Below are 57,671 nucleotides of genomic sequence, written 5' to 3'. Positions count from 1 at the left end.
AATCAAGAGAAGCTATTTAAAAGTTTTGAGTATTCTATGGCTTCTTGCTCTAGCTGTTGGTGATTAATTTTGCCTTGAGAATTGCGAGGTAAAAATTGTACAGGAATCCAGTATTTAGGAATTTTGAATTTACTGAGTTTATCCTTCAGTAAATTTTGAATCTCCTCTGAAGAGGTATTTTCATATTTGGGGATATAAATAGCTGTTACAGCTTGTCCCCAATCTTGATCTGGTATTCCAATGACGTAAATATCAGTTACCATTGTAGTAGCTCTGATTGCCGATTCAATTTCTAAGGGATAGACATTTTCACCACCTGTAATGATTTTGTTGCTACTACGCCCAATAATATTTAAGTAACCTTCATTATCTAAGAATCCTAAATCATCTGTGTTGAAAATAGGAACACAGCTAGCATCAACTTCACTAAAATCATTATTTAAAGGATAGTAACCAAGGTATAAAGACTGAGCTTGAATAGAAATATTTCCAACTTGATTGGGATGTAAAGCTTCACCTTGTTCGTTACGAATAGTGACTTTGGCATGAGGAAGAATTTGACCGCAGTTCACTTTACCATGAAGAAAATCATCATGTTTAAGAGTGGCAATTCCAGAAGCAGTTTCAGTCATGCCATAGGTAAGAGATAAATTGATTTGATGGTATCTCGCTTTTACTAACAGTTCATCCCAAGCTGGCGCACCTCCCAGAAGAACTGTTTGAAATTGGGATAGCCATTGAGTTAAATTAACTTTTTGGAGAAGGCGTTGTAATTGAGTTGGTACTAAAGATATGAAAAAATCTGATAAATTTATATTAATTAGTTTTCCAGATTCTAATTTTTTAAAAGGCAAAATAACTAGTTTTCCACCAGTAGTAAAACAACGCATAAATTGCATTAAACCACTGACGTGATGTAACGGCAAAACGCAAAATGAATTGACTTGCTGTAACTGAAAATATTCTGTAAATCCTTGTACAGATGCTGTCAGCGTATCCCAGGTATGAATCGCAAATTTAATCTTTCCTGATGAACCACCAGTGGGAATCATGATGCGTGGCGAGTCAGAGAATCCAAAAATAGTTTCCTTTTCCCCTTGTCTGGTTGTCACCGTGTCTCCGTGTCTTCTTGATTCCCCTTGCCTCCTTGTCTCCCCCTTCCCGCCTCCTCTTCCTTCCATTCCCCAAATAATATCTGGTTGTACAAGTTCAAATACTTGTTGCCATTCATGTTTTACCCAGTTGGGATTACAAAGAAAAACTGAACTATTACTTGCACAAGCAGCTAGAAAAGCAGCTAAAAATCGTACTGGTTCGTGTTCGGCTAAGATGATTTTTGGTGGAGTTTGCCAGTGCGAAAATTGCGCTAATTCTAAATAAAATTTTTCAGTTAACTGTATAAATTCATGGCTATGTTCGCAAATTAACCAATCATGAGGCAGATAATATGTCTGCTCGACAAGATGCTTTAACGTTTTTACCATAGATTTTCCAGCCAAACAGCATCTTCTTCACCAAAGTAGTGGCTAACACCAAAACCGACTGCCCGATTGTGTTGGGATAATTCTACTGCCAGTTGGAGCGCTGCTTTTCTACCAACTATTGTTTCAAACACTGATGAGAACACAGCATCAATTTTATGCTGTTGACAAAACTGACGCAGACGAGAAGGAGAACCGACTATTCCAGGTTTGATCACAAAAATTCCTCGCCAGCCATTTTTGTAGTAGTATTCAAGTTGTTTCAGCGTGGCGATTGACTCATCTAAAGCGATCGCACTCTGATATCGTCTACTCAATTCCAACATCGCCGGAAATTCATCCACAGGTAAGGGTTGTTCAATAAATTCAATTTTCACTGGCAATTCACTATCGGCATTCACTTTGTCGCAAGTTGCCAACCACAAGTTAGCTTCCTCAAAACTCAACCCGCAGTTGGCATCTAAACGCAATTTTGTAGACACTGGTAAACTTTGAAGAAGTGATGCCAAGATTTTCAGTTCAACAGCCTTAGGATAAACAGCAATTTTCCATTTAAAAGTAGAATATCCCTGCTGCCACAACTCTTGCCAAGCCTCTAAGGCTGCTTCTCCGGCAGGCAACAAACCACTGTAGCTGAGAGAGACAGGAGGGGGAGGGGGAGAAATCGCCGATTCAAACCCAAATTGGCACGCGGGTAAATCATCAGGGATAGAAAAAATTGTCTCCTCTGTGATTTCCGGCGATAGCTGCTGACAAAAATTTAAGGCTTGCTCTAGGGTTTCGCAACCAAACCAACTAATCGGGGCAATCTCTCCCCAACCTACTTTTCCAAATTCATCGGTAAGGCGGAGAATAATACCCTCACGGATTTCCCAAATACCGTGACTGGTGACAACTGTACGCACAAATTTTCGCTGGTAAGGACGAAACTCGAATTTATAGTGCATTGTTTAATAAGTTGCCAACAGCTTTCTTTCCTTTCTTCCCTTCTGCCGTCTGCCTTAAACCATAAATCCGGCACCAAACAGCAAGCAACACCAAAAATGCACGGCGACAGCAATGAATTTACAGTTACTGACTTTTTCTGGCTGGTAATGATTTTCTTGAACGTGACGGCATAATTTAATCGCGAAGGGTAAACTCACCCAACTCAGTAATGTCCACACGGGAAAAATTCCCCACACTACAAATAAAACAGTGAGCACGTAAATGCTACCAGTAAACCAATGCAATACTTGTGCGCCTCTTTGCGTACCCAGCCGAACAATCGGCGATCGCTTTCCTGCCGCTAAGTCATCTTCAACCTGGTGAAAGTGTGAACAATACAAAATTAAGGTTGTGGCAATGCCAACAATTACCGATGCTGCTAAATTTAGGATTGACCAAGTTTGCGTTTGGCTGTAATATGCTGCCGATACTGCCAAAGGGCCAAAAGCAAAAAAGCAAAGAATTTCACCTAAACCCTGATATCCTAAACGAAATGGAGGCCCTTGGTAAAGGTAGCCCAAAATACAACAAACCAGAATTAATCCAATTACTGTTGGATCATGTTGCCACCAAGCGATCGCTAGTATTCCTAACAAACCCAAACATAAAAATACATTACCCAACAAAAATATTAATAGTTTGTTACCAGTCAAGTTTACTAAAGAATGATGTTTATTTTTATCAATTCCCGTTTCAGAATCAAAAACATCATTACTGAGGTTTTCCCAAGCCAAAATTAAGATTGCTGCCGCTAAAAAAGTAAAAAATACTGCTACATTAAAAATCTTAGTTTCCGCGAATGCTACAGCAGTTCCTACCCAAATAGGCATCATAGCCACACTGTACATGGGTGGTTTAATTGCTGCCATCCATAATTTGCGATTAGTTGGATTGTTACTAGTGATATTAATTAAATTTGCTGACATTGAAAAACCTTAATTTATTTCCACCTATCAACTTCATGGAATAATTCTACGCTTGGAAGGAGACACAATTAGTGTTTTACGAATTATTAAAATATTATTTACTTCATAAATCAGAATACTTCCACCAAATGTGAGTATACTTACCTGTCATTTACCCCTTATCTCATATCTACAAGTATCTTGATAGAAGCTATTTCTCCAAGAAACCCTCAAAAACTCCTTGATTAGCTAGTCTTCCTCGCTTCGGCTGAGTCTATTCCCATATCATCACAGCAAGTAGTTTCAAGTTGCATACATATACTTGTATAGTTGCAAAGAGGTAATTAACAACTTTTTACAGTTTGACAAAAGCAGGGTAAAGAATAAACAGGGTATTTTTAAACTACGCACTTGCAAATTCTCCTACGCTAGTGAAACTGTGACTCTTTATGTTACCTAGTAGAAATACGACCATAATTTCTCATTCTTTATAAAGATAAATTCACAAAAATTTACTAAACTGCTAGTGATGACAGTTTCACCATGTACCGTAGACTTCTTTGTATATAACAAAGAACTGTACAACTTCCTTTTTGCTGTTCAGCAAAAAAGTATAAAAAGTAATTCCACTCAAATAGCTAGTATTTCACTGAAAATAGACTCAGTTGATCCGCTCTTAGTACTCGATAAACTGACACACCCAAATCAACTGAATTTTTATTGGGAGAACAAGGGTAAAAATGAGGCGATCGCTGCTATAGACACAGTAGCCAAAATACAAATAGAAGGTAATGAGCGATTTACTAAGTCTGAAGAATTTATCAAATATTGTTTAAGCAATATCATTAATTTTGGTCATACAGAAGAATCTTTCTCTAAACCTATATTTTTTTGTAGCTTTAGTTTTTTTGAAAGAAATTCTCAAGAAAATTACCCATTTTCAGCAGCTACCGTTTTTCTTCCCCGTTGGCAAGTCGCTGTTAAAGGCGAACGCTGTATATTAGTCTTTAATACTATTATTAATGCTGATATCAACGTTAAAAGAATCTTGCATATTTTGTGGAGAAAAATAGAAATACTGCATTCTTTAGGATTTCATTCTTACAATTTAGATTGCCAAAAGCCAAAATTCAGTAAAAAATCTGTTGCTCAACCGGATAAATTTAAACGTTCAGTTTTGTCGGCATTAAAAACCATCCAGTCTAAAGATGTGAGTAAAATAGTGCTTGCAGATATACTGGATGTTAAATCAAAAACTACTTTCAACTTATTCAATTCTCTAAATAACCTGCGGCATTTACATCCAAACTGTTATATTTTTTCTACAAGTAACGGTAAGGGACAAAACTTTATTGGTGCTAGCCCAGAACGTTTAATCAGTATTCATAAGCAGCAGTTAATCACAGATGCCTTAGCAGGAAGTGCGCCGCGAGGTAAAACACCTGCTGAAGATGCTGCCAATGCCGATCGCTTACTCAATAGTGAAAAAGAAAGGCACGAACATTTGCTAGTGATTGATTTTATTACCCAACGTCTATCACAGCTTGGTTTGTTACCGCAGGTTTTACCACCCCGGTTGCGACAGTTATCGAATATTCAGCATTTGTGGACACCAATTAGTGCTATAGTTCCCGATCAAGTCCATCCTTTGAAAATAGTTTCGCAACTGCATCCCACACCCGCCGTTGCTGGGGCTGCACCAGATGTAGCCTGTGCTGAAATTCGCCGTTACGAAAGCTTTGAGAGGGGTTTGTATGCTGCGCCACTAGGATGGGTAGACGCAGATGGCAATTGTGAGTTTATAGTCGGAATTCGTTCCGCATTAATTGATGGCGATCGCGCTAGACTTTACGCCGGTGCTGGTATCGTTGCAGGTTCCGATCCAGATAAAGAACTGATTGAAGTGCAACTAAAACTTCAAGCATTGCTAAAGGCTTTAGTCTAATACCAAATGCTCAACTCCCCACAGAACAGAACAAAGTCACATGGTGAAGATAGCGCTCTTAGGAGGGTAACAAAGACGCGTTTGCCAGGTGCGGCAATCCTTTGGTACCTCTTCAAGGGAGAGTAGCCCTTCCCGCAGCCAGATTAGGAGAATCGAACTATTGTAAAAAGATTATGGTTTTCATTTAATTTAAATAGTGTCTTGACTTGTTTGGCACTAATAAAAAGTGTTAAACAATAAATAACACGTTTAAAAAAGTATTTAATCATGGTTCAAACTATATCTGTAGCTGGGCTGCCACAGGAGCAGCCCAAGGTTTGGTATGCTTTGGAAACAGCACAAGCGATCGCCTGCTTGGAAACAGATTTAGATAAAGGTTTGAGCAGTGTACAAGTAGAGCAGCGATTAGCTAATTTTGGTGTTAACGAACTGACTGGGAAGAAAAGTAAGCCTTGGTGGTTGAAATTTCTCCTGCAATTTAACCAGCCACTGCTGATTATTTTGCTGTGTGCAGGTTTAGTAAAAGCAATCACTGGTAGTTTTGTGAATGCAGGGGTAATTTGGGGTGTCACCACTACCAACGCAATTATTGGATTTATCCAGGAATCAAAAGCCGAAGGAGCGATCGCGGCACTAGCTCAAGCCATTACTACGGAAACAACAGTTATTCGTGATGGTCAAAAATTACGCATACCCTCACGAGATTTGGTTCCTGGTGATGTCGTATTGCTTGTTTCTGGTGATAAAGTCCCAGCAGATTTACGGTTAGTACAAGCACGAAATTTGCAAGTAGATGAGTCAGCACTAACTGGCGAATCAATAGCGGTAGAAAAAAATACCAAATCTTTAAAGACAGAAACCCCTCTCGCAGAGCGTAAAAATATGGCTTACGCGGGTGGTTTTGTCACCTTTGGTCAAGGTATAGGTGTAGTAGTTGCTACTGGAAATGAGACTGAAACAGGTCGAATTTCTCAGTTAATGGAGCAACATACCAATCTTTCTACTCCCTTAACCAGGAAATTTGATAAATTTAGCCAGAGTTGGCTACGCGTGGTTTTGGGACTAGCGAGTCTGACTTTTGTGGTAGGACTCAGCCATAGAAATTTGCAAGATGCCTTAGAAGCAGCCGTAGCTTTAACCGTTAGTGCTATTCCAGAAGGGTTGCCAGCAGTAGTAACTGTAACCCTTGCTATCGGTGTTTCCCGAATGGCACAAATGCACGCGATTATCCGAAAGTTGCCAGCAGTAGAAACTTTGGGAAGTGCGACTGTTATCTGTTCTGATAAAACTGGTACTCTCACAGAAAATCAGATGACAGTACAAGCAATTTATGCAGGAGGACATCAGTATACTGTCACTGGTGTTGGTTACGAACCGCAAGGGGAAATACTTCAAGATGACAAACCAGTTGATTTAAATAGTGATAAAGGTTTACAGGAATGTCTGGTTGCTGGATTGTTGTGCAATGATTCCCACATAGAAAATAAGAATGGGAAGTGGGTAGTAGTTGGCGATGCGACGGAGGGAGCATTAATTGCATCTGCGAATAAGGCGGGCTTTAGTCAATCTAACTTAGCAAGACAAATGCCAAGGTTGGATGCGATTCCCTTCGAGTCAGATTACCAGTACATGGCAACTTTGCATGAGACTTCCAGAGGTAAGAGTATTTATGTTAAAGGTTCGGCAGAGGCAATTCTCAAACGCTGCACCTTGATGTTAAATTCTGATGGACAACTCCGCCCGATAGATTGTGTAGAAACTTTACGCCAAACAACTATCGAACGAGAAGTAAATATTATGGCGCGGCAGGGGTTGCGGGTGCTGGCGTTGGCAAAAAAGTCAGTCAGCAATGAGCAAATGACGGTGGATCATCCCGATATTGAAACTGGTTTAATTTTCTTGGGCTTACAAGGGATGATAGATCCACCACGCGCAAGTGCAATTAAAGCAGTGCAAGCTTGTCAAGAAGCAGGAATTCAAGTCAAGATGATCACGGGCGATCATGCTGTGACTGCCCAAGCGATCGCTCGCCGGATGGGAATTCATAAAAATGGCTCGATTCTAGCCTTTACTGGTGCAGAGCTAGCAAAGATGGATCGACAGGAACTAGCCCAGGTAGCAGAAGAGGGTGTAGTATTTGCCCGTGTTGCACCAGAACAAAAGTTGCGCTTAGTGGAAGCTTTGCAGTCAAAAGGCGAGATAGTTGCCATGACAGGGGATGGTGTGAACGACGCCCCTGCCTTAAAGCAAGCAGACATTGGTATTGCAATGGGCGGCGCTGGTACAGAAGTTGCCAAAGAAGCGTCTGATATGCTGCTCACTAATGATAACTTTGCCTCTATTGAAGCAGCAGTTGAGGAAGGGCGCGCTGTTTATAAAAATCTTTTGAAAGCTATGTGCTTTATTCTCCCTGTTAATGGTGGAGAATCAATGACAGTTTTGTTAAGCACTTTGTTAGCCAGAGATTTGCCAATTTTGTCATTACAGATTCTTTGGTTGAATGTCATCAATTCCATCACCATGACAGTGCCTTTAGCCTTTGAGCCGAAGCCGCAAAATGTGATGAAACAGCCACCACGCAGCCCTAATGAACCATTGCTATCTGGTAGTAGAATCAAGCGAATTTTAGCAATTTCTCTGTTTAACTGGATTGTAATCTTTGGTGTTTTTGAGTATATTCGCCAAACTACAGGTAACGTTGATTTAGCGCGAACAATGGCGATTAATTCCTTAATTGCGGGACGAATTTTTTACCTACTGAGTATTAGCCAATTAATCCCGAATTTAATTGCCAAGATGGATGGCACAATTCAAGAAAATGTGGATATTCCCGCAATTGGACTGGGAATTGTGGGAGCGATCGCTTTACAGATTGTATTTGCTCATGTGCCTTTGATTAATCACGTATTTGAAACAGCGCCGTTAACTCTCCAACAGTGGTTGTTCTGTTTGGCTGTAGGTTCACCGATGATAATTTGGGCTGCGATCGTTAATAAAATTGATCCACCAAATTAAATCAGAATCCAGAATTCTTCCTCATTTCAGGCTTCTGCCTCCTGGCTGTCTATTTTCCCTGCCTACGCACGCTAATTCCCAAAATAGCTCCTGATTGCTGGGTAATTTGTTGTTAAAATTTCTCAAGAAATAAGCCAACACAAATACACTCTATAGGACTTATGCAAAATCCCTCTAAAATCCTTTTGACTCCGTGTCACGGACCTTGCTACAAGTCTCTTAACCCGCAAGGGCGCACTGGCTTCTCTGCGGTTTATTATTCCATAACTCGTGCGTAAGTCCTGCAACACAACTCCCTGGCTCTTCATGAGAAGTCAGGGAGCTTGCAGTTGGTGAATTAAATCCACAAGTCACCTAATTTAGGAATGATTGAGCCGAACACCTGCGCGATCGCTTTAGTTATGAGCAATAAGTTTCAAATCAGATGAGAATATATCTCAAGAAAGATACTAAGAGGAAATAACTAATGAAAAATTAATCTTGTTTGCTTCTGATTTGAGGAAAGTTTACTATGGTTGCGACTTTGGATGACACAAAGCGTAGTGCGATCGCTATGGAGATTGCAGATCTCAAAGCACTACAAGAGTTGCTGATTGCTACTGAACAGAAATTACTGCCTGCTGTAAGTAGCGATAGTGAGATTAGCGATCGTTTGAATGACTTTGTTAGAGATGATCGAGAAAACCTTGCAGTTATTCAGGAAGTACTCGCTAAGTTTGATGGTGGTTCGGTTCAGCCTAGAGATAATATCCGGCAGTATATAGATCAAGTGAACCGTTTGATGGATGGAACTGAGTTGACGTTGTATCAGAAAGTTTCCGCTTACGAACGGATCAAGCACCAAGCCGTGATGACTGGCTTGATTGTCCACAAGGCATCTCAAGTTGTTGGTGAAGATGTAAAAGAGGCAATTGGTTCCTTAAATCAGGTGAACTTTAAAAATCGCGCCCATCAAGAGCAATTGAAAGGAGTAATGGAAGTTTTGGGTACGCGAGAACTTACAGGTAAAGATCCTGATCAGAGTGTTTGGGCGCGAACTCAAGATGCTGTTGCTGCTGTCAGGGGTATGTTTGAAGGACTAACTCAGTAGGAAAAGGACAAGGGGACAAGGAGACGCGGGGAGGTGGAATTGTGCTTGACGTTCTTACTCCTGGTGCTTCTTTCCTAGTCCCTAGCTCCCACTCCCCCTTTCCTCTTTTGCACCCATTGGGGCAATCCATTAAGAAGGTACTACCTGAGGGTGTTATAAGACTTTGTACTTGTAGCTAGATTGAAATAATCAGGCTGGTGAGAAAGCAAGTTTGAGATGCTGCAAGTAAACCAAATCTTACAAAACCGTTATCAACTTCAATGCCAACTTGGTAACAATGGAGTTCGCCAAACCTGGCTAGCTAATGATTTACAAGCCCCCGATCCAGAAAATGCACTAGTTGTTGTCAAACTCCTAGTGTTTGGTGGTACTGTACAGTGGGATGACCTTAAACTTTTTGAGCGAGAAGCACAAATTCTTCAAAATCTTAATCATCGCCGTATTCCCAAGTATGTCGATAATTTTTGTATTGATGACCAAGTACTCTGGTTTGGCTTAGTACAACAATATATTCCTGGTATATCCCTCAAAGAAAAACTTGCTCAAGGACATAGATTTACAGAAAAGCAAGTTCGCAAAATTGCTGTTGAGGTTTTAAATATTCTGAAAGTTCTGCACGAGTTGCATCCACCAGTGTTGCATCGGGATATTAAGCCGAGTAATTTAATCTGGGGAGCAGATAATCATATTTATTTAGTAGATTTCGGCGCAGTTCAGGATCAAGTTCTTAGAGAAGGAGTAACGTTTACTGTTGTGGGAACCTATGGTTACGCACCGATGGAACAATATGGTGGTAGGGCAACTCCGGCATCGGATTTGTATGCACTCGGAGCAACATTGATTCATTTGCTAACTGGCATTCCTCCAGCAGAATTACCTCAATCCAATTTGCAGATTCAATTTATTGAGCGAGTTACCATCAGTTCCAGTTTTGCCAGCTGGCTAGAGAAAATGACAGCACCAGCACCAGAGCAAAGATTTGTCAATGCTCGCAAGGCATTAGAAGCTTTAAAATCAGGTTTGGTTGTTAACAAGTCAGTTATAAATAAATTGGTAGAATTACCGCCACGAGAATTAATTAACAACTCTGGGTGCGGTATCAACAATACTCAAGAAAAAGTTCCTGATGAAATTCTCGGCTGGAATTGGGGTGCATTTCTCATGCCTTGGTTTTGGTTGTGGACTAATCAAGTTTGGATTGGATTGATCTGTTTATTTCCTTCAGTTGGGTGGATTATGACAATCTTGCTTGGTACCAAAGGTAATGAATGGGCTTGGAAGAGTAAGCGCTGGCGCAGCGTACAACACTTTAAAGAGCATCAAAGAGGTTGGGTGATCGCTGGACTTTTAATCGGTGCACCCTTTAGTTTGATTTTGTGGGGAGGAGCGATCGTATTTATCGCATCTTTGTTGTAATTACATCAAAGACGGCGAGAAAGTTCATTCCTTCTAGGGATAGGATAAACCATCACTCGCCGTCATTAGTCATTGGTCAATAGTCATTAGTTTAATGGTTAGTGGTTAGTAGTTGTTTTTTATTACTCTCCTTGTCCCCGTGTCTGGTTGTCCCCTTGTCCTCTTCATTCCCCGTGTCTCCGTGTCTCCGTGTCCCCGCGTCTTTTTCCCCTGTCCCCTGTCCCCTATTTGCTACTTTTGGAGTTGCAATTTTTAATATCTTCTCCAGCAACCAAGGAGCAAAACGTTGACACCAGACTGCGATATGACTTTGCCATCCCACTAAAATTTCTGGTGAATCTTTTTGTAAGCCAGCAACAAGCGCTTTCGCTACTTTTTGAGGAGTCATTGGCATTACCCAACGAAATAACTCTAACTCACGTACCATATCTGTATCTGTAAGAGTTGGCAGCAATGCCATCACCCGAATATTATATGGAGCTAACTCACTGCGCAAAGCTTGAGTAAATCCAACGATCGCAAACTTGGTAGCTGAATATGTCGCCATCGTTGGAGCAGCCACTTTCCCCATCAAGCTGGAAACATTAACTATTGTCCCTTCTCTGCGGCTTGCCATGCGTCGAGCCATCATGTGAGTTAAAGAGTAGGTTCCCAATAAATTGAGAGATAGTTCTTCTTGCACCTGGGGAAGTTTAGATTGCAAAAAAGAGTTTTGGTGTGCTACGCCTGCACAATTAACTAAGATATGAATTGGCCCATAACTGCGCCACAGTTGGGCGATCGCAACATGAACAAACACTGGCTTAGTCAAATCAACTGCCATAATCGCGGCTTCTACTCCCATTGCCTCGATTTCTTTGGCTACCTCTGCTAACTTATGGCGATCGCGTGCCACTAATATCAACCGTTTCATGCCTTGTTGCGCTAGTTCTAGAGCGATCGCACGTCCAATCCCACGGGAAGCCCCTGTCACTAGAGCCACTTTGCCCTGAATATTCATGGATTTAAAACCTCCAGAATTCTAGTCTTACCGCACCTTTGTCATATACAGACGCTATGAGCGCTTTTTCGCAATCCGGTATCAGTAAGACGAAATTTAATCTCACTAAAAATCCACAGCCGAAAATTAACACTTGACGCGATCGGCAGAATGGATATAGCTCATAGTTCACTCCTCTCCTAAATACTTAGGATTCATATGTATCTTTGCACAAACACAATCTAGCAATTAAATCAAGTACCCGCAATCTTTTTTAATAAGTATTTCTTAATACTCATAAGTAACAAATGCATATATATGTATGGAAACTAAACTATATTTTTTGTATAAGTTTTTCTTAATATTCGTTGAGAAATAACTTACTTTTTCTCACAAAAATGCCAAAGAATGTTTATTTTTCAAGAAAATAAGCTACTCTAAAAATTTTAGAACTAAACATCTAATGTAATTTAGCTGAACTCACATTGAGTTGAAGCAAATAACAGATTGATTGCAAAATCTAATTTTTAGGTAATAACGACCACAGATAAACACAGATGCACACGGATAAATTATCTGTGTTCGATTTCTAAAATATAATTTTTGCTTTGCCATTTTAGTTCACAATTAAGATCCCCGACTTTTCACAAAAGTCGGGGATCTATGACTTTAAAGATTAAGATTCAACTAATCCTACGGGGCAAGCAACATTTGTCCCACCTAAACCGCAATATCCACCAGGATTTTTGGCTAGATATTGCTGATGGTAGTCTTCTGCGTAGTAAAACTCAGGCGCATCTAGAATTTCTGTAGTAATGTTTCCGTAACCTGCTTCTTTGAGAGCTTTTTGATACGCATCTCGCGATGCTTCTGCTAATTTTCTTTGTTCCTCAGAATAAACATAAATCCCAGAACGGTACTGAGTGCCAACGTCGTTACCTTGACGCATTCCTTGAGTGGGATCGTGATTTTCCCAAAAGACTTTGAGTATGTCACTGTAACTAATTACTTTGGGATCGTAGACAACCAGAACCACTTCATTATGACCTGTCATGCCGCTACAGACTTCTCGGTATGTGGGGTTGGGCGTTACGCCTGCTGCGTAGCCGACTGCCGTTGTGTATACTCCAGATAATTGCCAAAATTTGCGTTCTGCACCCCAAAAACATCCCATACCAAAGATGGCTATTTCCATACCTTCTGGAAAAGGAGGCTTAATCGGATTGCCGTTGACATAATGACGATTGGTGACTGGCATAGCCTCAGCCCGCCCTGGCAAAGCTTGTTCAGGAGTGGGAAGGGATAATTTTTTACCAAATCCAAATAGCACCATTGATTTTATCTCTGATTCTGAGAAATATTTTGACTTTACTTACATATTTTAAAGATTCTGGCGATCGCTAGTGGGTGGGTTTTCTCTTCTATCTTCTTCATAATTTCCCCCCTCTGGCTGAGTTAGTGCAGTTTCAGAGAAATAGCTATTAATCCAATTCAAAACTGGTATCAACAACAACAGTAAAATTCCAGAAAATATGTCTCCACCCCAACTGTCATGCAACCAATGAAAAGCGCCTTCTTGAACTGTACCGTGAAAGTATGCCAGTAAAGTGTTGCGAACAATATTGCCACTGACGCTAATTAACACTGCTATGGATAAAAACGAAGTGGTTATGCGACGAGAAGACAAAGCACCAGTCCAATAAAGTAGCATCAAGCTAACGTAGAGAGTTGTCAACAGCATTTTTAAGCCCGCACAGTAAGGGGCAACTTCTACAATCCGTTCTTCTACATATATATTGATGCCATCGACAGTTACTGCCATCCCAAGTTGATTTAAGATAAAGCCCGCAGTACCAGCAATGAAGCTTTGCAAGGGGAAAGTATAAGGAGCAATTAAGTAAGGAACTAGAGTTGGTGTTGCCAGAAAAACTAATAGCAGGGGAAATCTTTGCAGTTTCAAGCCTGGAATCCCTTTGAGCCACAAGCACAATCCTGTTAGGATCGCACTAAAGGAAAGATTCACCCATTCGCTAAGTCCGCTCAGATAAAAAACTCCCCCTACCAACAACAATACAGCGCCCAAGGGATGAGTACGATCTGGCAGCCTTTGCCACAATTTTCGCTGTGTCCAGGTGATATAAGCAGCAAAGGGTAAGCCGATTATACCGTGACTAAAATATTCGTGTTCTGTACTAATATTTTTGTGCAACCAACCATCCAGCCAATGTAGTACAACCGGAGCATATAACAGCCCTAAAATACCAACAATTAGCAGGCTAAACAATTGTGGCGAAAGCCAATGTTTTACTTGACGCCGAATGATCATAATTTTTAGCTAAAGTCAATCATCAAACCATTAGCCATTCCACCTAGATTGCAACGGAAAGATTGGTTGGCAGTTCAGCAGCGATCGCACTCGAAATTTCCTTAACTTGGCTGTTGCTCAAGCCGGGATACATCGGCAACGATAGAATTTGCTTTGCCAGCATTTCAGCATGAGGAAAGTCACCGACTTGATAACCCAACTCAGCAAATGCTGGCTGGAGATGACAGGGAATTGGGTAGTGAATGCCTGTTTGAATTCCTGCTGCCATGAGTTGTGCTTGAATTTCAGAACGTTCCACAGGGCAAGAATCACAAATTCTCATCACATAAAGGTGATAAACGTGTCCTTCACCGCTATGGTTTTCTATGGGGATAATTCCGCTTGCTGCTAAGGGTGCTAATTCAGTATCGTAATCCTGGGCAATCTGGAAGCGATCGCGATTCCACTGAGTAAGATATGGTAATTTTTGGTGCAACACAGCAGCTTGAATTGTATCTAAACGGCTATTTGTACCACTTTCCGTATGAAAATACTTTTGAGATGCACCATAATTGCGCAAACGGATCATGATTTGAGCTACATCTGGATCTCGCGTTACGAGCATTCCTCCATCACCCAATCCTCCCAAATTTTTGCTGGGGTAAAAACTAAAAGCTGCTGCAATTCCCACTGAGCCGGCATGGTATCCTTCTCGTTCAGCTAGATGTGCCTGTGCTGCATCTTCAAAAATTAGTAAATTGTAGGTATTAGCCAAGTCCAAAAGCTGTTTTGGCGATACCATTTGACCATAAAGATGTACGGGAATAATAGCCTTAGTTTTCGATGTAATTGCTCTTGTTGCTGCCTCTAAATCAATTAGAGCTGTGCGAGGATCGCAATCTACAAAAATTGGTTTTGCTCCTGCACGTAAAACTCCTATCAGCGTTGCTACAAAGGTGTTAACTGGTAGAATTACTTCATCTCCAAAACCGATATTACAAGCTTGTAAACCAAGGGCGATCGCATCAGTACCTGAGGCTACACCAATGCCATATTTTGAGCCACAAGCAGCAGCAAACGCAGCTTCAAACTCTGAAAGTGCTTGTCCTAAAATAAAATCTCCCTGTTCTAATACAGTCTGAATTGCCTGTTGCAGTTGATTTTGAATTAACTGATGTTGGAAATTTAAGTTTACAAAAGGGATTGCGCTCGGTATATTATTCATTTTCATATATACTCAAAAATCTCATATTAAATTTTTATTAATAAATTCTTAACATACTTCTTCATTTAATGCCATAATTGCTATTAATTATTGTGTATTGCAAGCATGAATTTGTTTTCAATAGATATGAGAAGCTATTAATTTTGAGCAGTAATTTGATAAAAATCAAATTCAAAATAATAATTTTGTAAGTATTAAAGGTATGAGATATTTTATCTAATCGTTTTTGATATTGAAATAATAAAGTGTTGGGAAAAACAACATCCACTAACATTTTCACAACTCTATTTAAAATAGAGGCGCTACTTCTAATTTAAAAATTTGCTCTATGTATGACTTCGGAAATACACCAGGGTAAATTTTTAGTTTCTATTTGCTTCTGAGTTTTATATTACCCAGTTCAACTCCAAGACTAACGTAGCTAGGTATCGACTTTAAAATAACTACGGATTACATTTACAGCAAAAGAGATAGAGAATATATACTGTCTACTGAGGTAACCAAATATTTCAAAAAAGAAGTAGTTAGCTAGATGAAAATTTTTTAGTAAGTTAAAATTTTTACTCTTTCCTTGTTGATCCGCAGCAAAATTGGGGAATGCTTAAGAGTAGCGAATAACCCATAAACAGTGGTTACATGAATTACAGTATCGATAAATTATCAAGGTAGTGGTGGGAATGGTGGAGCCTGAGAATAAGTTTTTACCCCTAAAGGATGGTTGGGAATCCCCAGAAACTAGAGAGCAACAACGCCTGAAGGCATTGTCAGAATTAGGTTTACGACAACCAGAAACCATTCCTGTTTTTGAAGAAGCCACTCAAACGGCAGCCCATTTTTTAGAAGCACCAATCTCTATTTTGGGATTTGTGGATCAAGAACGCCATTGGTTCAAGTCAGCAGTTGGTTTATCCAGACTAGGATTAATGAATCAATTGGCGCAAAATCGCCAATTATTACGTTGGGAGTCTTTTTGCACTCAGGTTGTAGAAGGAGTGCAGGCTGTAGTTATCAATGATACTAAGCACTTGGCAAATACAGAGCTAGCCGCCAGTAAGTTAGTGCAAGATTATGGCATTCGCGCCTATTTAGGAGCACCACTAATTGATGCTTGTGGAAATTGTTTAGGTGCGCTGGCTGTAATGGACTTGGTGCCACGCAATTTTACTCATCGTGATATTGAGTTTTTACAAATAATAGCTCGTTGGAGCATGAGTGAATTTGAGCGTAATCGGTTATTGCAATCTGTTTCAGACAGCACAATTTCCATGAGTACTGCTAATTGGTCACTACCAGAAGTTAGTACTAGTGAAATCCAAATTAGTCCGGTTACAATTCAAACAGATTCTGTTCCTACCAACCAACTCAAGTTGAAGCTTTTGGAACAGTTAACTCAAGAGTTGCGCACACCCTTAACATCTGTGTTGGGTATGGCTAGTGTACTTGGACGCGAAATATACGGCCCTTTGACTACTAAGCAAAGAGAATATTTAGACATTATCCAGCATAGTGGTCGATACTTACTTTCCTTAGTGAATGAAATTACTGAACTAGGAGCAATGGATGAAAGCCAAAATACACTAAACATTGCTCCTGTGGATATAGAAATGTTATGTCAACAGGCAATAAATACTCTTGAAGAAGCCGCCAATCGCTGTAAGCAAGATATTCGCCTCTCTATTGAACCAGGACGTAATCGCATTTGGCCCTTAGATAAAGACAAGGTACGACAAATGTTGTATCACCTGATTTTTAGCGTGATTCAACTATCTGCCACAGGCAGCGTTGTTCGGATTCATGTCTCATATAAGGAGAATACGCTCCATATTACGATTTGGGTTTCCCATCCTTGGTTGGGAGATGGGATTACAGAAGTTGATCCTTATTTCCGACTCAACAGCTCACCATTGCTTGAACTAACAAGTGAGGCAAAAACTTACGATCACCCGGAAAATCAAGAAATAACACTCAAATTACCATTAGCAATAGATCAGCTTAATAATGGGAGAGTTTCCGTTTCGAGTATCCTGGATATAACTAAGCAGCATGGTAATCTCTCACGGGAAAGCTTGGGTTTGTTGCTCAGTTGTGAGTTGGCAGAATTACACGGCGGGTACATTTCGATTCAAGGCTCACCAGAATCAGGATACCGTTATGTCTTAACTTTGCCGATAAATCAAGAAAAAGCACAAGCAATGAGTGATGTTTCCTCAAATACTTCTTCTTAGTACACACAATTTTAGACTGGCGCAGCACGACAAACACAAAAATATATATACAAGTTTTCTCTTTTGTCTTTGAGCATTAACTGTCTTCAATTAGCATGGACTATGAGTTGAAAGTTTTTCAACTTTTAGAGCTACCTGAATTATCATAAATCTGCACTCTGTGCTAATTGCTTACAGTATCTTATGAATTTAATCTGGCAAAAATTTACATTATCCGATTTACCACTGAAAGAATATCTTGGTACTAGCTATTTACACAGTTTTTTAGTGGGCTTATTAAGATCTTGGCGACAAACCAGTATCTTGATGCAGTGGGGAGACGCAATTTCGGCTGCTTTAGTGAGCTTGGTGTTTGTATTAGCACCATTTACTGTGAATAATACAGCTGTGCTGGGGATATTAATGTTGGCTTGTGGAGCCTTTTGGTTACTATTGACTTTGTCCGACGAAGTCACATCCCCAAGTACTTTATTTGTGACTCCAATTCACTTGTTATTATTACTTTTTTGGGGAGTTTGTGTAGTTGCTACAGCCTTATCTCCAGAAAAAAGGGCAGCTTTAGCAGGGTTAATAAATTTTACACTCTACTTGCTGCTGTTTGCACTGTGTGCCAGGATACTCACCTCACCCCGGATTAGGTCTTGGTTGCTGATTTTATACTTGCATATGTCTTTACTTGTGGGTGTCTATGGGGTGCGGCAGAAGTTTTTTGGTGCTGCACAGTTAGCGACTTGGGTTGATCCTGAATCACCATTGTCTAAGAATACAAGGGTTTATAGTTTTTTAGGAAATCCGAATTTGCTGGCTGGATATTTGCTGCCAGCCGTGATTTTAAGTTTAGTGGCGGTGTTTGCTTGGCGGGGATGGGTGCGAAAATCTTTAGCAATCACGATGTTGGTTGTAAATCTAGCCTGCTTCCGTTTTGCTGACAGTCGTGGTGGTTTTATTGGTTTGGCAGTTGGATTAGTTGTTTTGGTGTTGCTACTGCGCTACTGGTACGGTGAGTATCTACCCCGGTTTTGGCGAATCTGGTTAGTACCGATGCTTTTGGGGTTTTTTGTGGCTGCTTTTGTTGTCGCTTTTGGATTTTCAGAAACTTTTCGCTTGCGCATTCTCAGTATTTTCGCTGGTCGTGGCGATAGTAGTAATAACTTTCGTATCAATGTCTGGATGGCAGTAATTAAAATGATTCAAGACTATCCAGTCTTTGGTATCGGCCCTGGACATGATGTTTTTAATAGAATTTATCCACTTTACCAACTGCCTCGATACAATGCCCTTAGCGCTTATTCAATTTTGCTAGAAGTGGCTGTGGAGACTGGCATAATTGGTTTAACTAGTTTTATATGGTTTTTAGTAGTAATGTTTAATACAGGTTGGTCGGAACTACAAAGACTGCGCCAATCATCAAGTGTAGACGGTTTGTGGTTAATTGGAGCGATCGCTGCCTTGGCTGGTATGCTAGGTCATGGTTTTGTAGATACCGTCTGGTATCGTCCAGCAGTCAATAGTATTTGGTGGCTATTAGTAGGTTTAGTTGCCAGCTACTGGACATCTTCAGCTCAAGCTCAAACTCAACAGGTAGATTCACTTCATTCACAATCTGCACCAAATTAAAGGGATAGGGGACAGACAAGAGAAATTGTCATAATTGGTTATAGAATTTTACCGTGATGAAATGAAGTGAAAAAAGCCTTGGAGGACAATGTATCCAAGGCTTTTTGTATATAGTCATCTTTCCAACAGTGTGTTATGGAGCAAATTTAGATTTGATCGGTAAATTTATTCTCTGTAGGTAGTGCTACCCACAGCATTAGGATCGCGATATCGAGTGGGTTCGTCATTGCGCTTTCTGCCAGCTAAACCAGCCAAACCCAAAAGTCCAAGTAATCCTAGCCAACCCCAATCGAAACCTTCGTCTTCCTCAACTCTAGTACCTGGTGCAGGTGTGGTTTGAACTCCAGGTTGAGTTTGCTGAACTTGTGCTTGTGCAGGTAGAGTTAAGGGCAAAATAACCATAGTCAAAGTGACAACACCAGCACTCACAGCTTTAGTGAAATAACTTTTCATAGTAAAAGTTCCTTGTCTATTTCAAAGTTATTCACCACTGTATCGACTCACCCAGTAAACATAATCAATCTGTAGCTATAAACTCAACTTACGCTAAACTCACGCTTAAGACATATAGATTTCAATCATTCTCTCAAGGCTAGGACTAGGATAAGAATAATATCCAGTTAAGCATTTATAGTGGTTTAATAGCCCTTTATAAATTCGCTAGCCAATTTACAAGATTTTTCATTCATTAATTTAGGCGCAAGTACAATTCTCAATGAGCGATAAGAGTGACGGTTACAAAGTTATTAGTGACAATCGGCAAGCCCGGTATTTATATGAAATTCTCGAAACTTACGAAGCTGGTATCCAGTTGACTGGAACTGAAGTTAAATCGATTCGTGCGGGTAGGGTTAATCTCCAAGATGGCTATGCTTTGATTCGCAATGGAGAGGCATGGCTAATTAACGCGCATATTTCGCCTTATACAGCTAGTGGACAATATTTTAACCACGAACCACGCCGCACACGCAAGCTACTACTGCATCGCCAAGAACTTCGTAAACTGATTGGCAAGGTGGAACAGCAGGGCTTGACTTTAGTGCCTTTGAAAATGTATCTCAAACGCGGTTGGGTGAAAGTAAGTATAGCTCTTGTCAGAGGGAAGAAACTCCATGACAAGCGAGAAGATCTCAAAAAACGCCAAGATCAGCGCGAAATGCAACGGGCAATGAAGAATTATTAAGATTAGGGATTAGGGACTGGTGACTAGGGACTAGGAATTTTAAATTTTGAATTTTAGATTCAATTCTAATCCCCTATCACCATTACCCAGTACCCAATCACCAATACCTAGTACCCAGTAAATTTTTCTTGCTCTGAATCTTCTCTAAATAACCCCAACACAGGGCCGAGAATTGCCCCAAATAGAAAACCACCAGCGTGCGCCCAGTATGCAATACCACCACTTTCCATACCAATATTGGTAGGTGCTTCTAAGCTAGCAACGCCGTAAAAAGCTTGTTGGAGAAACCAGAATCCGAGAAAGAAATATGCTGGAACGCGGAAGGTAGGAAAGAAAAATCCCAAGGGAACTATACCTAATACTTCTGCTTGAGGGAAACGGATAATATACGCTCCCATGACGCCAGCGATCGCTCCACTTGCCCCTAATGAAGGAACTGCGGAAGTTTGTGAGAAATACCACTGAGCTAATGTCGCTAAAATACCGCAGCCTATATAGAAAAATAAATACTTAACATGGCCTAACTTATCTTCAACGTTATTGCCAAAAATCCACAGAAACAACATATTGCCAGCCAAGTGTAGCAAACCGCCATGCAAAAATTGTGCAGTAATTAAAGTCACCCACTCTGGCACTGGTTGATTGACAGTGATACCTCCAAAGCTAGCTGTTAATTCTCGCGGCACTACTGCAAACAGGTGAAAAAAACTATCTAAATATTGGGGAGGCAGACTCGCTTCATAAATAAAAGCGAGAACGTTAGCTGCAATCAGCCCATAGGTAACATAAGGTGTGATTTTTGTTGGATTATTATCTCTAATTGGAACCACAGGAGTTTTTGTAAATCTTCTAGAACAAGATTTACAATACCTAATTTGTTAAGTATTTCTGCCAACCTCTAGATAGATTTAGAACGCCACATCAGAGATATTTCTTTTGTAGAATAAGTTTTGATAATTGCCAAATCTAATGATTTGAATTAATTAACGTTATTCTTTACTCGGTATCAAGTTATACTTCAATTTTATTTGAAATCATCTATAATCATCCTCGCTTAAAGTCATTATAACTTCAGGTCAGTTGACTGATTTGCTTAATAGTAAAATTTAGTTACTAGCTTATATGTCAAGAAAGATGGAAAATTTGTTTCAAAATCCTTTAGTATACGTTCTTCTTTGATTAAAAAGACCTAAATAGTGGCAAAGTTAGGGAAAAAACAACGGCATTAAAGATCATGTTTAAAAATTAGAAACTATCTCTATCTGGTGAAGACTACCAACTATAGATGTGTCATAATGGTGCTCCGATTTAATGGTAAATTCTAAGCAGTGGATATATTTTTTGTACACAATTTTGTTACTTATGTTTGTGATTTCTGAAGTTAGAACTATATATGTATGTATATGTATAATTAAGTTTAATTTAATTAAGGACTTATAATTGATGATGTGTTACAAATTATAAAAAAGTTGGCTCTAGTTCTACAGCTATTTAGATGTAAGTTTAACTTTGGGAATACAACTGAATAATACCTCTTGTGATTGGAAGATATATTGGTAATTCATTCTACAGAGTGTTATTAGCTGGTAATCCTGTCATAGTATGAAACATAAGAGTCCTATTATTGTCTGTGTTTGCTGACAGTGTTTATAGAAGCAAATTTCTTAGGAAAAAATGCTAGGGGTGTACTTTCCATGCCCTTGACAATCCTTGTAGTGGACGACGATCTAGGCACTCGTCTGTCTATTAGCGATTATCTTGAATTGTCTGGCTACTCGGTAATTACTGCTAATGACGGTCAAGAGGCTTTGACAAAGGTGGAGGAGTTCCATCCTGATTTAATAGTCACCGACATTGTCATGCCACAGATGAATGGTTATGAATTAGTGCGCCAGGTACGACAAAAACCTATGTTTCGGTTATTGCCTGTCATTTTGTTAACAGCACGAACAAGAACACAGGAAAGAATTCTTGGCTATCAGTCTGGATGTGATTTGTACTTACCTAAACCGTTTGAATTAGAAGAACTAGGAGCAGCTATTCGCAATCTCTTGGCGCGATCGCAACTCATTCAATCTGCATATAATGTTTCCTATCCAGACAATGCAAGTGCCTCTACCCCCACAACTACTGTGGAGTTACTTTCCGAATTAACTCCCAGAGAACAGGAAGTTTTAGAACTTTTGACTCATGGTCTTTCCAATGCTGAAATGGGTCAGAAGCTACACCTGAGTCCTCGGACAGTGGAAAAGTATGTAAGTAGTTTATTAAGAAAAACTACCACTAATAACAGAGCAGAATTGGTACGTTTTGCTATTAAACACGGACTGGTGGAATAGCTAAATCAACCAATAATTTTTTTATTAAAAACAAAATCTGATTAGCTGATTAAACGTTACAAAAAGTAATAAATTATTATCTATTCCAAATTTCCTATTGCTTTTGCGAGCGCGTAGCTCCTCCTAAAGGCTCTTGCTCGACTTTTCCAATCGCAAAGTTAGATTCCATCTGTTCTAACACAACTTGCCAAACTTCATATCCATTTTTACTAAGATGTAATCCATCTGTAGTTAGATCTTCTCGCAAATTGCCTTGAAAGTCAGCAAACCAATCATGTAAATTCAGATAACTGGCTTTTTCTTGTCGAGTGATTAAAGCTAGCTGGCTATTAATACGACGAATTCGGCTATTAGAAATAGAAGCAAGACGAGTTGGTAATATTGATTGGACAAGAATCAAGCTACCTGGATGATTTTGGCGTAAGCGGCGAATAATTAAACGGTAATTGCGTAAAACTGCCTGATCGTTCATACCCTTACGCAAGTCATTAATTCCAGCCATCACATAAATTACATCTGGCTTGGTTGCGGCAAAAGCAGACAATCTGTTGAGGATGCCACTAGAAGTATCACCAGATATTCCCTGATTCAACCACAATTTCCCAGGAGGTAGCTTTTCGTTGGGGAACCACATACTTAAAGAATCACCAACTAACACATTTAGGCGATTTGCACCTTGTCCTTTAACCATTGCTCTGGCTTCCATTGCCAACAAGCTTTTCCAGTCTTCATAAGTAAGCTGGGACTTTTTCCCAGACTCCGACAAAGACTGTAATTCATCTTCGCTTAGGCGTGTATAAATTTGACCAGCTTTTAGGGCTGCTAATCTATAGTAGTAAAGTTGACTGCCAGATAAAAATCTCCGAGTTGGTTGGTATATTGACTGAATAGAGGATTCAACTGATATCGGCACATTCGGGTTGCTAAATTGTGGTGAGGGAGTTTCCACCGTTGAAGCAACTGTTTCACCTGCTACTGCCTGCGAACTCTCGTTTGTATTCAACTGTAGTTGATTACTTTCTGACTTGAAAACTAGGGGCTGTGGCAACGTTGTGACTGGAACAGCTAATCCTGCAATTAAGCCTGCTGCCAATAAATAAACGTTCCTCATCTCGTAAGTTTCTCCTATGACTACTATTTTGTCCAATGACAGCGTTTCTCGGCTGATTGCAGGAAATTTCTTGAATCAGCTAATTATTTACCTTTTACAGTATTTACACTGTATCGGTGTAATTAGCTAGCTGAGGAGATTCGTTTTTACAGTATCTTTAATGTTTTTTCTTAGTAGTATAAATTTTGTTCGATTTTTTATACTTCTCCTGACCCTAAATTTAACTAGAAAATTATTTTGTGTGTTTTATCTTTAAGGAAACTGCTATGGATCTACAAATCTATAACGACTGCCAATCACATAATCTTCATTAATTTCAAATGATATCCATTGTCTTTGCAAGGTTTCTGCAACAAAACCGGTTGTATTAGAACCCGAAAATGGCTCTAAAACTGTATCGCCTTCATCAGTTAAAAATTTGATAAAAAACTCTGCGAAACCTTGAGGAAAACGTGCAGGATGTGGTTGTATCCCCATTAATTTACAGCGACGTAAGTAGGCGCTATTTGATTCAGTATTAGCAATTTCTAGCAAATTAGGTGGAATTGCACCCTTGTTATCTTTTTGGAATTGCTCGGAAATATCATGTCCACTAGGACGCATTTTGGCTTTATAACCATTTTTAAGTAATTGCTTCATACTCTCGCTGTATGGCTTTAAAACTTTTCTATTATCAGCTTTGGGGTTGGGGGTTTTCGATAACCACCAAACGATATTTACTGAGTCTTTCACACGAATACGCCTAATTGTTACCCACTCAGCTGGAGTTGGTAGTCGTGCCGGATTATAGTGATAAAACTCTTGAGCTAGAAAAAAACCAACTTCTTTGCACAACCTCACTAAAAGCTCATATTGATAGATACTCCGCACGGGATTTCCAGGTAGATAAGCACCACCTAAATCAAGCACAAATGAGCCATCCTCTGCAAGTACTCTTTTAAATTCATAAGCGAAAGGTAGAAACCATTCTATATATTTTTCTGCGCTTTCGTTACCGTATTCTTTTTTGCGGGTAAGCGCAAATGGAGGGGAGGTAATAATTAAATTAATACTGCTGTCTTCGATATATTTAATTAGTTTTTGGCTATCACCTAAATATGCTGAACCATATTTATGAGAATAATAGGGTATCAAATTTAGAGATTCTTGTGGCGTTATTTGTTTGGATTTCAAGGGTTATGGTTTTGGAGAATAATGAAACTAGTTTATAGTTTATATACACTTTGTTGAAGGGGCGGGCAAGATACGCATCCCACAACAGATGTTTCTACTCTCTTTCTAGTCGGAGGTAGAGGCGGGCAAGATGCCCACCCCACAAGAGATATTTCTACAAAATTCTTGTTAAGAAGCTTGCCAGAAAAAGGAATAATCTTCAGGAGTTTTTGAAAGAGCAGCTTTGACAGGATTTTGCCTAATGTAATCCCAATATGTCTGAAACTCTTCTTCATTTCTAATAATGCGATCGTATCGCTCATCTTGCCAGACTGCACCTCTATGTTTCATTAACTTAGGAATTTTTTTAGCACTATAACCTTTGATACTTTTCATAATGCTACTAAGTGACCAAAATTCATTGTCTAATTTGAACCAAGGCTGAATTAGTATATGGACATGGTCTGCCATTACAACAAAGATATAAATGTTATATCTCTTGTTATTAAAAAATAGACAAGCATCAAATACTACTTGCCTAGCTTCTGGGGTAAGTTCTAACTTTTCCCAAGTACTAAAAGTAATGAAATAAACTGCTCCATCTAACTCCCAATGAGGTAAATTTCTTTGGGTAATTTTAAACTTTGGCTCTTGCATATGGGACAGGAAGGTAATTGTATATTTATCTTGTAGGGTGGGCATCTTGCCCGCCCCTTTATTTATTTTTCCCATTCCAAAAAGAGAAAATTTAAATTCTAAAAAGAGAAAGTTTAATATCTTTACTTAATCTTGTAAAAATTTTACCTGTTTTTAATCTAGGACGGGTGAGATACCCATTCAACAAGACAATTTTGTTGATTGTTCAACTGAAGCGGCATCAATTCTACTACACCCAAACCAGTGATTTATAAGTTATCCTGACAAGAAGAAAGCTGTAATAAAAAATCAGCTTGAGAAATTAAATCAGAAGTCGAATCAATATTTTTCATTCTATTAATATATTCTAGAAATTCAAAACTCATATTTTTCAATCCTTTTTTAGTAAATTTGTTCCATAAATTATTAATTTTTAATTCTTTTATAGAAGAAGGTTTAAATACCTCTAAACCTAAATCTTTGAAAAAAAATCAAATCTTTACTATCTAAATTGGATTTTAATAAAACATGAACTTAACTTGTATTAAAAGAAGTTAATAAACAGTCGAATTTTTCAATTTCTTGGTAATTTATAGAAATATAAGTATATTTTAAATAATGCATTTTCTTTATTGCTTCTTTATTGATGCATTTAGCATAATGAGCTCCTTCAAGGGGTATAAAATTTATAAATTTATAAAATTTTTCTAGTAATTCTCCATTTATACCTGGTTCTACTATTAGTCTTTTATCTGTTAAATGCATAGTATAGCTGTCTAAGTTGGGTGAATATCCAAAAAAAGTTTTTTCATAAGGCATAACTGCAAATGAATAAAGATGAGATTCTGAATCTTCTAAATTAGCATTAGTCGTTTTGATAGGATTATATTTTTCAATTGCTAAGTCTCCGAGCATTTAAATAGATGATAATGATGAGCATCATGTCTGTCCTTGCTTTTATATTTCCCATACCAAAATTAAAAATTTCAAACTTCTCTTGTTGATTAAACATCTTGCCCCACCATAAAAAATCCCCCGCCAAATGGCGGGGGATTTCAATTAATTACCTACAAAACTAGCAGCCCAATTAACCGAACTTACCAGCCGTCGAGGCAATTAGGAATGCTGCGTAAGTTAGAACATAGCCCACAGTGAAGTGAGTTAAACCAACCAAACGAGCTTGAACGATTGACAGAGCAACGGGCTTGTCCTTCCAGCGAACTAAGTTTGCTAGTGGAGTACGCTCGTGCGCCCAAACAAGAGTTTCAATCAACTCTTGCCAGTAACCTCTCCAGGAGATCAAGAACATGAAGCCAGTTGCCCAAACGAGGTGTCCGAATAGGAACATCCAAGCCCAAACAGACAGGTTGTTCATGCCGTAAGGGTTGTATCCGTTGATCAACTGAGCGGAGTTAGCCCAGAGATAATCGCGGAACCAGCCCATCAGGTAGGTAGAGGATTCGTTAAATTGAGCTACGTTGCCTTGCCAAATTCCCAGGTGTTTCCAGTGCCAGTAGAAGGTTACCCAACCAACTGTGTTTAATGCCCAGAAAGTAGCTAGGTAGAAAGCGTCCCAACCGGAGATGTCGCAAGTACCGCCACGACCGGGGCCGTCGCAAGGAAAGGCATAACCGAAGTCTTTTTTATCGGGCATCAGCTTAGAACCACGGGCATCCAAAGCACCTTTCACGAGTACGAGAACGGTGGTGTGGATAGCCAACGCGAAGGCGTGGTGTACCAAGAAGTCGCCAGGGCCGATAGTTAAGAACAGGGAGTTAGTGCCAGAGTTAATTGCATCCAACCAACCTTGCAACCAAACGTTACCGTAGTTGGGGTAGGCTGTGTAAGCAACGCTATCTGGGTTAGACAACAGGACGTTTAGTCCGTAAAGCACTTTACCGTGAGAAGCTTGGATGAACTGAGCAAACACAGGTTCGATCAGGATTTGCTTCTCTGGTGTGCCAAAAGCAACAACTACGTCGTTGTGAACGTACAGACCTAAGGTGTGGAAACCTAAGAAAAGGGATACCCAGCTTAGGTGAGAGATAATCGCTTCTTTGTGCTTCAGTACACGCTCTAATACGTTGCCCTTATTTTGTTCGGGATCATAATCACGAACCCAGAAGATGGCACCGTGAGCGAAAGCACCAAGCATCAAGAAAATTGCGATGTATTGGTGGTGAGTATAAAGAGCCGCTTGAGTTGTATAGTCCTTACCGATAAAGGCATAAGGAGGCATAGCATACATATGCTGTGCTACCAAGGAGGTAATAGTTCCCAAAGCAGCTAGGTGAATACCCAACTGGAAGTGTAGAGAGTTGTTATAGGTGTCGTACAAACCTTGGTGAGGCAGGTTGAACTGACCTTCACTCTTGGTACCAGGTACTAAACCAGATTTGGAGTTCAGCATTTCTTTGATGCTGTGACCAATTCCAAAATTAGTCCGGTACATATGGCCGGCGACGATGAAGATAACAGCGATCGCCAAGTGGTGGTGAGCCATATCGGTCAGCCACAGCGATTCTGTCTGAGGATGGAAGCCACCTAAGAAGGTCAAAATCGCTGTACCAGCACCTTGGGAAGTACCAAATACGTGGTTTGCAGTATCGGGGTTAGAAGCGTAAACTCCCCAGTTACCAGTAAAGAAGGGTTGCAAGCCTGCCGGGTGGGGCAGAGTGCTCAAGAAGTTATCCCAACCTACGTGCTGTCCGCGAGATTCGGGGATAGCAACGTGAATCAAGTGACCAGCCCAAGCCAGAGAGCTAACACCAAACAAACCCGCTAGGTGGTGATTGAGGCGAGGCTCTGCACTCTTAAACCAAGAGAGGCTGGGACGGAACTTGGGTTGCAGATGCAACCAACCAGCAAACAAGAATACTGATGCCAGGATGAGGAGGAACACAGAACCCATGTATAGGTCGCTGTTCGTCCGCATACCGATGGTGTACCACCAGTGATAAACACCAGAGTAAGCAATGTTTACCGGATAGTTAGCTCCACCTTGGGTGAAAGCTTCTATTGCGGGCTTACCAAATTGAGGGTCCCAAATCGCATGAGCGATCGGACGGATGTGAAGAGGATCTTTAATCCACTGTTCAAAGTTACCTTGCCAGGCTACGTGAAATAGGAGGCTGGATGCCCACAGGAAAATGATTGCCACATGACCGAAGTGAGTAGCGAAAATCTTTTGGTAAAGATTTTCTTCTGTCATGCCATCATGGCTTTCAAAGTCATTTCCTGTAGCCATCGCATACCAGATCCGACGTGTCGTCGGGTCTTGCGCGAGATCCTGGCTAAATTTTGGAAATTTTGTCGCCATAGGTTTGAGAAATCCTCTGACTTTTAGCCATCAGGTATCAATGTTCTTAAGGAGTTCTGAGTTAGGAGTTTTGAGTTAATGGTTGTCAGTTAGTGGTTGTTCTTGTCGATGTTAACCGCTAAAAACAACTTGTAGCCCATCACTCATAACCCATTGCTCCTAAATGCTGGTTGCTAGCCTAATGAGAGAATATGTGCGTGGAAGAACGCCCATGTCGTGGCAATTCCTCCCAAGAGGTAGTGAGCTACACCAACTGCACGACCCTGAATAATACTCAGAGCACGGGGTTGAATTGTAGGTGCCACTTTCAGTTTATTATGTGCCCAAACGATGGACTCAATTAATTCTTGCCAGTAGCCACGACCACTGAACAGGAACATTAAGCTGAATGCCCAAACAAAGTGAGCGCCTAAGAACATAAGTCCGTAAGCTGACAGCGCACTGCCATAGGAGTTGATCACCTGTACTGCTTGCGCCCACAAGAAGTCACGCAACCAGCCATTGATGGTGATGGCACTTTGGGCAAAGTTACCACCAGTAATATGAGTCACATTACCAGCTGCGTCTACTGTTCCCCAGACGTCAGATTGCATCTTCCAGCTAAAGTGGAAAATTGCGATCGAAATGGTGTTGTACATCCAGAACAAACCGAGGAACACGTGATCCCAACCAGAAACTTGACAGGTACCACCACGACCAGGGCCGTCGCAGGGGAAACGGAAGCCTAAGTTTGCTTTATCTGGGATTAAACGTGAACTGCGGGCAAACAGGAAGCCTTTCAAGAGAATTAGCACTGTGACATGAATTTGGAATGCGTGAATGTGGTGGATCATAAAGTCCGCCGTACCCAACGCAATCGGCATCATTGCCACTTTACCGCCGACGGCAAGAATACCACCGCCAAAGGCATAGCTAACAGGTTCAAGTGCATTTGGCGCGGTTGCTCCTGGTGCTACAGTGTGTAGGTTTTGTACCCACTGAGCAAATACAGGCTGCAACTGGATTGCCGCATCCGAGAACATATCTTGCGGACGGCCCAAAGCACGCATGGTGTCATTATGAACGTACAGCCCAAAGCTATGGAAGCCAAGGAATATACAAACCCAGTTGAGGTGAGAGATGATTGCATCCCGGTGACGAATCACACGATCCAGAACGTTATTTTGGTTCACAACAGGATCGTAATCGCGCACCATGAAAATGCTAGCGTGAGCAGCACCACCAACAATTAGGAAACCGCCAATCCACATATGGTGAGTAAATATGCAGAGTTGGGTAGCGTAATCGGTTGCTAAGTACGGATACGGAGGCATCGCGTACATATGGTGGGCAATGATGATGGTCAAAGAACCCAAGAAAGCAAGGTTAGTTGCCAATTGAGCATGCCAAGATGTGGTCATGTTCTCGTAGAGACCCTTGTGACCTTCACCAGTGAAGGGGCCTTTGTGGTTTTCTAGGATCTCTTTGATGCTGTGACCAATACCCCAGTTGGTACGGTACATATGACCAGCAACGATGAATAATACCGCGATCGCCAAGTGGTGATGGGCAATATCAGTCATCCACAAGCCACCTGTTACCGGGTTTAAACCACCCTTGAACGTCAGGAAGTCAGCATACTGACCCCAGTTCAATGTGAAGAAAGGTGCTAAACCACTGGCAAAGCTGGGATATAACTCGGTTAACAAGTCTTTGTTCAGGATGAACTCGTGGGGCAGGGGTACATCCCGAAGAGGAACTCCTGCATCCAAAAGCTTGTTGGTTGGTGCGGAAACATGGATGATGTGTCCTGCCCACCCCAAGGAACCACAACCCAGCAATACTTGCAGGTGGTGATTTAGCATTGACTCCACATTCTGGAACCATTCCAGTTTAGGAGCACGCTTGTGGTAGTGGAACCAGCCAGCAAACAGGAACAAACCTGCTAATACCAAACCGCCAATAGCTGTGCAATACAGTTGGAAGGAGTTGGTAATCCCCCAGCCACGCCAAACCTGGAATAAGCCGGAAGTAATTTGAATGCCGTGGAAGCCACCACCGACATCCCCGTTCAAAATGTCTTGACCAACAATTGGCCAAACGACTTGAGCGCTAGGCTTGATGTTGAGGGGGTCGCTCAACCAAGCTTCGTAGTTTGAAAAACGAGCGCCATGAAAAATCATCCCGCTCAACCACAAGGTCACTACAGCTAAGTGACCAAAGTGGGCTGCAAATATCTTGCGGGAAATGTCTTCTAAATCACTTGTATGTGTATCAAAATCGTGGGCGAGTGCATGCAGGTTCCAAATCCATGTAGTGGTTTTGGGACCTCTGGCTAGGGTTCTGTCGAAGTGTCCTGGTTTTGCCCATCGTTCAAACGAAGTTGGAACCGGATCGTTATCGACTATCACTCTTGCCTTTTTTTCCTCTCGCTCCGGAGGACTTATTGTCATTCGACCTCCTCTCTTAAAAAGGGACTGAGGAATCATTGTGACCACAAGCTGTCTTCTTGGTTTTTATGAACCAAATCGCATTTTCCATTTATAATTTGGAGCCGCGATGAAGACCTTGTGTGGGGAGTGGTTTCTGTTGAATTATAAAGTCTTCTCTTGTACATTGTTGGAGACTTTTTAACAATAATTCAAAATCCCCAGATTTATTGTCTCATCTACTTTCTGATTCTAAAACACTTGTCAAAAAGTCAATAGTTTCTCTATTTATTTTACAAAGCTAAACAATTCGCAAAATTTATGGTTATTTTTTGAGCGATCGCTGCCTTTTACTCTTAGAGCTTTGAAACTAATTAAAAAATATCGAATTTTTCGTTACAGGTTATACCAAAATATAGTTAAATAGCTGTAAGAAGAAATAGTTAAAATCGCCACATAATTATCTTAGATAGTACTGACGTAGATTCAAAAACTGAAATTTTCAGTCCAAGGACAGGTAGTTAAAAAAGGATTTCACCTTTTGGGCTATAGTTCCGAATGGACAGTTTGCGCCAAAATGCAACATAAATTCTGTCTGTTGTTTAGGAATGGGTGAAAAACATGAACTCGTGGCGGACAACGGCTGCAACTCTGATAAAGTCGCTAATGGTATTGGCTTTAGTATTAAATTTAACTAGCTGTGGTAATCAAACCATCAGCCAAGAGCCATCTGGTAGTTTACGAGAAAGCCCTACAATTTCAACGAAGCAATTCTCGGAGGTTGCCCCACCAACAGTCATTCAAGAACTACGTCAAATCTTAGAAGTATATCGGCCTCAGGTATCAATAGTGACTCCTAAGCAGGATGAAGTTCTGCAAGATAACACAGCTACAGTCCGCTTCCAGGTTAAAGATTTACCTATATTTAAAGATTCACAATTGGATATGGGGCCCCATTTGCACGTAGTAGTTGACAATCAACCGTACATTGCAGTTTACGATTTAAATCAACCGTTGACTTTACCAGACTTGTCCCCTGGTACCCATACCTTACGTGTTTTTGCCTCTCGTCCTTGGCATGAAAGCTTTAAAAATGAAGGTGCCTACGCTCAGACAACATTTCACATCTTTACCAAAAGCGACGACAACAACCCCGCTCCAAATTTACCCCTGCTAACCTATAGCCGTCCTAAAGGCAGTTATGGAGCAGAGCCGATTCTACTGGATTTTTACTTGACAAATGCGCCCTTACACCTGATTGCGAAAGATAACCCTGATAATCAGTTTGCAGATTGGCGCATCCGCTGCACTATCAATGGTGAAAGTTTTGTTCTCGATCGCTGGCAAGCAGTTTACCTAAAAGGCTTTAAACCAGGTAAAAACTGGGTAAAACTAGAATTTCTTGATAACCAAGGTAATCCTGTCAAAAATGAATTTAACAGCACAGTCAGGCTAATAACCTACGAGCCAAAAGGTAAAGACACCCTTTCTAAAATTGTTAGAGGAGAACTTTCTGCAGATCGAGTTCGCGCAATTGTAGATCCCAACTACACAGCTAAAGTACCTACTACTGAGCCCACCCCAACTCTTACACCAGAAATTCAACCCCCAGAAGAAAAACAGCCGAGTTTTGAAGTTGCACCTACACCAACTCCCAGCATCACACCCACGGTTGAAACTACACCAGAAATTCAACCCCCAGAAGAAAAACAGCCTGTTCCTGAAGTTGAGCAAGCACCCCCAACTCAACTAGAGAAACCAAAAGGTGGCTTTTTCAATCGTTTCCAAAATCGAGCAGGTAAAGCACCTATTCCACAACCAACAGAAATATCTCCTAGCCCAACTCCAGTATTAGAACCACCACCGGAAATTGCACCAGAACCTGAAGCTACTCAGTTACCAGAAACACAGGCTACTCAGCCAGAGAAATCTCGATTTGGCAAATTTTTCCAGCGTCGTACAACTGAGAAGCCAATTCCTCAAGCTACACTAGAGCCATCTCCTAGCGTTTCTCCCACACTACCGGAAATTATTGAGACTCCAGCCCCAGAAACTACAGTTGATCCTCAAGTTACTCAACCAGAAAAATCAAGATTTACTAGATTTTTTAATCGCCGCACAGGTAATCTATCAACTCCGCAACCTTCACCAGAAGTATCTCCTAGCCTACCTCCAACGCTACCTGAGATTGTGAATGAGTCTCCCGCGCCCGAACAGGAATTTTTACCGGAAGCTGATTCGAGACTTCTACCTCAAAAAGTTGCTCCTCAGCCAGAAAAACCAAGATTAGAAAGATTTTTTAATCGTCGGCAGTATCCAAATGCTGCGCCATCTCCAACTTTACCTTTTGCTCGACCACAGATAAATCAGCCTTCTGCACCGGAAAGTACAGCAACGCCTGAGCAACCAAGCGAGTAAATTCACAATTAATTGTGATAAAACAAGATCCCCGACTTTTTTGAAAGGTCGGAGATCTTTGTCTTTAATAGTAGCTTTTTAAAACGCAAAAGAGCGCAGAGTGAGCGCATTAGGCGTTTCGCCTTCCCGCAGGGTAGGAGCGCAGAGTTTTTACTTAAAAATACTTAGTTCGGTGTTGGTAAGTTTATTTAATTTGTAAATTTTTGGTAGCTGCCACCAAGCCAGATGAGGATATTCGTGATGTTCTTTGTGGTAGCCAAAATGATAGCAAGTAATAAGTGACAACCATGTTGGCATAGAGATAGTTTGAGCAAAGTGAGGTTTAACATAACCTCCTGGTGGTTCTCTATGAGTAAGGAATGTACCAAAATAAAATAATTGTAATGAGCTTAATAGTGAAGGTAATGCCCAAAAGAGAATAAGATTTGTATGGGGTATATTTAATATGTAATGAATAGTATTATACGCTATGATCCAGGCTATTATTTGACTCCAACTCCAGTAATTCTTCATAAAATAAAAATACCAGGCAAAGAAATTTTTATGCTTGCCGTCGTGGAAATCGGGATCTAGTTCACTGGCAGGGTGACGGTGATGCATCCAGTGCTTTTTTATTAATGTTTTGTAGGATAAAAAACCATAAAAAAGTAAGCATATAGTTCCGAGTAAATGATTAACTTTAGTATTTCTGGAAAATACTACCCCATGCATAGCATCATGAGCAGTAATGAATAATCCTGTATATATAAATGTCTGCAAGATTATAGCTAATAATGGCTCTAAAATATTTGATTTGGAAAGGTCAAATGAAAGTAAAAAAATTAAGCTAGCTGCCCATATTCCTAAAATGGCAATAGCAATGAAAATGCCTGCCATACCAACAGTAGATTGATTTGTAATTTCTATATGATGGCTAGATAAGTGTTTTGATTGCATCAGGCTTTTACTCCGCCTAAAATTTCATCGAAATTCACACAATTCAGTCATTAAAAAGTTCACTAACCACTTAAGGGAAAACCCTGTTCGTGGTCAGCGCTGTGCTATAAATAACACCTAAATCAAATATGTAGAAAAATTAAGTTTACTTAAATAATATTACACATATTTGCATAGATGGTGACTGTGTAAGTAAAATTTCTTGCTCTATAAGGCTTTTGAGCCGTGGAGTTTAGTGAATGAGGTTGAGTACCTCGTGCAGTACGCTGTAGCCCTGATAATCCCAAAGTAGATAAGCAAGAAAACCAATCATCGCCAAGCGTCCATTCCACAGTTCAGCTTGGGGTGTAAAGCCAAACTTAAAGGCATTGCGGTCACTACCGTTATATGCTTTCTCTGTTACATCAGTCGGATAAGGCCCCATTGTTAAGTTTCCTCAAGATTGTGAACTACACCATTCATAGTATTTACCCACCTAACAAGTGCTATCTATCTCTAGTGCCAAAGTGTAAGCAAGTCGAAAGGGTGAAGTTTGGAGGCTGATATACAGGGTTTTATCTGACAAAAGGTTAATAAATATTTCTCTTAGTCTCTACAATCAAGATTATTTGTAAAGCAAATTAGTAATAATGCATACATAAACTCTTCTTGAGTTTTGAAGAAATGCTTGTAAGTTGTTAGATGGTGCGATCGCCTTCTTAAAGTTCACTATAGAGAGTGGTAGTTGCAAAGTTAGCATTAATATCTAACGGAAGTCGGAAGGCTTTCTAAATATTGTTGCTCAAACTTGTAGGGAGTAAATAAAGTTTTGAGTTGAGAATATGGCTCCTACGGTACTAATTACGGGTGGCTCGCAAGGTATTGGCAAAGCAACAGCTATTTTATTTGCCCGCAAAGGATACGAACTTATACTTGCGGCTCGTCATCGCGATCGCTTAGAAACCGCAGCGCAAGAGGTGCAAAGCATTGGTGGTACAGCACCACTAACAGTTATTTGTGATGTCACCGATCCATCACAGGTGAAAACACTAGTAGATAGAGCCTTGGAGCATTATGGTTATATCGATGTGCTGGTAAATAATGCAGGCATTTATGCATCAGCACCAGTAGAAGAGTTTTCTTTGGAAGATTGGCACAAGGTTATAGATACTAATTTATGGGGATATATTCACACAATTCATGCCTTACTGCCTCACTTTCTCCAACGAGGAAAAGGAACAATTGTGAATGTGAGTTCTATCGGTGGTAAGGTACCCACCGCTTATCTTGTCCCTTACTGTACAAGTAAGTTTGGCGTTACAGGATTAACAGAATCACTGCACGCAGAATTAAAGCCGAAAGGAATTCAGGTTTGTGGTATTTATCCAAATTTAATTAAATCTAATTTTATGGAACGGGCTGTGATGAGAGGGAAAAATGAACAAGATGCCCGAAGCCGTCACGAACAAATTGAAAATATCTTGAAAAATCCTGTGGTAGAGAAACCTGAAGATGTGGCAAATGCCATTTGGGATGCAGTTAAAAATCAAAAATCTGAAGTATTGGTTGGTTCTGCCAACTTTTCACAAGCGGTGAATCGGTTATTTCCTGGGTTGTTCCAGTGGGCTTCTCATCAAATCTTTAAGAATAAAGATAGCTGAAGGGCTATGTTGAAAGAGGGATGTAAGGGTGTAAGAGTGTGGGGTTTAGGGGAAAATACATTTTTAATGCAAGGCTTGTGAAACTTGTTTTATGGGGGCTGCCTTCAATTCCAGTACAAGACTTTTTCTTTGATTATTGTTTTACTATCCCTAGAAACTTTGAGTGTACTCCGGGTAAGCAGATAACGAATGTCACCATTGACAGCAACAAATTGACTATCTTCTATTCCTACACGGAATTTATAGCTTTGTAGTGGGATGGTAATTTTGTCATTGCCTTGGCGAGCAACAGCTACGTAACTGCTGGGGAGTTCTTTACCGCAAATATACACAATAAAGTTTTTGGTTTTAGCTTCTACAAAGGTATTATTACCATCAGGACAACCTCTGGCTAGAGGTTTTCCATCAGCAGCGATCGCACTGTTAACTTTTTCTCTGAAGTTAACACTACCACCTTTGCTAAGTTTGGTGATTATTAATTCATAAGGAGTAACCATATATGTGATTTCACCTTGAATAGCAGTATAAGTCTCACCATTTTTACTACTTATAGGTACAGTAATTTTATTACTGCCATTTTTAGAGATTCTAATGTAATATCCAAGAGAATTAAGCCGTTCTCCTCTACAAATATAGATATAATCTTTAGCTGTATGAAAAGTACGTTTAGGTATTAAATCGTCAGAAGGACAAACTTGTTCTTGAGCAGCTTGTAGTTTGTGTTGTTTAGAGTTTTTTAGTATTTTAACTGATTCCATCACTGGAGCCTTTGGGAATGGTGTCATTAACCATAAAGAAGACACACTCACAACGGCTAACTGTAAAGTGACTGCGTGAGTAAAATTCAATTGTAAAAAATTCATGTTTTTAAACTTTTAAACATTAAAATCACCACCACATCTAAAAAACGTGGCGTTAAAATATCAGTGTTTTAACGGATGAAAAACTGAAATTATTATCGTATTGAAAAAGCCCAGAACGACTAAAATTCCCAGGAATTTATTTATTCTTTAATAAAAGTATTGTTAAATGAAATTTTTGTTAGCCGAGATGAGTACTGGTGATTGGGGATCGGGTACTGGGAAGAGAACATGGGAACGCAAAGAGAAAATTCCCTTATCATCTGTTCCCTGTCACCTGTCCCTATCCCCTGTCCCCTATTCAACCTGACTCGCATTCTTGTCTAGTGATGTGATGACGATAGCGAAACATTGCTTCTAGTTGTACCTGTACTAGCCAGCCACCCAGAAATTCAGCTGTTTGTCCACCAGGTAAAGTAAAGGAAATTTCATCAGTCAATCTGGTTTTACCATTTTCCGATTCAAATTTATGTCGATGTAACCAGGTTTCAAATAGCCCAGATATTTGTTCATCTGTAAACAGATGATATTCCTCATATTCAGTATAACGTGCTAACCAACGCAAAGGCAATGGCCCAATCATCAGGCGAAACTCAGTAATAGCACCTACGCCCAAACCTCCCTCACGACGTAATACTTGTAAAGGTTGCCAAGGCGGGGTAAGCAATTGCAAAACATCTACTCTTTCGTGAAATTTCCAAACTGTTTCTACAGGTGCATTAATAACTGAGGAATACTTAAAGTGCAGCATTAAGAAAAACCTCAAACTTAGCCTTCATACTCAGTATCAATTTCGATATCAAGAGTGTCTTCATCGATGCGGATATACAAAATATTGGGACGACAGCAAACTTGACAATCTTCTATATAAGATTGCTGCCCTCCCGCACTCAAATCAACAAAAGTTAAATTTTCTTCGCCACAATAAGCACAGTAATATTCTGCTGTTGTTTGCATCTATCTATTTTAAATTTTAGATTGTAACTGTTAATAGCTAATGCTAATTGTATTCTTACTATTTACTATTAACATTGAGCCATTAACTTTTCAGATGATTTGTTAAATTGACTTGTAGCATCAGCCAAGTGCTTTAGTAGTGTAGACTGTGGTAAAGGCCCTTGCAAATGACTCCAAGGTAAGACTTGATCGGTTGACCAGTTAGTATGAACGTAAAAATCCAAACTGGGAAGTTTTCCTTTTAGTTCTTTAAAAGCACGTTTATAGCTACCTAAAGAATCACCAAAGTTACGGGTAAGTTCTAAAAGTTGTGATAGTCGGCGATCGCCTCGTGATAACAAAGCCTGAATGATTGACCAATTATAACTTTCTGGACGAAAATCTATCCCTTGTGGCTTTAACTGTTTCTGTAAAAACTGCAACCGTTTCTCTGCTTGGCGATTTACTCCCAACCACTGAAAAGGCGTGTGTGATTTAGGAACAAAAGTACTGCAACCTAGTGTTAACCGCAAACCGGGAGCAGCTTTTTTAATATCGCGCATCATCGCTACAGTCGCATCTAAATCCTCTGGTTGTTCGCCAGGAATTCCTACCATGCCGTAGAGTTTTAAATTAGTTAATCCTCCAGCTTTAGCATTCACGGCAGCTTGGATAATTTCATCGTTATCCAGCTTTTTATTGATAATTTGTCGTATTCTTGAAGAACCACTTTCTACAGCAATTGTTAAGGATTTTGTATCTCGTTTCGCTAAAGTTTGCGCCAATTGTACTGTCACAGTATTAGTTCGCACTGAAGCAATACTCAAACGCACGTCATCAAACTTGGGCTGGCTGATGTGATTCAATAATTCCTCAAACTCAGGATGTTGAGTAACTGAAGCACCTAATAATCCGATCCGATTTGTGACTGTTAAACCTCTTGTAATTGCTGGGATTAAAGAACCTTCTAAACTAGCAGTTCTAAAAGGTAAAGTGAGATAACTTGCCAGACAGAAGCGACACATTTCTGGACAACTTCTCACCACTTCTACCATATAAATATTTTCCCAAGCTGCTTTTTCGGTTACTACCGTTGATGCTGATAAAGTGTTGCCTCGGTAGGTTTGTTTTTGTACTACAGCTGGAATTTCTGGGGAAATCGGTTGAAATGATTTAATCGCACCATCTACATCGTGATACTCAACTTCATACAAACTAGGAACATAAATACCCGGTACTTGTGCAAGTGCATTAAGTTGAGTTTGCCTATCTGCATTTCTAACTGCTTGATAAGCATCAATAAAATTATCTAGGAGATTTTCACCATCCCCCAGTAAGATGACATCAAAAAAATCTGCGAAGGGTTCAGGGTTGGCAGTCAAAACGGGGCCACCACCAAAAACTATGGGATGATTAGTATCACGCAAAGCTGCCCGAATGGGAATTTCTAAAGATTCTAATAGGTTCAATATATTCACATAATCCAATTCCCAGGACATCGAAAAGCCTAATAATTCTGGATTTATTGGCAGTGGTTCGTGAATATCAGTGAACAAGCGACTCACCTGCACATCTGAACGCATAGCTAAAGTAGCCCACACTACTTGATAGCCAAGGCTTGTAATGCCCACACTATACTCGTTGGGAAAGGCAAAAATAGTGGCGATCGCATCGGTGTTGGGAGTGGCAGGAGTGAATAAAAGGCGTTCAGCAGTAAATACAGAAGATGTCACAGATGAAAAATAGGGGTTAGGGATTAGGGCTAGGGACTAAGGATAGAAAGTAATCTCGTCTCTAGTTTTTTTATCTATATTTAATTTTAAGGTATAAAATTATGAGATTAAAAATTAAAGTTATAAGATTCGCTAGTATAATTGCTAAATCCTGACGAAAAATACCATAGACTAACCATAAAAAAACACCACTGATAAAAGTAATCAGCATCGTGTATGAAACATCTTTTGCCGATTTAGATTGCCAGGTTTTAATCATTTGTGGTAAAAAAGCACTTGTAGTTATAGTTGCAGCAGTTAATCCTAAAATAGTGAGAAATTCCATAGAGTAGATGCCGGGCATTTAGCTAAATACATCCACTTATTATACCCATGCCAACTGTTTTGATTCTGTAATTATTGTCTCGCTTATTAACCATGCATCGAGTTCATCAATGAGTACGATCGCTTGGTCAAGAATGTTTTGCTGTTCGCAAATAGATAGGATTAATTTAGTAATATTATCTTCAATATTCTTCGGTAATTTATTGCAAAATTTTTTAGCAAACTTAATCAGTCTTTTTTCACCGGGATGAGGTAAATAATTAACAGCAAAAATGATATCAAAATAACTAGCTATCAAAGCAGAAATACGGTGATTGATGCTGATTAAATCGTTACGTTTAGTTGCTGATTCTATTTGATGTGTGTAGGCAGAAAGATTGTTGCGTAAAATTGGATAATTTTTGGCAATAATTGCTCTTCTTAACTCTTCAGGATAAGGTTGGGTAGCTCTAACACGTAACTGTCTAAACCAACCATCTTTATCATACAATGGTTGTGAATGTAAAATATTCCACCAAAAACAAGTTGAGTAACCAACAGAAGCTTGGTGTTTGACCAGTACAGCATCTATTTGTTGTTCAATCCAATTCGGTGTGCGATACATAACATCAACACTCCACCCGGAATGTTTATCTACCCATTCGTCACCGGGTTCCCAAAATTGATTGTTAATTTCAATGCGATCGCTGAATTTTTTAGCTATGCTCTCACGAATATTTACCGAAATTTCTTCTTGCACATATACATAAAAATCTAAGTCAGAGAAATCATCGGCAATAGCACTTATTTGAGAACCTGCTAAAGCCACAGCTACAACTTGCGGTAGTTGGCTAAATTCAACGGCGATACTTTCAGCTAAAGAGGAAATTTTTTGAAAGTCAACAGATTTTTGAGGACTTATGTCATTATCAAACATAGACACCGAATTGCATCCAGTATGGGCAGCAAATCCTACCGTAGCAAATAAGCATCACTGTCTGCTGTCCAAGATCCCTACAACACCTGGCACTGCCCGTGATGTCTTAACAAATGATCGCATAGCACCAACGCCACCATCGCCTCAACCATTGGGACTGCACGCGGTAGTACACAAGGATCGTGACGTCCTTTGCCTGCTAAAACAGTCTCTTCACCTTCATTAGTTACTGTCTTCTGCTCTTTTCTAATTGTTGCCGTGGGTTTAAATGCTACACGAATCAGGATATTTTCACCGTTGGAGATTCCGCCTTGAATACCTCCAGAACGGTTGGTGCGAGTACGAATTTCATCATTTTCATCAATATAAAATTCGTCGTTATGCTCAAACCCGCTTAATAGAGTGCCAGCAAAACCAGAACCGATTTCAAAACCTTTACTAGCGGGCAAAGACATTACACCTTTGGCGATATCGGCTTCCAATTTATCAAAAACTGGTTCGCCCAAGCCTTTCGGTACATTCCGCGCTACGCATTCAACCACACCACCAATAGAATTGCCTTCCCGCCGGATTTGCTCGATTAATTCAATCATTTTTTCAGCGCATTCAGCATCAGGGCAGCGAACAATATTGCTTTCAACTTGTTCTAAAGTCACGCTATCAGGATCGATAACGCCTTCTAAATCTTTAATGCGCTTGACGTAACCGATAATTTCTACACCCGCAACTTGCCGGAGAATTTTTTTAGCGATCGCTCCTGCTGCTACTCTGCCTATTGTCTCCCGCGCCGACGATCTACCGCCACCTTGCCAGTTACGGATGCCATACTTAGCATCGTAAGTTGCATCTGCATGGGAAGGGCGATACTTAAACGCCATCTCATCATAATCTTGGGAGCGAGTATCTTTATTCTTGACTAAAATTGCGATCGGTGTTCCCAGCGTTTTCCCCTCAAATATTCCAGAGAGAATTTCGCATTTGTCTTCTTCTTTGCGAGGTGTTGTAATTTTACTTTGTCCCGGACGCCTTCTATCGAGTTCGACTTGAATTTCCTCAGCCGAAATTTCTAGTCGGGGAGGACAACCATCAATTACAACTCCCACACCACCGCCGTGGGATTCGCCAAAAGTAGTGACGCGAAAAAGATGCCCAAATGTGTTGCCCATGATGTTGAGGAGATATCGTCTAATATATATTACTTGAAGTTCTGTTCTCCCTAAGTCTCCTTTTTGTTTGGGTGTAGAAGTATTAGTATCTTTTGCTTATCCTTCACTCTCTAAAAATTATTTCCCCTACACCCTTACCCCCTTAAACCCTTACACCCCTATTCAAAACTATGCCCCAAGCCAAAGTCTTTATTACCCGCCGTCTCCCTACTGAATTACAGCAATTACAAGAAATTGCGGATGTAGAAGTTTGGATGGAACGCCAACCGCCTCCCTACGAGGTTTTGCTGGCAAAGACAAAGGAAATAGACGGTTTGTTGTGTTTGCTGACAGATCAAATTGATCGGCAACTGATAGAAACCGCAACTTCTATTAAGGTTATCAGTCAAATGGCAGTGGGATACGACAATATTGATATTTTATCTGTTACAGCGCGGCGTATCCCAATCGGTCACACTCCTGGTGTATTAACAGATGCAACAGCCGATTTAACTTGGGCGTTACTAATGGCAGCTGCACGACGAGTGGTAGAGGCAGATCGGTTTACGCGTGGGGGAGAATGGCGAACATGGGAACCAGATTTGTTACTGGGGCCTAATGTCACAGGTGCTACTCTGGGGATTGTTGGTTTTGGGCGAATTGGACAGGCAGTAGCTCGTCGTGCTAAGGGTTTTGAAATGCGAATTATTTATACCAGCAAGCACAGATGGGAGCCAGAGCTAGAAGAATCTTTGGGTGTGGAATTTGCTAGTCTTGAACGTTTGTTACAGGAATGTGATTTTGTGACAATTCATACACCTTTAACAGCAGAAACACACCATCTGTTTAATAAACCGCAATTTGCGCTGATGAAGCAATCTGCAATTTTAATTAATACAGCACGGGGAACAATTGTAGAGCCAAATGCCTTATATCAAGCTTTATCTAATGGTCAAATTGCAGGTGCCGCTATTGATGTTACAGAACCAGAACCTATTCCCACCGATAGTCCTTTACTGAGTCTTGATAACTTAATTATTACTCCTCATATCGGTAGCGCCAGTCGTCAGACGCGGAAAAAAATGGCAGATATGGCGATTGAGAATTTAATTGCTGGGTTAAAGGGAGAGCGGTTGCCTTATTGTGTTAACCCGGAAGTTTACCAGTAAAATTCAACAATTTTTGTAGGGTGGGGAAATTTTTCTAAGTAATGCCGTTATGCAAGCTCAGATGTTACACTAATATTACAATTTATTCAGAGAGGCAAAAAATGAACCAACGGGACTTCTCAAGCCTGACTTAACAAACCCAGCTAATGGCATTCACGCTATTAATCTTGTCGTCTACAAAATTGCCGAGGCTCTGTACAAGTCTGGATATCCAGAACCAATAATTTGGCATTCTTCGCCCATCACTACAGTTGCTAACAATTTCGACAAACTTTATTTCCCTTCAGACAGTTTGTCACGTTCCCCGAAATACACTCGCTACCTCAGCGACGATAGGTTACTTAGAACTCACACCACTGTAATCATGCCAGAGTTACTTCCCAAGCTTAGGGGAGAACAACTCATCCTCCACCCCGGCATTTGCTATCGTCGGGATGTGGTGGATAAACGCCATGTGGGCGAACCCCACCAAATGGATGTTTGGCTGATTAATGAACATCAGCATCTAGGTAGAGAAGCTTTAATTCCATTCATCGAAACGATGATTTATGCTGTTCTTCCAGGTATATCCTACCGCCTCAACGAAACTTCGCATCCCTACACCCGCAATGGGTTAGAAATTGAAGTGTTAGTTGATGGCAAATGGATTGAAATCGGAGAATGCGGGGAAGCTCATCCTCATTTGTTGCGATCGCCTCAGAGCGGATTAGCGTCTGGTTGGGGACTAGATCGTCTGGTGATGTTAGTCAAAGGGATAGATGATATTCGCTTGCTGCGAAGTAGCCATCCCCGCATTGCCGAGCAGATGAAAAATTTGGAATCTTACCACCAAGTTTCCAATCAACCTAGCATTAGTCGAGATATGTCAATTGTGACTGAGTTAGATACGGAATTGGAAGATATCTGCGAACAAATAGTAGAGGTATTGGGTGACGACGCCGAACTTTTGGAGTCAGTAGATATACTGGGTGAAACGCACTATCAACAACTTCCACCCCAGGCTATTCAACGCTTGGGTATCCAAGCCAATCAAAAGAATCTGTTGGTGCGGATGACTCTCAGGAGTCTACATAAATCAATTTCCAACCAAAAAGCTAATTTGCTTAGAGATTTGGTTTATCAAAAGATTCATCAGGAAGGTGCTGTAAATCTCTATAACAGCAATTTAATTGGGTAAAATTGATAACTTGCACTAATAGCAAATACTGCTTAAGAATGAATTCTTTTGCTCATAGCTGAAGTCCTCTTCATTAGGACTAGATTTTAAGTCCACTTGAGTGGACTTAAGCTATTAGCCAAGAAATTTATTTCTTGGCGAGCTAGGGTGCTAATTGATAGAGCGATCGCCATCTTAATGAGAAGCGATTGCTCTATCAAAACTAGATGTTCCCACCCTTACCAGTGGTGTCGTATCCAATCGTAAATTTCTACGTATTCTTCTCCTGGATTATTCCATGAGTAATCATATTCCATACCTTGAACAGCTAGTTTCTGGAACTCATCCGGATAGTAGTGCCACAAACCAATCGCTCTATCCATAGCTGATTCAATGGCATAATAATCAGTATCGTAGAATACGTAACCATTACGCTTTTCTGGGGGGACATTCTCGTCGTAGTCGCGATCAAACACCGTATTTACTAGCCCACCCACACCCCGGACAATCGGTACAGTACCATACTTCAAACCAATCATCTGGGTTAACCCACAAGGCTCGTAGTTACTTGGAACCACAATCATATCTGCCCCTGCATAAATCAGGTGGGATAGTTCTTCGTTGAAGCCAAGTTCTAAATGTACATCGGGGTTATCGTTCAAAAAGCGTTTTTCGTGCTGGAAGTGAGCATTGATACCAGGTTCTGTGGCAGAACCCAACAATACAAATTGCGCTCCCCGATCTAGCGCGTAATAAATTGCGTGGTGAACAAGATGAACGCCTTTTTGATTATCTAAACGACCGATGTAAGCAACAATTGGTTTATCAACATCGCGTAACAGCAGTCTTTCTCTTAAAGCTTTTTTATTTTTGGCTTTATCTTCAAAGGTTTCTTTGTTGTATTTACAAGGAATATAGCGATCAATTTCGGGATTCCAAAAATCATAATCTATACCGTTGAGAACCCCACTGAACCTATCTTGATGTAAATGTAAGGTATGACCTAAACCACAACCAACATCCGTGTAGCGAGCTTCCCAAGCGTGGTTGGGTGAAACTGTGGTGATGGCGTTGGAGTAAGCTATACCCCCTTTCATTAAGTTCAAAGCAAAGGGGTTGAAGTTGTCACGCAGCTTATCATATTGGAAATAATAAGCTTCTTGGTTTAAACCTGTTGCCCGCAGAGCATCAGCACCAGCTATTCCCTGATGTTTAAAGTTGTGAATGGTGTAGCAAACTCGTTGATACTCCATGCCGTGATACTTATAAATTTCAAATAGCAGGGGTGGTATTAAACCAGTCTGCCAGTCATGGCAATGGATAACATCAGGACGCTTATTACTTCTGAGCAAAAATTCCAAAGCCGCTTTGCTAAAGAAGGCAAAGCGCATATTGTCATCATCACAACCATAATAGCAACCCCGATTAAAGAAATTATCCTGAGAATGGGGTTCAATGAAGAAACAGACTCGTCCATGTACCCAACCACAGTACACAGAACAGTGAATTGCAGCACCATACCAGGGTACCCACAAGTTCATGTAGGCATCATGAAGCCCCCAAATATGGTCGTAGCGCATACAATCATACTTTGGCAGAATAATCTCGACGCAATGCCCCCGCGTCTCTAACTCACGACTCAGCCCGTAAACGACATCCCCTAAACCCCCAGCTTTAATCACAGGAGCGCATTCCGAGGCAATCTGTACAATGTACATCCCTACTCCTCGCTTAACAAAACTTTATTTTTATATTCTCATTCATTATATGAAAGATGTACTCATTGACAAGCGACTAGTGGGGTGATATTAAAGTTTACTGCTGGGTAAAAACTTAATAACTTACGAGTATTTTATGCTATTGCGATCGCTTGAAGGGAAAAGTGCTATCGCTAATCATCATTTACCGTGCAAGCAATTTTGATACTTCTGAATGCATAGAGGCAATATCAGGATCGCGTTGGATTGCCTGATAGTAACGTATTTGCTGGGTAGTTCCTTCCTCTGAAGGTTGGAGCAACATTCGTGCTTCTGCCAATAGCTGATTGGCTTGGTTGATCGTCACGGGTTCTTTCGCATCGAAAAACTCATCAACTCGAACAATAAATTGAGAAATGGGATGCAACCAATCAAACCATTCATGCCCAACGACTAGTTGAAAAAATTCCCCTTTGGATTTAATGCGTCCGTAAAATTGTTCGTAACCAACACGTTCAGACTCTAGCAAAGCTTTGTGAAGACTGAGTAGCGCTTGTCGTACTTGCCGTAGTTGTTGGAGTGTGGCATCTAAAGATGGATTGTGAGAAGACATCAGGCAATCATTTAGGGTAGACACTTTTCCCATCTTGTCATAATAGGAGGCAGATGGCAGAAGGCACTTTAAACATCAGGCAACAACGGTAAGCGACGAATACGAATTCGGCTTGGCTCGATTGTCACAGCTGCCCCTTGCTGTAGTTCTTCCTCACATTCATCAATCACTTTCAGCAGCAACTCAGTCAATGCTGGAGCGCGTAACCTTTCAATACGAATACGAATAACCGAGGGAAAAGTTGCTTCATCAAGAGCTAACAATGTATGAAAGTCTGCATCGAGTGTCACTACAACACGCCCTTCCTCTCTTGCCATTTGAATAATCTCTGTATCTTCGGCTTCAGATAGCCCAATCTCACCTACATGAATTGTGTCAATTCCTAAATCACGTAGTAGTATTGCCGTGGAGCGTGGTAATCCCTGATCAAGCAACAGTTTCATAATTTGCAGGTAGTTCGACGATGCGATCGTCTAAGTAAGAGGATGCAAAAATCAGAGCTTGCCGAATGTCTTCATCTTCTATTTCTGGGAACTCTTGGTGTATTTCTTCTCGATTAGGATAAGTAGCAAGTAACTCAATTAGTCGGCGAACAGTGAGACGAAGATTACGAATGCAGGGCTGTCCATTCATACGATTGGGATTGCTGGTGATACGGTCTAATTTCATGAGAGTAACTCCCTTTCCTTGCCAAAGTCATCGTTATTATATAGAAACTTTTTTCTAATATCCCCTTTGAGCAATTAGAGCGACTTTTTCCAGTTAAAATCTCTTTAGGAAGAATATGCACAAACCATACATTACACAAGCGGCGATCGCATAGTTAACCAGCCACTTCTGCGATAAATATCACCGAGGCGGGCTTATGTGTCTTAGGATGAATCGGCTCGCGCATCTCAATCAGCCGAAATCCACTAACAACAAAAAGCTTGATCCAATTTTCTAAAGTTCGGAAATACCATGGTGCCGGATCGGTAAAATCAGAACTAAATCCAGCCCATGAGCCTTGTCGCCAACCCTCCTGGTATGGGGAATCACCACACGCTACTACTGGGTGCAAAGTCTGGACAATAAATGAACCACGGGGTTTCAGTAGCGATGGTACAACTCTAAACAATCCTTCAACTGGTTCCTTCCCAAACAGCGCAAAGTTAGAAACCGCGACATCAACAGAGGCTCTGAGTTTGCCCCCAGCAATCTCCTCATAAGAAGCCACAGAAAAATCGCCACCACCAGCTGCTTGGGCTTTTTCAATCAGGGTGGGAATCACATCTACTCCCATCACGTGGATTCCTTTGGCAGCAAGTTCGCGGGCAAGCCACCCTTCTCCGCAACCAATATCAAGAACAGAGTGGGGCGAGCGACTCAAAATAGCATCAACTATTGCCTGATTAGTGACTAAATTACGGCTCTCAATTTGTTCCTCACGCACTGCGATTGTCCACGGTAACGCGTTCTTGTACCATGATTCCACTATCTTGGCATCGCTGAGTGATTCCATATTTGTCAATTCTTTCACTAGCTAAATAGTAATTATACGTAACTACTATGCTCGTGATGGGTAGATTACTCTTGATTTGTGATGCGATCGCTCTCACCAAATTGTTCTATCAAATTATTCTTTCACGCCTAATTTTTCTCGGATTGCTTCCTCTTTATCTTTGAAGCCAACCATTACTGCCGTACCATCCTTAACGAAAAGGGGACGTTTGAGAAGCATCGCATCTTTAGCAAATGCCTCAATCCACTGTTCATCAGTCCAAGTTTTCTTCTCATCACCCAATGCACGGTAGGATTGTCCGGAGGTGTTTCGTATTGACTGAGAACCCAAAGATTTTACCCAGTTTTGGATTATCTGGCGGCTGGGCGCATTTTCTTTGGTATTAATAAACTCATAATCAATACCGTTGTCTTGTAGCCATTGGAAAGCTTTTTTGCAGGTTCCGCAATTAGGTATTCCGTAAACTTGAATTGTCATAGTATAGGGTATAGGGGACAGGTAAGAGACGCGGGGACACGGAGACAAGGAGTTGAGAGAGTTGAGGTGAGGAATTGATAAGAGTAAATTCTTCCCCATCCTCCCCATCTTCCCTATCTCCCTCATCTGTTCCTCTCCCACTCCTCTTCTGTAACTTGTACACTGTAACCCTTCGGGTTCGCCAGTCGCCTCAACGGGGGGAACCCCCGCACGGCGCTGGACTCACCTGTAACCTATTTTCTGAGAAAATGCGCGATCCAGAAATTAAAATCGATCCGGCTACTCTTCTACTAATTGTGTCTGTTCTACTGCTCGTGCCGCTTTTGATTGCTGGTTTTTTCTTTCAATAATCTTTGTAAGTTGCAAGAGCATAATTAATAATTCTTGCGCTGGTTCTGGACGATCGCACTAATTAAGTCAAAATGAAGGCGATCGCTCACAGGGAATTTTCATGACTGCAACAGCATCATCACCCAACTTACCTGTATTAACGGAATCAAGATCGGGATTACCTAATATTTGTGGTTGGGAAGCAGAAATTCAGTCAGTGGTTCAACAGAATAATCCAGTATTTTTGACTACTACTAATCTGCGTTTGGAAAACATCACGGCGGGATTTGCTTGCGCTCTACATATGCATCAACCCACTATTCCCGCAGGTGCAAACGGTCAACTCATCAGTAATCTCCAGTATATGTTTGAACATCCCTATGATGGGGATAATCACAATGCCGGAACCTTTGCTTGGTGTTACAGCCGCATGGGAGAATTTATTCCCGAATTGATTTCCCAAGGTTGCAATCCTCGAATTATGCTCGACTATTCGGGCAATTTACTGTGGGGATTACGTCAAATGGGAAGGGATGATATTCTCAACAATCTCAAGCGCATCACCTGCGATTCCCAATATCAGCCTTACGTTGAATGGTTGGGAACAATGTGGAGCCATGCAGTTGTTCCTTCTACTCCCATTCCCGACATAAAACTGCATATTCAAGCGTGGCAACATTATTTTGCAGCGATTTTTGGTTACGATGCCCTCAAGCGCGTCAAGGGCTTTTCTCCACCAGAAATGCACCTACCCAATCACCCCGATACCTTATTTGAATATATTAAAGCTTTGAAAGAATGTGGCTATCGTTGGTTAATGGTGCAAGAACATTCTGTTGAACGTCTCGACGGTTCTCCTTTACGCCACGAAGATAAATATCTTCCTAACCGTTTGCTTGCCCGCAATTCTCACGGCGAAACTATTAGCATCACAGCATTAATTAAAACTCAAGGATCGGATACAAAATTAGTGGCGCAGATGCAACCCTATTTTGAGGCAAAGGGTAGGGGAAAGCAGCAAATAGGTAATGTGGCTGTTCCTTCATTAGTTACCCAAATTGCCGATGGGGAAAATGGCGGCGTGATGATGAATGAATATCCCCGCGATTTATTTCGGGTGTATCACGAAATCCGCGATCGCGGTGACAATTATGCAGGTGTGGTGGCGCTGAACGGTACAGAATATTTGGAACTAATTGAAGCATCTGGTGTTAATTCTGAAGATTATCCGACGTGTCAAGCCATTTCTCAACACAAAATTTGGCAACGAGTCGATCCGGATAATGCTACACCAGAAGCTGTAGAAAAAGCGATCGCTGATTTAAAAGCAAGCGACTATCAATTTCATATGGATGGTGCTTCTTGGACAAATCATTTAAGTTGGGTACAAGGCTATGAAAATGTCTTAGATCCGATGAAAAAACTTAGCGTTCTGTTTCACGAAAAATACGACTCATTGGTGCAACAAGATCCTTCAGTAACGCAAAGCCCTGACTACCAAGAAGCTTTGCTATATAACTTATTGTTGCAAACTAGTTGTTTTCGCTACTGGGGACAAGGAACTTGGACTGATTATGCACGAGAATTGTATCAGCGTGGTGAAACGGCGTTAAATCATTAATGGTTAGTAGGGGCGGGTTTCATTGATGATTTTTCGGTTAAAACCGACAATTTCTCTTTTAAACCCGCCCGTACAGTAGTTAGTGGTTAGTAGGAGCGGGTTTTGTTGATAATCTTGCCGTTCAAACAGATAATTTATCTTCTAAACCCGTCCGTACAGTGGTTAGTAGGGGCGGGTTTTGCCGATCATCTTGACTTTCAAACTGTACTGATTATCAAATGCCCACTTCAGCTTGTTAGCGGTACTGGTAAAGCGAGTTTAAGTCTTGAGAAATGCCAGCAGATCGCTGTTAAACTGCTCTCGATAAGTGCTGGACAATCCGTGGTCTGCGCCTGGATAGACTTTCAGAGTCGAACCCTTGACAATCTGCGAGGAAAGTAAAGCTGAGTTAGCGAACGGTACAATTTGGTCGTCGTCGCCATGAATGATTAGCGTTGGCACATCGAACTTCTTAAGATCCTCAGTGAAATCTGTTTCGGAAAACGCCTTGATGCAGTCGAGTGCGCCCTTAAGACCGACCTGCATACTCCAAAGCCAGAACTGCTCCCGCAAACCTTGCGAGACCTTGGCATTCGGCCTGTTGGCACCATAGAATGATTCACTGAGGTCTTTGTAGAATTGGGAGCGGTCGTTAGCGACACCTGCGCGGATGTTATCAAAGACTTCGAGTGGCAGCCCGCCGGGATTAGCTTCGGTCTTTAGCATCAGTGGTGGTACTGCGCCCACTAACACAGCTTTGGCGACGCGATTTGTACCGTGGCGACCAATATAACGAGTGACTTCACCGCCGCCAGTTGAGTGACCGACTAATACCACGTCTTTTAAGTTTATCGTCTCAATCAGTGCCGCAAGGTCGTCTGCATAGGTATCTATGTCATTGCCGTTCCAGGGTTGGCTTGACCGCCCATGTCCGCGACGATCGTGGGCGATCGCGCGATAGCCTTTGCCTGCCAGGAAAACCAGTTGCTCGTCCCAGGCATCAGCATTAAGCGGCCAACCGTGACTAAAAACGACGGGTTGTCCTGCACCCCAATCCTTGTAATAAATCTGCGTGCCGTCTTGAATCGCGATCGTACTCATCCTTTTGTATCCTTGTCATTTCATAGCTGTTCGTAGCTGTGGGGAGTACCTTAAAGTCAAGCCAAATTCTGCGATTAGTCTGTCTATATTATTTAGTGAATGACATCAAATCAAACTGAGATTTTGAGCACCCAGTGCAACATCCTGTAATAATCCCAAGTTGCTAGTTACAAAAATGCCCATTATGAGGTAAAGGCAAAAATAGCCGTTTCTCACATGGATTTTACTCTATTTCTTCATTGCTTCTTACATAACTAGCAAATTGGGTTATTTATTACTATATACTATCCACTAACTGCTACCAGCCTCCACAGAAAATCTCTTTCTTGATACCAACTTAATTAAACGTCACCACACTGCGAATCGATTCACCCTTGTGCATTAAATCAAAAGCATCATTAATCTGCTCAATCGGCATCACATGGGTAATCATATCGTCAATGTTAATCTTGCCTTCCATGTACCAATCAACAATTTTCGGTACATCTGTTCGTCCCCTCGCACCACCAAACGCCGAACCTTTCCAAACGCGCCCAGTGACAAGCTGAAAAGGACGGGTGCTAATTTCCTCGCCTGCTCCAGCAACACCAATAATCACACTCACTCCCCAGCCTTTATGACAGCATTCCAAGGCTTGGCGCATAATTTTGACATTACCAATGCATTCAAAGCTATAGTCAGCACCGCCTTTGGTTAACTCCACTAAATAAGCAACTAAATCGCCTTCAACTTCTTTGGGGTTAACAAAGTGCGTCATGCCAAATTTTTCTGCTAAAGCGCGTTTTTTAGGATTGATATCTACCCCAACAATCATATTTGCTCCTACCATCCGCGCTCCTTGGATGACATTTAAACCAATGCCACCCAACCCGAAAACTACTACATTTGCTCCCGGTTCTACTTTTGCTGTGTTTATGACTGCACCAATACCCGTCGTCACGCCGCAGCCAATGTAACAGACTTTATCAAAAGGTGCATCTGGGCGAATTTTGGCGACGGCAATTTCCGGCAGTACGGTATAGTTTGCAAAAGTAGAAGTTCCCATATAATGAAGAATCTTTTTGCCATCAATAGAAAAGCGACTCGTGCCATCGGGCATGACACCGCGCCCTTGAGTAGCACGGATAGCTTGGCAAAGATTAGTTTTAAAGCTCAGACAATATTCACACTGACGACATTCGGGAGTATACAGGGGAATCACATGATCCCCAGGTTTGACACTGGTGACACCTTGCCCCACCTCAACTACAACACCAGCACCTTCGTGTCCTAAAATTGCTGGAAATAAACCTTCTGGATCTTTGCCAGAAAGAGTGTAAGCGTCTGTATGGCAAACTCCGCTGGCTTTAATTTCAACCATCACCTCCCCAGCTTTTGGCCCTTCTAATTGTACGCTTTCAATAGTCAACGGTTTACCTGGTTCGTAAGCGACTGCTGCTTTAACTTCCACTGTCAAGTCTCCTGTTTAGCTTGCTTAGTCAGCTAATCTGAGTTTATTGCAGGGTATTAATTGTGGACTTGTTTGTAACTTTTTAGCAAACAAAGCTAAAAGTGAAGATGGGAATTAAGGCAGAGGGCAGGAGGAAATTAGGATAAGGGACACAAAGACGCGGAGACACGGGAGTTGAGCTTTTGAGGGTGAAGTTTGAGCTTTTGAGGATGAAAGTTGAGCTTCTAATCTCGAAGTTCCAGTTTTTTAATCTTCCCCTCTGCTCCTCTGCCTTCTGACTTGAAAGTCACCTCACCCCCTGCCCCTCTCCTTGCTAAGGAGAGGGGTGTCCGACAGGATGGGGTGAGGTTTTTCATGCCTGGCGATGAAACTTGTTTCATTGGGACTGCCTTCTGCCCTCTGCCCTCTGCCTTATTGCTAAGTGAAAAGATGGAAATTCTTCTATAATTAATAGACTGTTTGATTGCTCGTATTGTGCATAGCTTATGAATCCTGCCCTGACTAAAATCGGCGCTCAAATGTCTAACTTAACGGGCGTCAGAGCGATTATGAAAGATATTATCGAAACATTACGAGCGGGTGCAGGGCAGCAATTTATTAATTTGAGCGCTGGTAATCCGTTGATATTACCTGAAGTAGAACAGTTATGGCGAGATTGTACAGGAGAGTTACTAGCTAGCTCAGAATACGGTGAAGTCGTTTGTCGCTACGGTTCTAGTCAAGGCTATGCACCATTAATTGAAGCGATCGCCCGTGATTTTAACAGACGCTACGGTTTAAACTTGAGCGATCGCAATATCTTAATTACCCCTGGCAGTCAAAGCCTCTATTTTTATGCTGCCAATGCTTTTGGCGGTTACACTAACAACGGTGAACTCAAACAAATTGTTTTACCTCTCAGCCCAGATTACACTGGCTACGGTGGCGTTTGTTTATTTCCAGAAGCTTTAGTTGCTTACAAACCAACTCTAGATATTGACGCTACAGCCCATAGATTCAAGTATCGTCCTGACTTTAGCCAATTATCGATTACAGAAACTACGGGTTGTGTAATTTTCTCTCGCCCCAGCAATCCTACAGGCAATGTCTTAAGCGATGATGAAGTGAAAAAAATCGCTGCCCTGGCTGCACCTTATGATGTGCCAGTATTAATTGACTCCGCCTACGCGCCTCCTTTCCCAGCATTAAACTTTACCGAAATGATACCTGTGTTTGGTGATAATATTATCCACTGTATGAGTTTATCGAAGGTGGGATTGCCAGGAGAACGCATCGGTATTGCCATTGGTAACGAAAAGCTAATTCACGTGCTGGAGTGCTTTCAAACAAATTTGTGCATTCACCCATCACGCTACGGACAAGCGATCGCTGCCCGTGCTATTGATTCTGGTGCCTTGGTAGAAATTTCCGAAACCGTGATTCGTTCCTTCTATCAAAATAAATTCACGATTTTAGAAAGTACTTTAGATGCAACCATGCCTAAGGATTTACCTTGGTTTTTGCATCGCGGTGAAGGAGCAATTTTTGCTTGGTTGTGGTTGCAAGATTTACCAATAACTGACTGGGAAATTTACCAAGTACTCAAGCAAGTTGGTGTCATTGTTGTACCTGGTAGTACCTTCTTCCCCGGTTTGCAGGATGAGTGGCAGCACAAGCAGCAATGTTTGCGCATTAGCCTCACTGGTACTAATGAGGAAATCGCGACTGCAATGCAGCGTTTGGCAAAGGTGACAGAAGAAGTTTATCAGCGTAAAGCTGTGAGTGTATAGGTTCTGGAGTAAGGCATAAGGCAGATGGAGGAGGCAGAAGGAGATGAATCAACAGATAGGGAGGCAACAGAAGCAGGGAAAGCAAAAAGCTAAGAAGGAAAATAAACAACCCATCTCCCCATCTCCCCATCTCCCCATCTCCCCATCTTCCAAATTAGATGGTTGGTTAGAAATTGGCACTATTGTTGCAGCTCAAGGCTTGCGTGGGGAAGTGCGAGTTTATCCAGACTCTGATTTTCCAGAAAGATTTGAAGTGCCAGGTAAACGTTGGTTATTGCATCCTGAGCAGAATGAACCGCAACCGATAGAATTGCTGTCAGGACGTTACATCGAAGGTAAAAACTTGTACGTCGTTACCTTAGCTGGTGTAGAAAATCGAAATCGAGCAGAAGAATTGCGCGGTTGTAAGTTATTCGTGCTAGCAAGCGATCGCCCGCAATTGGCAGAAGATGAATATCACGTTCTCGATTTAATTGGTTTGCCAGTGTATATGCAGGAAACAGGAGAACTGGTTGGTAAGGTGGTAGATGTTCTGTCTGCTGGCAATGATTTGTTAGAAGTTGAGTTGCATCAGCAAAATGAGGGGGAGAAAAAAAACTCCCATCCAAAATCTAAAATTCAAAAGACTGTTTTGATTCCTTTTGTGAAAGCGATCGCGCCAGTGGTTGATTTAGAAACTGGTCGTATTGAAATTACTCCTCCTGATGGATTATTAGAGATTAATAATTAAATATATGATTTCATGAATTCATAGTGAATTATCTATAGAAAAATTCTTTGCACCATATAATTTCTAAGGAATCAAGGCTACATTACAGCCATTTTTAGATGAATATATTCTTTTAAATTTATTTTGTTAGAGCCTCAATTTTTCTAATAAGTTGGGGATTTGTTCTTTTACTTTTATAAAAACTCTACCCAAAGATATAATTTTGAAATTAAAAGGATTAGAAATACTTACAGATATTATAAAAATTAATGTAATTTTTGACATCTAGCTAAGATTATTGTAGGTAAATATTTAGTCTGCTTACTTTCCATAATGGTTATCAATACACCCCATAAATTTAAATTTCAAAAATAAATATTTAACTATTAGAACTTACGCAAAATTTCTCTAAAACCCTCTTTTCTCCGTGTTTTCTGTGCTCTCTGTGGTTGATTCTTCCGTAACTCATGCGTAAGTCCTGACTATAACAGCCACCAATATCAACTTCTGCTGAATAAGAGAAAAATTTTTCGCAAGTAAGATGATCTTAGATGCCGAAGATAAATAAACTTTCATAAAAATGAATGATTGTCATGGAGTTTGGATATGACTTTAGCAAGCCCTCCCCAAACAAAACCGTTATCAGATGAAGAATTGCGCAAAATGAACGCCTACTGGCGTGCAGCTAACTATTTAACGGTTGGACAAATTTATCTCCTCGACAACCCCCTGCTGAAAGAGCCACTGAAAATAGAACATATCAAACCTAGACTTTTAGGACACTGGGGAACAACTCCAGGACTCAACTTTCTCTACGTTCATCTCAATCGGATTATTAAGAAAGATGATCTGAACATGATTTATATTGCCGGGCCTGGCCATGGCGGCCCTGGTATAGTTGCCAATACATACTTGGAAGGCACATACAGTGAGTACTATCCTAACGTCTCTCAAGACGAAGAAGGCATGAAGCGGCTGTTCAAACAGTTTTCTTTCCCTGGTGGCATTGGCAGCCATTGCACCCCTGAAGTTCCCGGTTCTATCCATGAAGGCGGCGAACTTGGTTATTCTTTATCCCACGCTTATGGCGCTGCCTTTGATAATCCAGACTTAATTGTTGCCTGTGTTGTTGGTGATGGGGAAGCAGAAACAGGTGCTCTAGCTACTAGCTGGCATTCCAACAAGTTTCTTAATCCAGTGCATGATGGTGCAGTTCTTCCCATCCTGCACTTAAATGGGTATAAAATCGCCAACCCCACCGTGTTAGCGCGGATGAGCCGCGAAGAATTGCAAAGTTTGTTTGTTGGTTATGGCTATAAGCCCTATTACGTCGAAGGCTCCGATCCGGAAGCCATGCACCAATTGATGGCGGCAACATTAGATACAATCATCAGGGAAATTAAAGATATTCAAGAAGAAGCCCGCAATCATGGCTTTAGCAAGCGCCCCCAATGGCCGATGATTATAATGAAAAGCCCTAAAGGCTGGACAGGGCCAGAGGAAGTAGACGGGAAAAAAACAGAGGGTTTTTGGCGATCGCACCAAGTTCCCTTCGGCGAGTTAGCAAGTAAGCCAGAACACCTCAAACTATTAGAGGATTGGATGAAAAGTTACAAGCCAGAGGAACTTTTTGATGCACACGGTAAACTCAAACCAGAACTGGCAGAGCTTGCACCCAAAGGACAACGGCGCATGAGTGACAATCCCCACGCCAATGGTGGTATTCTACTGCGCGATCTAAAAATGCCCAACTTTCAAAATTACGCTGTGGATGTTCCCGAATCAGGTAAGGTTGTTGCCGAAGCTACAAAGGTGATGGGAAACTTCCTACGGGATGTATTAAAAATAAATCA

51 protein-coding genes (2 of these 51 only partly in view) are annotated in these 57,671 nt (G+C 41.0%); 18 read left to right on the top strand and 33 right to left on the bottom strand.

Going from position 1 to position 57,671, the window contains the following annotated elements; translation table 11 throughout:
- Positions 1-20, top strand: the 3' portion of a protein-coding gene (locus QUB80_RS07290; RefSeq protein WP_289788841.1) for an acyl-CoA thioesterase. It extends 427 nt beyond the left edge of the window; the window shows 20 of its 447 coding nt (coding positions 428-447); its start codon lies beyond the left edge, outside the window; it ends in the stop codon at positions 18-20.
- Here the strand turns inward: QUB80_RS07290 and QUB80_RS07285 are convergent.
- Genes QUB80_RS07285 through menA form a run of 3 tightly spaced genes read right to left on the bottom strand, consistent with a single transcriptional unit; the run spans position 3 to position 3,394 of the window.
- Entirely contained in the window at positions 3-1,484 is a 1,482-nt protein-coding gene (locus tag QUB80_RS07285; RefSeq protein ID WP_289788840.1) for a 2-succinylbenzoate--CoA ligase, read from the bottom strand. The two genes, QUB80_RS07290 and QUB80_RS07285, sit on opposite strands and share 18 nt — an antisense overlap.
- Positions 1,478-2,428 carry an o-succinylbenzoate synthase gene (locus tag QUB80_RS07280; protein ID WP_289788839.1) on the bottom strand — a complete coding sequence of 317 codons (951 nt, stop codon included), beginning with the start codon at positions 2,426-2,428 and terminating at the stop codon, positions 1,478-1,480. The genes QUB80_RS07285 and QUB80_RS07280 overlap by 7 nt, the downstream gene beginning before the upstream one ends.
- A 54-nt stretch (positions 2,429-2,482) precedes the next feature.
- Positions 2,483-3,394 carry a 2-carboxy-1,4-naphthoquinone phytyltransferase gene (gene menA / locus QUB80_RS07275; protein WP_289788838.1) on the bottom strand — a complete coding sequence of 304 codons (912 nt, stop codon included), beginning with the start codon at positions 3,392-3,394 and terminating at the stop codon, positions 2,483-2,485.
- 508 nt (positions 3,395-3,902) lie between these two features.
- On the opposite strand from menA, the gene QUB80_RS07270 reads away from it, so the two are divergent.
- The 4 genes from QUB80_RS07270 to QUB80_RS07255 all read left to right on the top strand — a co-directional run bounded on the left by QUB80_RS07270 (position 3,903) and on the right by QUB80_RS07255 (position 10,839).
- Positions 3,903-5,318, top strand: coding sequence for an isochorismate synthase (locus QUB80_RS07270; RefSeq protein WP_289788837.1), 1,416 nt, complete (start codon positions 3,903-3,905; stop codon positions 5,316-5,318).
- A gap of 267 nt (positions 5,319-5,585) precedes the next feature.
- Positions 5,586-8,333, top strand: coding sequence for a cation-translocating P-type ATPase (locus QUB80_RS07265; RefSeq protein WP_289788836.1), 2,748 nt, complete (start codon positions 5,586-5,588; stop codon positions 8,331-8,333).
- A 511-nt stretch (positions 8,334-8,844) separates the two neighbouring features.
- Positions 8,845-9,423, top strand: a complete 579-nt coding sequence (locus tag QUB80_RS07260; protein ID WP_289788835.1) for a hemerythrin HHE cation-binding protein — start codon at positions 8,845-8,847, stop codon at positions 9,421-9,423.
- A gap of 216 nt (positions 9,424-9,639) precedes the next feature.
- Positions 9,640-10,839, top strand: coding sequence for a serine/threonine protein kinase (locus QUB80_RS07255; protein ID WP_289788834.1), 1,200 nt, complete (start codon positions 9,640-9,642; stop codon positions 10,837-10,839).
- Positions 10,840-10,930: 91 nt separating this feature from the next.
- Here the strand turns inward: QUB80_RS07255 and QUB80_RS07250 are convergent, their stop codons facing one another.
- The 4 genes from QUB80_RS07250 to QUB80_RS07235 all read right to left on the bottom strand — a co-directional run bounded on the left by QUB80_RS07250 (position 10,931) and on the right by QUB80_RS07235 (position 15,354).
- Complete coding sequence (locus tag QUB80_RS07250) at positions 10,931-11,839, bottom strand: SDR family NAD(P)-dependent oxidoreductase (protein WP_289788833.1); 909 nt, start codon at positions 11,837-11,839, stop codon at positions 10,931-10,933.
- Positions 11,840-12,494: 655 nt separating this feature from the next.
- The gene (gene msrA / locus QUB80_RS07245) at positions 12,495-13,151 is read right to left on the bottom strand and encodes a peptide-methionine (S)-S-oxide reductase MsrA (protein WP_289788832.1); all 657 of its coding nucleotides are present in this window, start codon (positions 13,149-13,151) and stop codon (positions 12,495-12,497) included.
- 48 nt (positions 13,152-13,199) lie between these two features.
- Positions 13,200-14,144 carry a cyanoexosortase B gene (crtB, locus tag QUB80_RS07240; RefSeq protein WP_289788831.1) on the bottom strand — a complete coding sequence of 315 codons (945 nt, stop codon included), beginning with the start codon at positions 14,142-14,144 and terminating at the stop codon, positions 13,200-13,202.
- Between the two features lie 43 nt (positions 14,145-14,187).
- Positions 14,188-15,354, bottom strand: a complete 1,167-nt coding sequence (locus tag QUB80_RS07235) for a DegT/DnrJ/EryC1/StrS family aminotransferase (protein ID WP_289788830.1) — start codon at positions 15,352-15,354, stop codon at positions 14,188-14,190.
- A 671-nt stretch (positions 15,355-16,025) separates the two neighbouring features.
- Between QUB80_RS07235 and QUB80_RS07230 the strand changes: the two genes are divergently transcribed.
- Together QUB80_RS07230 and QUB80_RS07225 are read left to right on the top strand one after the other, a co-directional pair.
- A complete protein-coding gene (locus tag QUB80_RS07230) occupies positions 16,026-17,573 on the top strand; it encodes a GAF domain-containing sensor histidine kinase (protein ID WP_289788829.1) in 1,548 nt (515 codons plus the stop codon).
- Positions 17,574-17,756: 183 nt separating this feature from the next.
- A complete protein-coding gene (locus tag QUB80_RS07225) occupies positions 17,757-19,190 on the top strand; it encodes an IctB family putative bicarbonate transporter (protein ID WP_289788828.1) in 1,434 nt (477 codons plus the stop codon).
- 165 nt (positions 19,191-19,355) lie between these two features.
- On the opposite strand, the gene QUB80_RS07220 is transcribed toward QUB80_RS07225, so the two are convergent.
- Complete coding sequence (locus tag QUB80_RS07220; RefSeq protein WP_289788827.1) at positions 19,356-19,643, bottom strand: WGxxGxxG family protein; 288 nt, start codon at positions 19,641-19,643, stop codon at positions 19,356-19,358.
- A 262-nt stretch (positions 19,644-19,905) separates the two neighbouring features.
- Here QUB80_RS07220 and smpB point away from each other — a divergent pair, with 262 nt between their 5' ends.
- A complete protein-coding gene (gene smpB, locus QUB80_RS07215) occupies positions 19,906-20,373 on the top strand; it encodes an SsrA-binding protein SmpB (RefSeq protein ID WP_289788826.1) in 468 nt (155 codons plus the stop codon).
- 107 nt (positions 20,374-20,480) lie between these two features.
- Here the strand turns inward: smpB and QUB80_RS07210 are convergent, their stop codons facing one another.
- On the bottom strand, positions 20,481-21,203 hold the full coding sequence (locus QUB80_RS07210) for a rhomboid family intramembrane serine protease (protein WP_289788825.1): 723 nt from the start codon (positions 21,201-21,203) through the stop codon (positions 20,481-20,483).
- Between the two features lie 864 nt (positions 21,204-22,067).
- On the opposite strand from QUB80_RS07210, the gene QUB80_RS07205 reads away from it, so the two are divergent.
- Positions 22,068-22,712, top strand: coding sequence for a response regulator transcription factor (locus QUB80_RS07205; protein ID WP_289788824.1), 645 nt, complete (start codon positions 22,068-22,070; stop codon positions 22,710-22,712).
- A 94-nt stretch (positions 22,713-22,806) separates the two neighbouring features.
- Here QUB80_RS07205 and QUB80_RS07200 read toward each other — a convergent pair whose 3' ends face one another.
- The 6 genes from QUB80_RS07200 to psaA form a co-directional block, all read right to left on the bottom strand.
- A complete protein-coding gene (locus QUB80_RS07200) occupies positions 22,807-23,823 on the bottom strand; it encodes an SGNH/GDSL hydrolase family protein (protein ID WP_289788823.1) in 1,017 nt (338 codons plus the stop codon).
- A 264-nt stretch (positions 23,824-24,087) separates the two neighbouring features.
- A complete protein-coding gene (locus tag QUB80_RS07195; protein ID WP_289788822.1) occupies positions 24,088-24,996 on the bottom strand; it encodes a DNA-methyltransferase in 909 nt (302 codons plus the stop codon).
- Between the two features lie 168 nt (positions 24,997-25,164).
- Positions 25,165-25,632 carry an REP-associated tyrosine transposase gene (locus QUB80_RS07190; RefSeq protein WP_289789095.1) on the bottom strand — a complete coding sequence of 156 codons (468 nt, stop codon included), beginning with the start codon at positions 25,630-25,632 and terminating at the stop codon, positions 25,165-25,167.
- Between the two features lie 513 nt (positions 25,633-26,145).
- Positions 26,146-26,526 carry a hypothetical protein gene (locus tag QUB80_RS07185; protein ID WP_289788821.1) on the bottom strand — a complete coding sequence of 127 codons (381 nt, stop codon included), beginning with the start codon at positions 26,524-26,526 and terminating at the stop codon, positions 26,146-26,148.
- A 172-nt stretch (positions 26,527-26,698) separates the two neighbouring features.
- On the bottom strand, positions 26,699-28,930 hold the full coding sequence (gene psaB, locus QUB80_RS07180; RefSeq protein ID WP_289788820.1) for a photosystem I core protein PsaB: 2,232 nt from the start codon (positions 28,928-28,930) through the stop codon (positions 26,699-26,701).
- Between the two features lie 173 nt (positions 28,931-29,103).
- Positions 29,104-31,362 (bottom strand): photosystem I core protein PsaA, encoded by a 2,259-nt coding sequence (gene psaA / locus QUB80_RS07175; RefSeq protein ID WP_289788819.1) that lies wholly within the window; start codon positions 31,360-31,362, stop codon positions 29,104-29,106.
- Between the two features lie 597 nt (positions 31,363-31,959).
- On the opposite strand from psaA, the gene QUB80_RS07170 reads away from it, so the two are divergent.
- Complete coding sequence (locus QUB80_RS07170) at positions 31,960-33,756, top strand: hypothetical protein (protein ID WP_289788818.1); 1,797 nt, start codon at positions 31,960-31,962, stop codon at positions 33,754-33,756.
- A gap of 150 nt (positions 33,757-33,906) precedes the next feature.
- Here the strand turns inward: QUB80_RS07170 and crtW are convergent, their stop codons facing one another.
- Both crtW and QUB80_RS07160 read right to left on the bottom strand, forming a co-directional pair.
- Positions 33,907-34,692: a beta-carotene ketolase CrtW gene (gene crtW / locus QUB80_RS07165; protein ID WP_289788817.1), complete on the bottom strand. Its 786-nt coding sequence runs from the start codon at positions 34,690-34,692 to the stop codon at positions 33,907-33,909.
- A gap of 232 nt (positions 34,693-34,924) precedes the next feature.
- Positions 34,925-35,116 (bottom strand): chlorophyll a-b binding domain-containing protein, encoded by a 192-nt coding sequence (locus QUB80_RS07160; protein ID WP_289788816.1) that lies wholly within the window; start codon positions 35,114-35,116, stop codon positions 34,925-34,927.
- A gap of 397 nt (positions 35,117-35,513) precedes the next feature.
- Between QUB80_RS07160 and QUB80_RS07155 the strand changes: the two genes are divergently transcribed.
- Positions 35,514-36,332 (top strand): SDR family NAD(P)-dependent oxidoreductase, encoded by an 819-nt coding sequence (locus QUB80_RS07155; protein WP_289788815.1) that lies wholly within the window; start codon positions 35,514-35,516, stop codon positions 36,330-36,332.
- Positions 36,333-36,436: 104 nt separating this feature from the next.
- On the opposite strand, the gene QUB80_RS07150 is transcribed toward QUB80_RS07155, so the two are convergent.
- From QUB80_RS07150 to aroC, 7 genes are all read right to left on the bottom strand, one after another.
- Positions 36,437-37,195 (bottom strand): hypothetical protein, encoded by a 759-nt coding sequence (locus tag QUB80_RS07150; RefSeq protein WP_289788814.1) that lies wholly within the window; start codon positions 37,193-37,195, stop codon positions 36,437-36,439.
- 298 nt (positions 37,196-37,493) lie between these two features.
- Complete coding sequence (locus QUB80_RS07145) at positions 37,494-37,943, bottom strand: SRPBCC family protein (RefSeq protein WP_289788813.1); 450 nt, start codon at positions 37,941-37,943, stop codon at positions 37,494-37,496.
- Positions 37,944-37,960: 17 nt separating this feature from the next.
- Positions 37,961-38,149 carry a CPXCG motif-containing cysteine-rich protein gene (locus QUB80_RS07140; RefSeq protein WP_016874495.1) on the bottom strand — a complete coding sequence of 63 codons (189 nt, stop codon included), beginning with the start codon at positions 38,147-38,149 and terminating at the stop codon, positions 37,961-37,963.
- Between the two features lie 68 nt (positions 38,150-38,217).
- On the bottom strand, positions 38,218-39,861 hold the full coding sequence (locus QUB80_RS07135) for a B12-binding domain-containing radical SAM protein (RefSeq protein WP_289788812.1): 1,644 nt from the start codon (positions 39,859-39,861) through the stop codon (positions 38,218-38,220).
- 70 nt (positions 39,862-39,931) lie between these two features.
- On the bottom strand, positions 39,932-40,186 hold the full coding sequence (locus tag QUB80_RS07130) for a SemiSWEET transporter (protein ID WP_289788811.1): 255 nt from the start codon (positions 40,184-40,186) through the stop codon (positions 39,932-39,934).
- A 39-nt stretch (positions 40,187-40,225) separates the two neighbouring features.
- The gene (locus QUB80_RS07125) at positions 40,226-41,101 is read right to left on the bottom strand and encodes a DUF4037 domain-containing protein (RefSeq protein WP_289788810.1); all 876 of its coding nucleotides are present in this window, start codon (positions 41,099-41,101) and stop codon (positions 40,226-40,228) included.
- Between the two features lie 77 nt (positions 41,102-41,178).
- Positions 41,179-42,267, bottom strand: coding sequence for a chorismate synthase (gene aroC, locus QUB80_RS07120; protein WP_289788809.1), 1,089 nt, complete (start codon positions 42,265-42,267; stop codon positions 41,179-41,181).
- 170 nt (positions 42,268-42,437) lie between these two features.
- On the opposite strand from aroC, the gene QUB80_RS07115 reads away from it, so the two are divergent.
- Together QUB80_RS07115 and srmL are read left to right on the top strand one after the other, a co-directional pair.
- A complete protein-coding gene (locus QUB80_RS07115; RefSeq protein ID WP_289788808.1) occupies positions 42,438-43,415 on the top strand; it encodes a 2-hydroxyacid dehydrogenase in 978 nt (325 codons plus the stop codon).
- Positions 43,416-43,566: 151 nt separating this feature from the next.
- A complete protein-coding gene (srmL, locus tag QUB80_RS07110) occupies positions 43,567-44,592 on the top strand; it encodes a PheS-related mystery ligase SrmL (RefSeq protein WP_336622312.1) in 1,026 nt (341 codons plus the stop codon).
- A gap of 218 nt (positions 44,593-44,810) precedes the next feature.
- Here srmL and glgA read toward each other — a convergent pair whose 3' ends face one another.
- From glgA to QUB80_RS07080, 6 genes are all read right to left on the bottom strand, one after another.
- On the bottom strand, positions 44,811-46,289 hold the full coding sequence (gene glgA / locus QUB80_RS07105) for a glycogen synthase GlgA (RefSeq protein ID WP_289788807.1): 1,479 nt from the start codon (positions 46,287-46,289) through the stop codon (positions 44,811-44,813).
- 184 nt (positions 46,290-46,473) lie between these two features.
- A complete protein-coding gene (locus QUB80_RS07100) occupies positions 46,474-46,881 on the bottom strand; it encodes a hypothetical protein (RefSeq protein ID WP_289788806.1) in 408 nt (135 codons plus the stop codon).
- 68 nt (positions 46,882-46,949) lie between these two features.
- The gene (locus QUB80_RS07095; RefSeq protein WP_289788805.1) at positions 46,950-47,324 is read right to left on the bottom strand and encodes a DUF5615 family PIN-like protein; all 375 of its coding nucleotides are present in this window, start codon (positions 47,322-47,324) and stop codon (positions 46,950-46,952) included.
- Positions 47,308-47,550 (bottom strand): DUF433 domain-containing protein, encoded by a 243-nt coding sequence (locus QUB80_RS07090; protein ID WP_289788804.1) that lies wholly within the window; start codon positions 47,548-47,550, stop codon positions 47,308-47,310. The genes QUB80_RS07095 and QUB80_RS07090 overlap by 17 nt, the downstream gene beginning before the upstream one ends.
- A 154-nt stretch (positions 47,551-47,704) precedes the next feature.
- Complete coding sequence (locus tag QUB80_RS07085) at positions 47,705-48,382, bottom strand: class I SAM-dependent methyltransferase (protein WP_289788803.1); 678 nt, start codon at positions 48,380-48,382, stop codon at positions 47,705-47,707.
- A gap of 114 nt (positions 48,383-48,496) precedes the next feature.
- The gene (locus QUB80_RS07080; protein ID WP_289788802.1) at positions 48,497-48,859 is read right to left on the bottom strand and encodes a Spx/MgsR family RNA polymerase-binding regulatory protein; all 363 of its coding nucleotides are present in this window, start codon (positions 48,857-48,859) and stop codon (positions 48,497-48,499) included.
- Between the two features lie 155 nt (positions 48,860-49,014).
- Here QUB80_RS07080 and QUB80_RS07075 point away from each other — a divergent pair, with 155 nt between their 5' ends.
- On the top strand, positions 49,015-49,209 hold the full coding sequence (locus QUB80_RS07075; protein WP_289788801.1) for a hypothetical protein: 195 nt from the start codon (positions 49,015-49,017) through the stop codon (positions 49,207-49,209).
- Between the two features lie 101 nt (positions 49,210-49,310).
- Entirely contained in the window at positions 49,311-50,810 is a 1,500-nt protein-coding gene (locus tag QUB80_RS07070) for a polysaccharide deacetylase family protein (RefSeq protein WP_289788800.1), read from the top strand.
- 258 nt (positions 50,811-51,068) lie between these two features.
- Here the strand turns inward: QUB80_RS07070 and QUB80_RS07065 are convergent, their stop codons facing one another.
- The 3 genes from QUB80_RS07065 to QUB80_RS07055 all read right to left on the bottom strand — a co-directional run bounded on the left by QUB80_RS07065 (position 51,069) and on the right by QUB80_RS07055 (position 53,720).
- Entirely contained in the window at positions 51,069-51,890 is an 822-nt protein-coding gene (locus QUB80_RS07065) for an alpha/beta fold hydrolase (RefSeq protein WP_289788799.1), read from the bottom strand.
- 337 nt (positions 51,891-52,227) lie between these two features.
- A complete protein-coding gene (locus QUB80_RS07060) occupies positions 52,228-53,340 on the bottom strand; it encodes an S-(hydroxymethyl)glutathione dehydrogenase/class III alcohol dehydrogenase (RefSeq protein WP_289788798.1) in 1,113 nt (370 codons plus the stop codon).
- A 224-nt stretch (positions 53,341-53,564) separates the two neighbouring features.
- Positions 53,565-53,720: a hypothetical protein gene (locus tag QUB80_RS07055; RefSeq protein ID WP_289788797.1), complete on the bottom strand. Its 156-nt coding sequence runs from the start codon at positions 53,718-53,720 to the stop codon at positions 53,565-53,567.
- Positions 53,721-53,825: 105 nt separating this feature from the next.
- Here QUB80_RS07055 and QUB80_RS07050 point away from each other — a divergent pair, with 105 nt between their 5' ends.
- The 3 genes from QUB80_RS07050 to QUB80_RS07040 form a co-directional block, all read left to right on the top strand.
- Complete coding sequence (locus QUB80_RS07050; RefSeq protein WP_289788796.1) at positions 53,826-55,109, top strand: valine--pyruvate transaminase; 1,284 nt, start codon at positions 53,826-53,828, stop codon at positions 55,107-55,109.
- Between the two features lie 43 nt (positions 55,110-55,152).
- Entirely contained in the window at positions 55,153-55,839 is a 687-nt protein-coding gene (gene rimM, locus QUB80_RS07045; RefSeq protein ID WP_289788795.1) for a ribosome maturation factor RimM, read from the top strand.
- Positions 55,840-56,424: 585 nt separating this feature from the next.
- A protein-coding gene (locus QUB80_RS07040) for a phosphoketolase family protein (RefSeq protein ID WP_289788794.1) crosses the window boundary here: on the top strand, positions 56,425-57,671 show its 5' portion. The gene runs 1,135 nt beyond the window's last position; only the first 1,247 of its 2,382 coding nucleotides appear in the window; it begins with the start codon at positions 56,425-56,427; its stop codon lies off the right edge, out of view.

The sequence above is a fragment of the Chlorogloeopsis sp. ULAP01 genome (assembly GCF_030381805.1).
GTDB lineage: Bacteria > Cyanobacteriota > Cyanobacteriia > Cyanobacteriales > Nostocaceae > Chlorogloeopsis.
The sequence above is the reverse complement of the archived record's forward strand: the minus strand, read 5'-3'. Positions and strand labels throughout refer to the sequence as shown.

What these genes read in the sequence shown, in the direction of transcription:
- QUB80_RS07285 (WP_289788840.1), bottom strand. Translation starts at nt 1,484, where the DNA reads ATGGTAAAAACGTTAAAGCATCTTGTCGAGCAGACATATTATCTGCCT.
- QUB80_RS07280 (WP_289788839.1), bottom strand. Translation starts at nt 2,428, where the DNA reads ATGCACTATAAATTCGAGTTTCGTCCTTACCAGCGAAAATTTGTGCGT.
- menA (WP_289788838.1), bottom strand. Translation starts at nt 3,394, where the DNA reads ATGTCAGCAAATTTAATTAATATCACTAGTAACAATCCAACTAATCGC.
- QUB80_RS07270 (WP_289788837.1), top strand. Translation starts at nt 3,903, where the DNA reads ATGACAGTTTCACCATGTACCGTAGACTTCTTTGTATATAACAAAGAA.
- QUB80_RS07265 (WP_289788836.1), top strand. Translation starts at nt 5,586, where the DNA reads ATGGTTCAAACTATATCTGTAGCTGGGCTGCCACAGGAGCAGCCCAAG.
- QUB80_RS07260 (WP_289788835.1), top strand. Translation starts at nt 8,845, where the DNA reads ATGGTTGCGACTTTGGATGACACAAAGCGTAGTGCGATCGCTATGGAG.
- QUB80_RS07255 (WP_289788834.1), top strand. Translation starts at nt 9,640, where the DNA reads ATGCTGCAAGTAAACCAAATCTTACAAAACCGTTATCAACTTCAATGC.
- QUB80_RS07250 (WP_289788833.1), bottom strand. Translation starts at nt 11,839, where the DNA reads ATGAATATTCAGGGCAAAGTGGCTCTAGTGACAGGGGCTTCCCGTGGG.
- msrA (WP_289788832.1), bottom strand. Translation starts at nt 13,151, where the DNA reads ATGGTGCTATTTGGATTTGGTAAAAAATTATCCCTTCCCACTCCTGAA.
- crtB (WP_289788831.1), bottom strand. Translation starts at nt 14,144, where the DNA reads ATGATCATTCGGCGTCAAGTAAAACATTGGCTTTCGCCACAATTGTTT.
- QUB80_RS07235 (WP_289788830.1), bottom strand. Translation starts at nt 15,354, where the DNA reads ATGAAAATGAATAATATACCGAGCGCAATCCCTTTTGTAAACTTAAAT.
- QUB80_RS07230 (WP_289788829.1), top strand. Translation starts at nt 16,026, where the DNA reads ATGGTGGAGCCTGAGAATAAGTTTTTACCCCTAAAGGATGGTTGGGAA.
- QUB80_RS07225 (WP_289788828.1), top strand. Translation starts at nt 17,757, where the DNA reads ATGAATTTAATCTGGCAAAAATTTACATTATCCGATTTACCACTGAAA.
- QUB80_RS07220 (WP_289788827.1), bottom strand. Translation starts at nt 19,643, where the DNA reads ATGAAAAGTTATTTCACTAAAGCTGTGAGTGCTGGTGTTGTCACTTTG.
- smpB (WP_289788826.1), top strand. Translation starts at nt 19,906, where the DNA reads ATGAGCGATAAGAGTGACGGTTACAAAGTTATTAGTGACAATCGGCAA.
- QUB80_RS07205 (WP_289788824.1), top strand. Translation starts at nt 22,068, where the DNA reads ATGCCCTTGACAATCCTTGTAGTGGACGACGATCTAGGCACTCGTCTG.
- QUB80_RS07200 (WP_289788823.1), bottom strand. Translation starts at nt 23,823, where the DNA reads ATGAGGAACGTTTATTTATTGGCAGCAGGCTTAATTGCAGGATTAGCT.
- QUB80_RS07190 (WP_289789095.1), bottom strand. Translation starts at nt 25,632, where the DNA reads ATGCAAGAGCCAAAGTTTAAAATTACCCAAAGAAATTTACCTCATTGG.
- QUB80_RS07185 (WP_289788821.1), bottom strand. Translation starts at nt 26,526, where the DNA reads ATGCTCGGAGACTTAGCAATTGAAAAATATAATCCTATCAAAACGACT.
- psaB (WP_289788820.1), bottom strand. Translation starts at nt 28,930, where the DNA reads ATGGCGACAAAATTTCCAAAATTTAGCCAGGATCTCGCGCAAGACCCG.
- psaA (WP_289788819.1), bottom strand. Translation starts at nt 31,362, where the DNA reads ATGACAATAAGTCCTCCGGAGCGAGAGGAAAAAAAGGCAAGAGTGATA.
- QUB80_RS07170 (WP_289788818.1), top strand. Translation starts at nt 31,960, where the DNA reads ATGAACTCGTGGCGGACAACGGCTGCAACTCTGATAAAGTCGCTAATG.
- crtW (WP_289788817.1), bottom strand. Translation starts at nt 34,692, where the DNA reads ATGCAATCAAAACACTTATCTAGCCATCATATAGAAATTACAAATCAA.
- QUB80_RS07160 (WP_289788816.1), bottom strand. Translation starts at nt 35,116, where the DNA reads ATGGGGCCTTATCCGACTGATGTAACAGAGAAAGCATATAACGGTAGT.
- QUB80_RS07155 (WP_289788815.1), top strand. Translation starts at nt 35,514, where the DNA reads ATGGCTCCTACGGTACTAATTACGGGTGGCTCGCAAGGTATTGGCAAA.
- QUB80_RS07150 (WP_289788814.1), bottom strand. Translation starts at nt 37,195, where the DNA reads ATGAATTTTTTACAATTGAATTTTACTCACGCAGTCACTTTACAGTTA.
- QUB80_RS07145 (WP_289788813.1), bottom strand. Translation starts at nt 37,943, where the DNA reads ATGCTGCACTTTAAGTATTCCTCAGTTATTAATGCACCTGTAGAAACA.
- QUB80_RS07140 (WP_016874495.1), bottom strand. Translation starts at nt 38,149, where the DNA reads ATGCAAACAACAGCAGAATATTACTGTGCTTATTGTGGCGAAGAAAAT.
- QUB80_RS07130 (WP_289788811.1), bottom strand. Translation starts at nt 40,186, where the DNA reads ATGGAATTTCTCACTATTTTAGGATTAACTGCTGCAACTATAACTACA.
- QUB80_RS07125 (WP_289788810.1), bottom strand. Translation starts at nt 41,101, where the DNA reads ATGTTTGATAATGACATAAGTCCTCAAAAATCTGTTGACTTTCAAAAA.
- aroC (WP_289788809.1), bottom strand. Translation starts at nt 42,267, where the DNA reads ATGGGCAACACATTTGGGCATCTTTTTCGCGTCACTACTTTTGGCGAA.
- QUB80_RS07115 (WP_289788808.1), top strand. Translation starts at nt 42,438, where the DNA reads ATGCCCCAAGCCAAAGTCTTTATTACCCGCCGTCTCCCTACTGAATTA.
- glgA (WP_289788807.1), bottom strand. Translation starts at nt 46,289, where the DNA reads ATGTACATTGTACAGATTGCCTCGGAATGCGCTCCTGTGATTAAAGCT.
- QUB80_RS07100 (WP_289788806.1), bottom strand. Translation starts at nt 46,881, where the DNA reads ATGTCTTCTCACAATCCATCTTTAGATGCCACACTCCAACAACTACGG.
- QUB80_RS07095 (WP_289788805.1), bottom strand. Translation starts at nt 47,324, where the DNA reads ATGAAACTGTTGCTTGATCAGGGATTACCACGCTCCACGGCAATACTA.
- QUB80_RS07090 (WP_289788804.1), bottom strand. Translation starts at nt 47,550, where the DNA reads ATGAAATTAGACCGTATCACCAGCAATCCCAATCGTATGAATGGACAG.
- QUB80_RS07085 (WP_289788803.1), bottom strand. Translation starts at nt 48,382, where the DNA reads ATGGAATCACTCAGCGATGCCAAGATAGTGGAATCATGGTACAAGAAC.
- QUB80_RS07080 (WP_289788802.1), bottom strand. Translation starts at nt 48,859, where the DNA reads ATGACAATTCAAGTTTACGGAATACCTAATTGCGGAACCTGCAAAAAA.
- QUB80_RS07070 (WP_289788800.1), top strand. Translation starts at nt 49,311, where the DNA reads ATGACTGCAACAGCATCATCACCCAACTTACCTGTATTAACGGAATCA.
- QUB80_RS07065 (WP_289788799.1), bottom strand. Translation starts at nt 51,890, where the DNA reads ATGAGTACGATCGCGATTCAAGACGGCACGCAGATTTATTACAAGGAT.
- QUB80_RS07055 (WP_289788797.1), bottom strand. Translation starts at nt 53,720, where the DNA reads ATGAAACAAGTTTCATCGCCAGGCATGAAAAACCTCACCCCATCCTGT.
- QUB80_RS07050 (WP_289788796.1), top strand. Translation starts at nt 53,826, where the DNA reads ATGAATCCTGCCCTGACTAAAATCGGCGCTCAAATGTCTAACTTAACG.
- rimM (WP_289788795.1), top strand. Translation starts at nt 55,153, where the DNA reads ATGAATCAACAGATAGGGAGGCAACAGAAGCAGGGAAAGCAAAAAGCT.